The sequence below is a fragment of the Arthrobacter oryzae genome, from assembly GCF_030812315.1.
GTDB classification, from domain to species: Bacteria; Actinomycetota; Actinomycetes; order Actinomycetales; family Micrococcaceae; genus Arthrobacter; species Arthrobacter oryzae_B.
The window spans coordinates 114,052-170,219 of record NZ_JAUSSM010000006.1 but is presented as its reverse complement, the minus strand read 5'-3'; the positions used below and the strand labels follow the sequence as shown (position 1 = coordinate 170,219).

Sequence of the window (56,168 nt, the reverse complement as noted above, 5' to 3'; positions counted from 1 at the left end):
GGACCAGGACGGCGTTGAACACGCCGCCGGCCACCAACAGAAAGATCAGGTTCGGCAGGTTGTTGGCGTTGATAAAGGTGTCATTGACGGTGGAGCCCAGGCCAAGGGCCGCACCGAGCATCCACGTCTTGCCGAAGCCAAGGAAACGGGAGACCAGGGTCCCTGCCGCCATGATGGCGCTGGAACGGGCCTCTCCTTGCTGGACAGTCCTGGAATCGGCCGAGCCCGGCTCGGGGGTAGCTGGATTGGCTGCTGGCATGGCCTTCATCGTCTCAAGAGTGCGCAGTTACGCACGCGGGCGCCTAATCGAATCAGTCACATGACCTCAGAGGTGTTCCGGCAGGACTTCTCTGGCGAGGTCGGCAATGCGGCGCTCATTCGGAAAGGAAAGCTTGCGTGCGAGCTCGTGGATGGGCACCCAGGCGACATCCACTGCTTCCTGGTCGGGGTCGTTTTCGATGGTCAGCTCGCCGCCGGTGGCCCGGAGCAGGTAGTGGTGGACGGTCTTGTGAACCCGGTGCCCGCTGACGGTGAACCAGTAGTCGATGCTGCCGAGCGGGGCCAGGATATTGCCGCTGATGCCCGTTTCTTCGGCGATTTCACGGACTGCCGCTTCCTCGTTCTTTTCCTTGCCCTCCGGGTGGCCCTTCGGCAAGCACCATTCGAGGCGTCCGCCGCGGTTCAGGCGGGCGATGATCGCAACCCTCAGCTCGCCGTCGGACGTGTCAACAACAACGCCCCCGGCGGAGACTTCCTCGACCGTGGGCAGCGAGGCCGGCCCCGGGTGCTGGGCGGGCGCGACATGGGCACCGATTGCCGACGGCAACGGTGGGTTTGTCCTCCTGCCTGGAGCACTCGGTACGGGATGGGCCATGAAGTCCACTCTAACGACTCTTGCCCCTTGGTGATGACCGGAACATGACAAGAAAGTGGACTGCGTGTGACGCAGTTTCCGGAACCCGCGGCGTAACGGCGTGGTTCGGCGGCCCCTATTGGTGCTTGTTGGCGTGGTTTTCTGACAAGCTTAAGTAACTATGGCGCACGCACATCAAAAGTCCGACTCCCACACCGTCGATTTCCATGTGGACCCGGTGGTCCTGGAGCTCGGTCAGCGCTTCGTCGACGCCGGGCATGAACTGTCGCTGGTGGGCGGACCCGTGCGTGACCTTTTCCTGGGGAGGATCTCCCCCGATCTTGATTTCACCACGGACGCCACGCCCGACCAGACCCTGGCCCTGATCCGCAAGTGGGCGGACAACTTCTGGGAGATCGGTCGGGCCTTCGGCACCATCGGAATGCGGAAGTCCGGTTTCCAGATTGAGATCACCACCTACCGGGCAGACGCCTACGACCCTGAGTCGCGCAAGCCCGCCGTCGCGTTCGGCTCATCGCTGACCGAGGACCTCCTTCGCCGGGACTTCACCATCAATGCCATGGCGCTGCGCCTGCCCTCGATGGAACTCGTGGACCCGTTTGGCGGAGTCCGCGACCTTCACGCCTCCGTGCTGGCCACGCCGGGCGCGCCGGAGACGTCCTTTTCTGATGACCCGCTGCGCATGATGCGGGCGGCCCGGTTTGCCTCCCAACTCGGTGTGGCGGTCCGCGACGACGTAAAGCAGGCGATGACGCGGATGGCGGAGCGGATCACCATCATCTCGGCGGAGCGGACTCGCGAGGAACTGGTGAAGCTCATCTGCGGATCGCACCCCCGCGTAGGCATAGACCTCCTGGTGGACACCGGCCTTGCCGAATTCGTCCTGCCGGAAGTGTCCGCCCTGCGCCTGGAGGCCGACGAGCACCACCGGCACAAGGACGTCTACCAACACTCCCTCCAGGTTCTGGAGCAGGCCGCCGGGATGGAGACCGGGGCTGACGGCCCCGTGCCCGGCCCGGATTTTGTCCTGCGGTTTGCCGCCCTGATGCACGACGTCGGAAAGCCGGCTACGCGCCGTTTTGAGCCGGGCGGTGCGGTGAGCTTTCGCCACCACGACATGGTGGGCTCCAAACTGACCAAGAAGCGGATGAAGGCCCTCCGCTTCGACAATGACACCATAAAGGCCGTGGCACGGCTGGTCGAGCTGCACATGCGCTTCTACGGCTACGGGGAGGCCGGCTGGAGCGACTCCGCGGTCCGCCGCTACGTGACCGACGCCGGGCCCCTCCTGGACCGCCTGCATCTGCTGACGCGGTCCGACGTGACAACCCGAAACCAGCGCAAGGCGGACCGGCTGTCCTTTGCCTATGACGACCTTGAAGCGCGCATCGCGGCGCTGCGTGAACAGGAATCACTGGAAGCAGTCCGGCCCGACCTCGACGGGGGCCAGATCATGGCCCTTCTCGGCCTGAAGCCCGGGCCCGTGGTGGGCAAGGCCTACAAGTTCCTGCTTGAAGAGCGCATGGAGCACGGCCCGCTGGAACCCGCAGTAGCAGAGGCAAAGCTGCGCGAGTGGTGGGCGGACCAGCCTGAAGCCGCCGAACACGAGCCGGCCGCCGGCGTCGAACTTTCCACTACCGAGGAGTCATAAGTGATGTCACTCAACAGCACTGCCCGCCCCCAGCTCTGGATCCTGCGCCATGGTGAAACCGAGTGGTCAAAGAGCGGCCAGTACACCGGACTCACCGATCTTCCCCTCACGGTGGAAGGCGAGCAGCAGGCGGTGGAGGCACGGAAGGTCCTCGACAGCGTCGACTTCGACCTCGTGCTGACCTCGCCGCTGCGGAGGGCTCGCCGCACGGCGGAACTGGCAGGCTTCCCCGACGCCGAACAGGAACCCCTCGCGGTGGAATGGAACTACGGGGACTACGAAGGCATCAGTTCGGACCTGATCCGCAAGGACAACCCGGAGTACCTGATCTGGACGCACGGTGTTCCCAACGGCGAGGCCCTGGAGGAAGTGGCAGCGCGGGCGGACAAGATCGTGGCCCGCGTGCTGGAATCCGGACTCGACAACGTGCTCATTGTGGCCCACGGGCACTTCTCCAGGATCCTGACAGCGCGTTGGCTCGGGCTCGACCCTGAGGAAGGCCGGCACTTCATCCTCGGAACCGCGAAAGTCTGCACCCTCGGATGGGATAAGAAGACCCCCGCCGTGGTCCGCTGGGGACTATAAAGACGATTTATCAAATATTTCGGGGAATCTTTCAAATTCAGTAGGCAAAAGCCCTGAGCTTGGTGTAATTTTATTCCTGACTCCAGTGCGTCCTGCCAGGGTCACCGGCGCGCGTTGTCCAGTTAGTCAACTGAGCAGCGGCATAGCAGAAAAGGAGGTTGGGAAAAATGATTACTTTGACTAGCGGATGGAAGATGACCATCACCGCGTCCCCGGCCTCTGTTGCTGAATCGCGCCCAAATCACGGACTGACCGGCTCCTGACCCGCGCCGATTCCTGCCTTGCGGCCGGAGTTTCGGTGTTCGGCTTCCTGACTAAGGAAGCCTTGCGGCAGTCGGCCGTCCACGCGGGCCCGTGCGGTTACGCAACACCCCATAGTTCGGAACCCAGCTTCTTGTTGGGGACTGCGGCGTAACTGCATCCAGGGGCCACCCTTCGCTCAGCGAATCCACTCATTGTTTAGCGCTTTTTCGCGGACATATTAACCGGGCATTTTCGCGCCCTTATTCAAACCATTAATTCCCGCAATTAACTGGCCTTAATTGTCATGCCCATTTCCAGCCAATTCATTATTCAACCAATCAAAGGATTCACTGTGAGCACCAGTGTCAGCACCCCTGTCAGCACGACCGAGGCAAACCGCCGCATCCAACCCCGCCGCCACCGCCGCCGGCGAGACACACCCCGGGAGGAGGTAACCATGATGAAAAGACTCCGGAGCATACTGCGCCTTGGCTGGCAGCCTGCCCTGAAGGACAAAACGCTGTTTGACGGCCAGCTCCTCGACCAGAAGCGTGAAGACGTATACGTCGTAATGCACCAAATGGGCGTCATCCGCTAAGGCAGGACCCTCTTTCTGAAATTCCCGGGCTGCAGTCGGGGATGGAACAACCAGGAGGGCCTGATGGCAACCATCGATATCCATGCCCAAAAAGCCCACGCGGCGACGCGTGGGCTTTTTGTTTGCCGGAGGGGCTCCCCCGGGCGGGCCGCCCGCTCTCGCCTGTCCTGATCCCGCAAGAGCGAAGGTAAGCTCGAGGAATGCAGGAGACAATGCCGCCGGCGCACCGAAAACGGTCCCGCCTGGTTATTCCGAGCCGAAGCGATCTCCTGCTCAGGAACTTCACCGAGCTGATCGGCGGCCCCATGGGTCACCGGGCTGCACCGGGCATCGTCTCACCCGGAATTTTCACCGTTGAACGCGTCCTCATCATCCTCACCGTGCTGGCCGCCCTGGCAAGCGTCATGGTCAAGAACTACTGCCGGTTAAACGGCTGGGAGTCGCCGGGCCAGTTCTATTCCACGTGCTACTCGGATTTTCCGGAACTCTTCCGCAACCGGGGACTGGGTGACGGCACCTTCCCCTTTTTCAGCGAGGGCAGCTTCTTCGAGTATCCCGTCCTGATGGGCGTCATCGCGGGACTGACAGCCATGTTGGTTCCCGGGCAGGGCGCCACGGACGCGCGCATCCTCGGGTACTTCGACGTCAACGCAACACTGATCGCGGCCGTCTGGATCGTCACGGTCCTGGCCACCGCTCGCATGAGCCGCCGCCGGCCGTGGGACGCGGCCATGGTGGCCATCGCACCTGGAATCATCCTCGCCGGAGTGATCAACTGGGATATGTGGGCCGTTGGCCTGCTGGCGGTAGGCATGTACTTCTTCTCGCGCGACCGGCTGGTGCTGGCCGGTATCTTCATCGGCCTGGGTACGGCTACCAAGCTGTATCCGGTCCTGGTATTCGGGGCTATCCTCCTGTTGGCCCTTCGCACGGGGAAAATCCGTCCGCTGCTGGTCACCGCTGCCGCAGCAGCCGCGGCCTGGCTCACCGTCAACATCCCCATAGCCGCGATGAACCCCTCCGGCTGGAAGTACTTCTACCAATTCACGGAGGACCGCCCAGCCGGCTACAGCTCCCCCTGGTTCGCATACAACCTTGTGGCCGGACGCCTGCAATGGCCGGTCCTGGGGCCGGAGGCGATCAACACCCTCGCCCTCAACCTGTTCCTCATCAGCTGCGTGCTCATCGCAATCCTTGCCCTGACGGCATCCCGCCGCCCACGGCTGGCACAGCTGGCCTTCCTGATCGTGGCGGCCTTCATCCTCACGAACAAGGTGTACTCCCCGCAGTTCGTCATCTGGCTGATCCCCCTGCTGGCCCTGGCCCGTCCGCGCTGGCGCGACTTCCTCATCTGGCAGGGGATCGAAGGACTGCACTGGGCGGCCGTGTGGATGTACCTGGGCCAGGTGACCAGCGGCGGCCCGACGCAGCACAATATCGATATGCCCTACTACGTACTGGCAGTCGCCCTGCACATGATTGCCACGGCGTACCTTATGGTCCGCGTGGCCTGGGACATCTGGGACCCGGGCTACGACGTCATCCGCCGCCATAAACTCGACGATCCCCAGGGCGGGCCGTTCGACGGCGCCCGGGACTGGCTGCGGTTGAATCCCGGAGACCCTGGGGCCTCGGTCCTCCCCTGGCGGCGGGCAGCCAGCAATGCCTGACGTCGCCGTCGTCGGTTCCGGCCCAAACGGGCTCGCCGCTGCGGTGACCATGGCCCGCGCCGGCCTCAAGGTGCACGTGTATGAGGCAGCCGACACGCCGGGCGGCGGGCTGCGGACGTCCGAGCTGATGCAGCCGGGCCACCTGCACGACATTTGCTCTGCCGTGCAGCCCATGGCCCTTGCGTCGCCGTTCTTCCGGGCGTTCGAGCTGTCCCGGCGCGTTGACCTCATCACGCCGGAGCTCTCCTTCGGATCGCCCCTGGACGGAGGCCGGGCAGCCTTGGCGTATCACTCGCTGGACCGGACCGTCGCGGGGCTGGGACGCGACGGTCCTGCGTACCGGCGGCTGATGGCACCCCTCGTGCGACGGGCGAACGGCGTTGCCGACTTCACCCTTAATCAGCTCCTGCGGGTCCCCCACGATCCGGTCGCTGCTATCCTCTTCGGGCTGCGGACACTCGAGCAGGGCTCACCGGCATGGGGTGCCAGGTTCCGCGAGGAACTGGCGCCGGCGCTCCTGACCGGTGTCGCCGCGCACTCCGTGGGGCGGTTGCCGTCCCTGGCACCTTCAGGGGCCGGGCTGATGCTCGGAACGCTGGCCCACGCGCAGGGCTGGCCAATTCCCGTGGGCGGGTCCGTGTCGATCGCCCGGGCCATGGTCCGGGACATCGAAGCCCACGGCGGGACGGTCGAAACCGGGCGGCGGATCGGCTCCCTGGAGGAGCTGCCGGCGGCCAAGGCGACACTTCTTGATATTGCGCCGCCGGCACTGCTCCGGCTTGCCGGGGACAGCCTGCCTGCCGGCTACCGACGGCAGCTGGAGTCCTTCCGTTTCGGCAACGCTGCCTGCAAGGTGGACTTCATCCTGTCCGGACCTGTTCCGTGGGAAGCTGCCGGATTGGCCGACGCCGGAACGGTCCACGTAGGCGGCTCACGCGCCGAGATGGCAGAGGCCGAAAACCTTGTGGCTGCCGGGCGGCACCCGGAACGGCCCTACGTCCTGGTGTCCCAGCCGTCACGGTTTGACAGTTCCCGTGCTCCGATGGGGCGGCAGGTCCTCTGGACCTACTGCCACGTCCCGACGGGTTCAACGGTTGATATGGCCGAGGCCGTTTCGGCCCAGCTGGAACGGTTCGCCCCGGGTTTCCGGGACCTCGTGGTCGGGGTCCACGTGACGACGGCGGCCGGGCTGGCCGAGTACAACGAGAACTACGTCGGCGGAGACTTCGCTGCCGGGCTCATGGACCTCCGCGGGCTGATCCAGCGGCCGGTGATCAGCCCCGTGCCGTGGCGCACGCCCCTGGCCGGTGTGTACCTGTGCTCCTCATCAACGCCGCCCGGTCCCGGAGTGACCGGCATGCCGGGCTTCCATGCTGCTAAATATGCACTCAAGGACATATTCGGCTTGCCGCTGCCCCGGCTGGGCCTTTAGCCGTCCAGCTCAGGAAACGGGACGGTCCAGCGTGTGCCGGGCATCTATGCCTTCAGGGTTTGCCACCGTAAAGCGGGCGCGGTGGTGGGACGGAGTCTCCAACTCATCCAGCAGGGCCACGGCAAAGTCCTGCGTGGAGATGGACGGGCCGGCGGGCGAGTCCGCCGCCGTGGTGTAGGTGCCGGTCCGGGCACCGGGCTGCATGACGGGAGCTGGGGCCAACATTGTCCAGTTGAGGCTCTCCGGAGCGGACCGGATCTCGTCGTAGGCGGCGGCCATGGTCCGGGCTTCGGGCCGGTACGGCTCAGGGTAGCCGGGGGACTCGCACAACCGGATGCCATTGACTTCGAGCGCCCCGGATCCGCCCACCACCAGCAGTCGGGTATCGCCGGCATGGCCGAATGCGGCCGTTATGGCCGCAAGCCATTCGCCGTGGTCGCCGCCGGTGCGGCTGGGCACCGTAGCCAGCACGACGGCGTCGTGATCCCTGGCTATGTTGGCGAACGTGCGGACATCCGCCAGTTCGGCGCTGCATGCCGTCGCACCCCGGACCGGAGCGCCCGTCCGCGAGATGGCCGTTACGTCGTGGCCCCGCCGCAGCGACTCCTTGACGATCTGGCCGCCCACCATCCCGGTGGCACCGTACACTGCGATTTTCATGCCGCTCCTCGCATTTGGTACCGTAGGAATTCCGTTAGTATCTATAGGATACCGATGGCTTCTGCGAAATGAGGTGCTCATTGGATACTCTTTTGCCTGGTCTCATGCCCGGTGCCGACATCATGGATCCGCTATGCCCGTCCCGCGTTGTTTTCCAACGGATCGGGGACAAATGGGCGTCGCTTGTGGTCCAGGTGTTGGCTGACGGCCCCGTCCGTTTCTCCGAACTGCGCAAGCACGTCCACGTCATCACGCCCAAGGTCCTGACCCAGACCCTGAGAACGCTTGAACGCGACGGGCTGATCACCCGCACCGTGTTCGCCCAAGTCCCGCCGCGCGTCGACTATCAGCTGACCGGCCTCGGAGAGTCGCTGCTGGGCCCCCTCGCGGTCCTCCGGGAGTGGGCCGAGTCAAACGTTCCCAGCATCCTGGACGCCAGGGACGCCTACGATGAAGCCCGTGACGGGGCGCTGCCGGAGGGCTGACGGGCTGAGATCCGTCGATCCCGCATAGTGGCCACGGCATTGGTCAGCGCCACGAATTCGGTGTCGTGGGTGACCATCACGGTGGCCACGCGGAATTCGTCGGTGACCTCCCGCAGGAGCCGGACAATCTCTTCGCTCCGCGAGTGGTCCAGCGCCTCTGTCGGTTCGTCCACGAGGAGCACGGCGGGGCGTCCCATCAGGGCGCGGGCAATGTTCACGCGTTGACGCTGGCCGCCGGACAGCTGGTGCGGGCGTTTGCCGCGGACCGGTCTGAGCCCGACAATCTCCAGAAGTTCCTCCGCCCTCTGGCGGGCGGTCTCCGGGTACTCGTGGGTTACGTTGACGCGGTTTTCAATGAATATTCCTTTCGCGGAATGTATGAGCTGTTGAGGACTCATTCAGTTGCCGCCGAGGGCGGGCAGGGGGTCCACGCGACATCTACGGCAAGCTCGGCGTTGAGGAACCGCACGGCAGCGGTTTCCGTCGCCACGCAGCGCCGGATCATCCGCCCCGCCTGAGCGCAGGAACGCTGTGACAAGAAGTTTGTCGGCGCCAACGGGCATAATGGCGCGGTGGGGAACTTTCAGAAACTTTCGCTTGCTCTTGTCGGACTAATAATTGGCGGATCGCTGGTGGCCTGCGATGACGGCCGTGCCGGCGCGCAGGACGCAGCGAAGCAGCTCGCGTCTGCTGTGGCGGCGCTGGATGTAGGCTCCGTTGCCTTCGAAGGCAAGGACGCCGCGGCCGCCAACGAACAGCTGAAAGAGGTGTTCCGGGCGCTCGAGCCTGCCAAGCCGGCCGTTGAAAGCGGCGAGTTGAAACTGGAGAAGGACACCGCGACGGTCCCACTGAACTACAGCTGGAAGATCGGCTCCGATGACTGGAAGTACACCGTTTCCGCCGAACTGAAGAAGTCGGGCGACAAGTGGCTGACCGTGTGGACGCCTGGCCTGCTGGTCCCGGAACTGGCGGACGGCGAAGTCCTCAGCACTGCCGTTCACTCGCCGCAGAGGGCCGAGATCCTGGGCGCCGGTGACGCGAAGCTCGTAACATACCGGCCGGTGGTGAACGTCGGCATCGACAAGCCCAAGCTGGCCGCCGCCGACCCGGCCGCTTCCGCCACCAAACTCGCCCAACTGGTGGGAGTGGACCCCGCCGCCTACACGCAGCAGGTCCAGGCGGCCGGCCCCGAGGCTTTCGTCACCGCCATCACCCTGCGTGAGGACGGCCGGACCATCACGGACGCGCAGATCGCCGAGATTCCCGGCGCCCGCTCCATCCGCGACTTCCTGCCGCTGGCACCCACCCGCACCTTCGCCCGCGCCCTCCTCGGTACTGCGGCTGAGGCGAACGCCGAACAGATTGAGAAGTCCGGCGGGACGCTCAAGGCCGGGGACACCACCGGCACCGGCGGGCTTCAGCAGCAATACGACGCGCAACTCCGCGGCACTGATGGCGTCCAGGTCTTCGCCGAAAAGGCCGGGCTCACAGCTGAGGAGAAGCAGTCGTTGCCCGACGAAGGCCGCCGGCTGCTGTTCCAGGTTGAGATCAAGCCGGGAACGCCTGTGAAGACCACACTGGATCCGAATCTTCAGCAGCTCGCAGAGGGCGTCCTTGCCGACGTGGGTCCGGCGTCCGCCATCGTGGCGCTGCGTCCGTCCAGCGGCGCGGTCCTGGCCGCAGCGTCGGGTCCGGGCAGCAACGGCTATAACACCGCAATGCTGGGCCAGTACGCCCCGGGCTCCACGTTCAAGATGGTGGATTCGCTCGCCATGATCCGCAACGGCATGACCCCTGACTCAAAAGTTGAGTGCACGCCCACGCTCACGGTCGACGGCCGCACGTTCAAAAACGCCGAGGGCTACCCGGAAGGCTCGCTGGGGTCCGTCACCCTGCGTGACGCGTTTGCCCACTCCTGCAACACCGCGTTCATTGCGGCACGGGATTCCGTCAGCCAGGCACAGCTGGAGTCCGCAGCCACGTCCCTGGGAGTGGCCGTCGAGGCATCAGGCCTGGGGGCCGCTGCCTTCGTCGGCTCGGTCCCCGGCGAGGCCGAAGGCACCGAGCACGCCGCATCCATGATCGGACAGGGCAAGGTGCTCCTCTCCCCGCTGGCAGCCGCGGTGATGGCCGGATCCGTGGCCAAGGGCTCTCCCGTCTCGCCCATCCTCGTGCTGAACGCGGAAGCCGGCACCGACACCGCGGGCACGGACGGCGCCGGAACCCCGAACGCGGACGGAGCGTCACCGTCGTTGACCTCCACCGCACCTGCGCCCGCAAAAGCCGCGGACAAGCCGGTAACGGCGGCGGAAGCTGCCGCGCTGGCCGACATGATGCGTGCAGTGGTGACCTCGGGCCACGCAGGGTTCCTGTCCTCCGTTCCGGGAGAACCCGTGGGCGCCAAGACAGGCACCGCCGAATTCGGCGACGAAAATCCGCCGAAGACGCACGCCTGGATTGTGGCCGTGCACGGCGACCTCGCCGTGGCGGTGTTTGTTGAGGAAGGCGGCCTTGGCGCCACCACCTCCGGCCCGTTGCTCAAGGAATTCCTGGTCGCGGCGGGATAGCGCAGCACCAGCGCAGCTTCAGCGCAGGATTCCGACAGTTTTAGGCGCGTGACCCCGATTCGGGGCGAAGCGGACCCTATTCTGGGATGGCTCGCCCCGCAATGGTCCACTGCGCTTGATTGCTGAACACGGAAAGAAGCACTGACTCCCGATGCATCTCCTTCACCGGACGGCCGCCGTCCTATCGGCCCTGCTCCTTTCGGCAGCCTCCCTCGGAGCTCTTTCCGCGCCGGCTTTAGCCGCACCGTCGGACCCGGCCGCGCCGCCGGTGTCGGAGCCTGCAGAGGGGACGCCGCATTCCGACCACACCTTTGAACCCGAGGCTCTCAGGGCGATCCGGGAAGCGGAGACCCCGCAGGGTGCCGCGAGCAGCCTGACCCGGGCCGGTGATATCAAGGTGACGCTGGTGACCATCAAGCTCGCCGACAAAACAGCGGAGCAGACAGCCGCCATCGATTTGAATGCTGCGAAGGCCGGGATCAACGCATCCAGTTCGTTCTGGAAGACAATGTCGAACAACCGGCTGTCCATGTCCGTCGCTTCCACCAGGACAGGTGTGGCATCGGCGGCAAGGTCCACCCAGACGTACTACGAGATCATGGACACCGTGACCCGCGAGTTGGGCTGGGTCAACGGGCCGTACAAGGCGCTCGTGGTTTTCGTTCCCGTGAGCGAACTGTCCTGGGGTGCTTTGGGAGCGGGCTGGAGCGCCGGGAACCAGGGCGGCCGGATCCTCATGCCCCTCCCCAACAATTTCACCAACAACGTCGTGGCCCACGAGTTCGGCCACGTCCTGGGCCTCATGCACTCCGACAGCCTGCAGTGTCTCAGCGGTAAGCCGGACGTCGGAGCGGACACCAACGGGAACTACACCGACAGTTCATGCACCGTGCGGGAGTACGGCGACACGATGGACCTCATGGGTGCTTCGCGTTGGTTCGAACTGCCGACCATCAGCTCCAGCCACTGGGAAGCCGGCGGGTTCGGCCGGGGTGACGAAATCCGGAACACGGGAATCGCGGCCGGACGAAAGAGCTACACGCTCAAGGCCTGGGCGGGGACGGAAGCCAACCGGGCGCTGAAATTCACGGACCCCAGAAGCGGGGAAATCTACTTCGTTGAACTGCGGCTCCCCGTCGGTTATGACGCCAGGCTGGCCGTTGACGGCAACAGGGGCGTCAAGATCGTCCAGCGCGGCGGCGCCACTGCGGTGTCGTCCTTGCTGCTGATGCCGTCCACAATCCCCTTCACCGGGTACTACGCGACAAATCACGCCTGGCAGGGAGGGAGCACCTTCGTGACCCATGCCGGCACCAAGGTCCGGATTGACTACATTTCCGGTGATGCGGCGGGCGTTACCATTACCGCCCCGGACCCGTTCACCGACATCAGCGGATCGGGCTTCCGGTCCGATATCACCTGGATGTACGACACCGGCCTGAGCACCGGCTGGGGCGACGGCACCTACCGGCCGTACCAGGCAATCAGCCGCGAGGCCATGGCAGCCTTTATGTACCGGCTCGCGGGAAACCCTGCCTTCACACCGCCGGCTACGTCTCCGTTCGTTGACGTCCCCGCCGGAAGCCTGTACTACAAGCAAATTGCGTGGCTTGAAGCGGAAGGGCTGGCAAACGGCTGGGAGGACGGCACGTTCCGCCCCGGAGCCTCCATGAGCCGCGAGGCCATGGCAGCCTTCATCTTCCGCTACAGCGGCGAGTACTGCAGGCTGCCTGCCACCTTGGGCTACTCGGGGCCCCTCGCCTCGCCGTTCTCGGACGTGCCCGTCAAGGCTGCCTTCTTCGATGAAATCGCGTGGACCAGCCAGTCCGGGATCTCGAAGGGCTGGATCGACGGCACATTCCGGCCACTGGACGCAATCTCACGCGAGGCCATGGCCGCCTTCATCCACCGGTTGGACACATTCCAGGACGCCAACGGAGGCTGCCGCCCCGCCTGAAGCTGACACCGGGGTTTTTGTCCAGATAATGCGGCCTTAGGGCGATTTAGGGGGCGATATCTGGACAGAAACTCCAGGGTGGGAGCCGTGGGAAGATTGATCGTGTGGCCCATATTGACGTTTCAGGCATCGATTACTTCCTCTCCGACGGCACCCAGCTGCTGAACGGGGTGACCTTCAAGGTCCCCGATGGCACTAAGACCGCGCTGATCGGACCCAACGGAACGGGAAAAACTACGCTGTTCCGCATCATTTCCGGTGACCTCGTCCCGGATGAGGGCGTAATCGGCCGCTCCGGCAACATGGGGATCATGCGACAGTTCGTCGGACAGGTCCGGGATGACTCCACCGTTCGCGACCTCCTGGTTTCGGCTGCTCCGCCTGCACTGGCCGCCGCTGCCCGCGCTGTTGACGAGGCCGAGCTGGCCATGATGGAGCACGACGACGAGCCCACCCAGATGCAGTACGCCCAGGCGATCGTGGACTGGGGAGACGCAGGAGGCTACGACGTCGAGACTGTCTGGGACGAAGTCTGCATGGCCGCGCTGGAACTGCCGTTCGACCGCGCGCAGCACCGCCCGGCGTCGAGCCTGTCCGGCGGCGAGCAGAAGCGGCTGGTGCTCGAGGCGCTCTTCGCCGGCCCGGACGAACTCCTGCTCCTGGACGAACCGGACAACTACCTGGACGTCCCGGGCAAGCGCTGGCTCGAGGGCAAGCTCAACGAGTCCAAGAAGACCGTGTTCTTCATCAGCCACGACCGCGAGCTGCTCAACAACGCGGCCGGCCGCATCGTCACCCTCGAACCGGGCATCAACGGCGCGGGCGCGTGGGTCCACGGCGGCGGCTTCGGCTCCTATGTCGAGGCGCGTGCAGACCGCAATGCCCGCTTCGAGGAGCTGCGCAAGCGCTGGGACGAGGAGCACGTGAAGCTCAAGGAACTCGTCAACATGTACAAGAACAAAGCCGCGTTCCGCTCCGACATGGCAAACCGGTACCACGCCGCGCAGACCCGGCTGGCGAAGTTCCTCGAAGCCGGGCCGCCCGAGGCCCTGCCTATCGAGCAGAACGTGCGGATGCGGCTCAAGGGCGGCCGGACCGCCAAGCGGGCCATCGTGGCCGAAAAGCTGGAACTGACCGGACTGATGAAGCCGTTCTCCACCGAGGTCTGGTTTGGTGACCGTGTCGGCGTGCTGGGCTCCAACGGTTCCGGCAAGAGCCACTTCCTGCGCCTGCTCGCCACCGGCGGCACCGACCCGGAGCGTGAGCACCTGCCCGTGTCCGACGTCGACATCGCCGAAGTGCCCCACGAAGGCACCGTTAAACTCGGGGCCCGCATCCGTCCAGGCTTCTTTGCGCAGACGCATATCCGCCCGGACCTCCTGGGCAAGACGTTGCTTGAGATCCTGCACCGCGGAGACGAGCACCGCTCCGGGCTGGGCCGTGAAGCGGCAGCCGGCGCACTGGACGGCTACGGCCTGGCCGGGCAGTCCGAGCAGAAGTACGATTCCCTGTCCGGCGGGCAGCAGGCCAGGTTCCAGATTCTGTTGCTGCAGCTTTCCGGTGCCACACTGCTGCTCCTCGACGAGCCGACCGACAACCTGGACCTGCACTCGGCCGAGGCGCTGGAGCGTGCCATCGACCACTTCGAGGGAACGGTCCTGGCCGTGACGCACGACCGCTGGTTCGCCCGGACGTTCGACCGCTTCCTCGTGTTCGGTTCTGACGGCAAGGTGTACGAATCGGCCGAGCCTGTCTGGGACGAGAAGCGTGTGGAGCGCGTCCGCTAAGCAGGACGCTCTCTCACCTCCTGCACGTTTTGCGCCCACGCTCGCTCACCTGGTGAGCGAGCGTGGGCGTTTATCGTGCAGGAAGTGATAGAAGGTTGGGGATTTAGTTGCAGGAAGTGAGAGAGCGTCGGACTATTCGAAGGTCCACATCGTCTAACGCTCATCAGTTCTGATTAAATGATCATTCTCCGTTAGTATTTGAACATGAGGACTGAAGAGCGGCACCGGTTGATCGGTGAACTGCTGCGGAGCCGCGAAGAGGTGGCAGTAGACGAGCTGATGGCGGAGTGCGGAGCCTCCGGCGCCACCATCCGGCGCGACCTGGATACCCTGGCCGCCAACGGCGTCCTCCGCCGCATCCACGGCGGAGCCAGGAGCCTGGTGCTCCGGGGCGAGAATCCCGGGTACGGGCAGCGGGAGCTGGAAGGGCAGGACGCCAAGGCCCGGATCGCCGCCGGCGTGGCAGGCCTGCTGCGGGACCGGGAGCACGTCTGGCTGGACAGCGGCACCACCGCGACCGAGATTGCCCGCCAACTGCGGCAACGCGAGCTGACGCTCATGCCCATGTCGCTGCGCGCCCTCAATGTGTTGACGGCGGAGAGCCACGCCGGGCACCGGCCTGCCCTCCTGGTGCCGGGCGGAAGCCTGATCCCGGGCGAACTGTGCTTTCGCGGGCCGCTGGCCGAGGGGAACATCCGTTCCCTCCGTTTTGACACTGCCGTGGTGACACCCTGCGCGGTGAACCTCAAAGACGGACTGCTGGCGCACGACCTCGATGATGCCGCCGTTAAACGCGCCGGCCTGGAATCCGCCGGCCGGGTGATCGCCGCCTGCGCCGGCTCCAAATGGAACGCAGCCGCCGTGGCACTCGTGGCAGCACTGGACGCGGTGGACGTCATTGTGACGGACAGGACATTCAGCACGCAGGAACTCACACAACTTGGAAAACACTCAGTGAAAGTAGTGAATGTATGAGCATCGCCGTCTCCAGCCAGAAACTGAATGCCGCGGCCGCCGCGACGTTCCTGATTTTCGGGATCAATGGCCTGGTGTTTGCCAGCTGGGCTGCCCGCATCCCCGCTGTTACCGAGATTCTGCACGTAACCTCCGGACAGATGGGAACGCTGCTCCTCTGCACGGCTGTCGGATCACTGATCGCCCTGCCCACGGCCGGGTGGGTAGTGGGAAGGATTGGAACAGCCAACGCAGTGCGCGCCAGCGGGCTTCTGGCTGCAGTGGCCGGCGTGGGCATCGCCCTCTCTTTGACGGCCGAATCAGTGCCCGGGACGGCGGTGGCACTGTTCTTCTTCGGTATAGGCATTGGCCTGTGGGACGTTTCCCAGAACATCGAAGGGGCCGACGTCGAACACCGGCTTAATCGCACCATCATGCCGCAGTTCCACGCGGCATTCAGCGGCGGCGCCTTCGTGGGCGCCCTGATCGGCGCCGGCCTTTCCGGTCTTGGCGTTGGACTGCCGGCCCACCTGCTGGTCATTGCCGCCCTGGTGGCCGTGCTGACCATGGTTGCGCCCCGCTACTTCCTGCCGCACCTCGCCGCAGAGGTACATTCCGATCCGGACACCGCAGCGCCCAAGGGGCAGTCCGCCTGGCGGGACAGCCGCACCCTGCTGATCGGCGTGGTGGTCCTCGGTGCCACCCTGACCGAGGGGGCCGGAAACGACTGGATCGCCAAGGCCTCAGTGGACGGCCTCGGCACCAGCGAATCCACCGGCGCATTGATGTTTGCCGTCTTTGTCCTGGCCATGACGGCGATGCGGTTCTGCGGCGGGTTCGTCATCGACAAGTACGGACGTGTTGCTGTGCTGCGCGCCAGCATGGCAGCCGCTGCCGCGGGCCTTGGTCTCTTTGTCCTGGCGGGCAACATCTGGCTGGCCACGGCCGGGGCCGCACTCTGGGGAATCGGAGCCGCACTGGCTTTTCCGATGGGCATGTCCGCCGCCGCCGACGATCCGAAGAAGGCCGCGGCCCGCGTGTCGGTGGTGTCCACGCTGGGATACATCTCGTTCCTGGCAGGCCCGCCGCTGCTCGGATACCTGGGTGACCTCACCGGCATCCATCTGGCCCTGCTCGCCATCATGGCACCGATCCTGGTGGCACTCCTCCTGGCCGGGGCCGCGAAGCCCCTGCCGGGCGCGCCGCTCCGCAACGAGTAGGCGGCGTCCCGGCGGTAGGGTGGAAAAATGCGACGCATGCTGAGGAGGGGCCCGGGCCTGGTCGCCGGGCTGGACCGGATGTTACTCAAGGCCGTCTCCGGCCTTCCCGGCGGCAACCATGACGTGCTTTTCCGGCGGCTCTCGGCGTCCGCCAACCACGGAAAGCTCTGGTTCGCGGTGGCCGGAGGCCTGGCCCTCATCCCCGGCAAACCGCGGCGTGCGGCACTCCATGGCGTGATTGCCCAGGGTGTTGCATCGGCGGTCACCAACGTGGTGTTCAAGACACTTCTTCCGCGAACCCGGCCGCTGCCCGAGCACCTTCCCGTGTTCAGGTTCGTCAATCCGCAGCCCACCAGTTCGTCCATGCCGTCCGGCCATTCGGCGTCCGCGGCGGCCTTTGCCGTTGGCGTCGGCCTGGTTCAGCCTGCCATCGGCGCCGCCCTGGCGCCCCTTGCGGCCGGCGTCGCCTATTCCCGCGTGCACACCGGCGCCCACTGGCCCTCGGATGTGTTGTTCGGGTCCGCCATCGGCGCCGGCGCAGCCATGATCACCCGGAAGTGGTGGCCCGTCCGACCACCTTTCCCCGAGACCAGCCGCACCGGCGAACAAGCCCCGAAACTGCCCGGCGGCGAGGGCCTCAGCATCGCTGTCAACACTCTGGGCGGCTCCTATGCGCCGGAAACCATGATGGCACTGCAGGATGTATTCCCACTAGCGCATATATATGAGGTCGGCAACGACGGGAACATTGCCGCCGAAATCGAGGCAGCCGCTGCCCAGCCGGGGGTATCGGCGCTCGGAGTGTGGGGCGGAGACGGGACGGTGGGGACGGCGGCGGCTGTCGCCGTCGAACTTTCCCTGCCGCTATTGGTCCTCCCTGGCGGAACGCTGAACCACTTTGCCCGCGACGCCGGAACATCCTCGCTCGAAGAGGCTGTGCAGGCGGTCTCCAGCGGGGCGGCAGCCCGGGCCGATCTGGGGCATGTCCGGCTGGAGCGGGGCCTCGCGGGAAGTCCCGAAAAGCTGGAACGGATCATGCTCAACACAGCCAGCATCGGCCTGTACCCCGACTTGGTCCGCCGCCGGCAACAGCTTCAGCCTGCCCTCGGCAAACCGCTGGCCGGGGTTGCTGCCATGTTCCGGACCTTCGCTGCCGGCACCCCGACCACCATGATGGTGAACGGAGTCCGCCACAAGCTCTGGATCCTCTACGTGGGCCGGGGCCGCTACTACCCACGCGATCATGCGCCGCTGATCCGGCCGGTGATGGATGACGGCGTTCTGGACCTGCGGATGATCACTGCCGATGAGTCGTTTGCGCGGCTGCGGCTGCTGTGGTCGGTGCTGACAGGCACCGTGGCCACGTCCCGGATCACGCACCTGAGCGAATCCACGTCGGTGACAGTGGAAGCTGTCGGGGCGCCGATGGCTCTGGCCGTGGACGGCGAAGCTGTGTCCGGTGTGCGCCGCGTCGAATTCTCCGTGCTTCCCGGGGCGCTGACCTACTACTCCCCCCAGCCGGAGTAGCCATCCGGAAACGGGGCGCGGGTCATCCCTTGGGACTACCCTGAATCCACCCTGAATCATCCCTGAGACCGGCGAAATCGGACGCTTGCGTCTGTAGCGTGGGTGGTACGAACGGATCTGCGGCGAGCAGAAGCCGTCACCGCATCCACAGCTACGCAAAGGAACGCTTCCATGATTGAAGCAAAAGGCCTGTCCAAGGTCTACGGCGACAAAACCGCCGTCGGCGGAGTAAATTTCACGGTCCAGGCAGGCCAGGTCACCGGCTTCCTTGGCCCCAACGGAGCCGGCAAGTCCACCACCATGAGAATGATCATGGGACTGGACACCCCGACGTCGGGCTCGGTCACCGTAAACGGTGTCCCCTTCGCCCAGCACACCGCCCCGTTGCGCGAAATCGGTGCCCTGCTGGACGCCAAGGCAGTCCACACGGGCCGTTCGGCCTACAACCACCTCCTGTCCATGGCCGCCACCCACAGCATTCCCAAGAAGCGCGTCACCGAGGTCATCGAAATGACCGGCCTGGGGGACGTCGCCAAAAAGAAGGTCAAGGGCTTTTCGCTTGGCATGGGCCAGCGGCTGGGCATTGCAGCTGCACTGCTGGGGGATCCGCAGACCATCATCCTGGATGAGCCGGTCAACGGGCTGGACCCGGAGGGCGTGGTGTGGGTCCGCAACCTGGTGAAGTACCTGGCCTCCGAAGGGCGGACCGTTTTCCTGTCCAGCCACCTCATGAGCGAAATGGCCGTGACGGCGGACCACCTGATTGTGATCGGCCGCGGAAAAATCATTGCCGACGCCCCCATTCAGGACATCATCACGGGCAAGGGCGCTAGCCGCACCCGCGTCCGCACTGACCAGCCCGAACAGCTCATGCGCCTCCTCGCCGGTACGGGAGTTTCGGTGGAGGCCCAGGAACACGAACTGCTGGAGGTCAAGGGGCTGGACCCGCGCCAGATCGCCCGGGCCGCCCTGGAAAACCACGTCATGATCTACGAACTCACCCCGCTCCAGGCCAGCCTCGAAGAGGCCTACATGGAGCTGACCAAGGATGAGGTCGAATACCACTCGCTGATCACCACGGGAGCCCCCGTTCCCGCCCAGACCGGAGGCATGTAAGCCATGAGCTCAACCACTTTGGAACCCAACCCTTCAGGCCGCCGGGCGCATGCCGGCAGCCAGCCGCAGGCCGGAGGTCCCGCCGGGCAGGCCGCCCGCCCGGCCGGCGGTCCGGCATCACCGGGGCCCGGTCCCAGTTTCCTCCGGGTGCTGAACTCGGAATTCATCAAGTTCCGCACCCTGCTGTCAACGCTGATCCTGCTTGGATCCACCATGCTCGTAATGGTCGGCTTCGGGGCCCTGGCGGCGTGGTCCACCGGCCAGTTCCGCGAGCAGATGGCCTCCGACCCGGAAGCTGCGGCCCAGATGGCGGCCCAGGGCGGTGACATCGCGGTGAGTGCTCCGACCTCCGGTATCGCTTTTGCCCAACTGATCCTCGGGTCGCTGGGCGTGTTGCTGATGAGCTCAGAATTCACCACGGGAATGGCGCGTTCCACGTTCGCGGCCGTGCCGAAGCGGATCCCAGCCTTCGTGGCGAAGTTCGTTGTGGTTGTTGTCGTGTCCTTCGTCCTGACAGGCGTGTCGACCCTCATTGCCGGGCTGGTGTCCGTCCCGATCCTGGACAACTATGACCTGGGCCTGGACCTGGCCAGCTCCCAGTCTGTTAAGCTCCTGGTGGTCAACAGCCTTTATGTGGCCGCCGTGGCCTCCATCGGGATGTCCCTGGGCAGCATCATCAGGAATTCCGCGGGCGGCATCATGAGCCTGGTGGGTCTCTTCTTCGTGGCCCCGATCGCTTTCCAGCTGATTCCCGGCGAATTCTTCGAGGAAGCCCGCAAGTACCTGCCCGGCAACACCGTGACGCCCCTGACGGCCCTGAACCACGTCGATGGCAACCTCGAGGTATGGCAGGCGGCCCTGGTGCTCGGCGCTTGGGTGGTCGTTCCTGCGGTGCTCGCCACGATCCTGCTGAAGAAGCGCGACGTATGAGCAGGTCCGGCAGCGGAAAGGCCGTTTAGGCTCAGCGCATGCATGAAGATTTGCCGGCAAAGGACGTATCAGCCCTGACTCAGGTTGATGCGTCCTTTGCCGAACTCGCCGACCGGCGCCGCGGCCGGCTCCGACGGTACCTTCACCGGCACCCGCGGGCCATGGATGCCGTGGTGGTGCTGTGCTACCTGCTCCTCGTCACGCCCACCACGGTGGACACCGTAACCGACGGCGGCTGGGCCGCGACCGCGCTCCTTGCCGCCGTCGCCGTGGCGCTCTCATTCCGCAGGTCCCATCCGGTGGCCGTTGTGGCGGCAGTGGCTGTGCTGGAAGTGGCCATCACCTTCCTGCACCCTTGGGGCTCCAACGTTTCCGCGGGTCTCTGGTTTGCCCTCTATGAGCTGTCAGTACAGCGGTCCCGCAGGTTTTCCATCACGGCGCTGGCATTGGCCAACGCCCCGCTGTCCCTGCTGTACTTCCTCACCCTCGTGGGGCCGCTGGAACGCGCCCTGCCCAACGGGGGTCCCGCGGCACCCGAGAACTCGCAGCTCGTCTTTGGAATCGTTGCCGGCATCACCATCACGCTGTCCAACATCATCGCCACGGGGATCGGGATCTCCGTGCGGCAGCGCCGGGAACATGAACAGGAAATCGCCGCCTGGGCGGCCCGGACAGCGGAGCTGGGTTCAGTCACTGAACGCAACCGGATCGCCAGGGAGATGCACGACGTCGTCGCACACTCCCTGACGGTGATGGTCACCTTGTCAGACGGCGCGGCCGTGGTGAACAGGAAAAGTCCGGACCGCGCAGCGGTGGTGCTGGCCGAACTCTCGCGGACCGGCCGGACCGCCCTGGCCGACATGCGCCGGGTGCTGGGAGTCCTGCGCGATGAATCGCCGGCCGGCCCAGCGCCGCGTCAGCCCCTGAGCGCGAGCAACAGCCTGGCTAAACTGCTTGAAGGGTTCCGAACTGCGGGACTGCCGCTGCACTACTCGCATACCGGGCCGGCCCTTCCCGACGATGCGGCCTTCCAGCTGACTGTCTATCGGATTGTCCAGGAGTCGCTCACGAACGTGCTTCGCTACGGCCGGGCGCTGAGCCGGGTGGATGTGAGCATGGTACGCGCTGACGGTACGGTCACCATAGAAGTGCTCGACGACGGCAGGGGCACTGTGGGGCCGGCCGGAACGGGCGGAACGGGAACAGTGGCAGGCGGAGCCAAGCCGCTGGGTTCCGGCCAGGGCCTGACCGGAATGCGCGAGCGGGCGGGGATCTACGGCGGTACGGTGGAAGCCGGACGCCTGGCCGGCGGCGGATGGCGCGTCAGGGCAGTATTGAATTGGAATGGGGACCAAGGAAAAACATGAATGGCGATGCACCGATCAAAGTCCTGCTGGTGGATGACCAGCCGCTGTTGAGGATGGGCTTCCGGCTGATTCTCGAGGGCGAGGATGACCTTCGAATCGTGGGGGAGGCCTCCGACGGGGCGGAAGCAATCCGGCAGGTCAGGGAAGTGAACCCGGACGTGGTGCTGATGGACGTCCGGATGCCCGTGTTGGACGGCATCGAGGCAACTAGGGCTGTGACCTCTTCAGGTTCCTGCGCCAAGGTGATCATCCTGACCACATTCGACCTCGACGAGTACGCCTTTGCCGGTCTTCAGGCGGGGGCCTCGGCGTTTCTGCTCAAGGATGTGGCCCCGGCTGACCTGGTGAGCGCCGTTCGCGTCGTGGCGAGCGGCGATGCCGTGGTAGCCCCGCGCGTCACCCGCCGCCTCCTGGAAGCCTACGTCCGCGGAGAGCACGCCTCGGCTTTGCCCGGGCCACGAATGTCGACGTCCGCGCCGGCAGGCCCGGGCCGGCATACAAACGGCGAAGAGCAGCACAGGGACCCTCTGCTGGAGGCCCTGACACCGCGCGAAACGGAAATGCTGGGGGCGATGGCGGAGGGCTTGTCCAACGCCGAGATCGCCCACCGGTTCTTCCTGTCCGAGGCAACCGTCAAGACACACGTGCGCCGCATTCTCGCCAAACTGCATCTCCGCGACAGGGTGCAGGCAGTGGTTTACGCCTACGAGACGGGGCTCGTAGTCCCGAGCAATCCGGACTACTAGCTACTCAGAAGTAGATTTCGGGCACATTTCAATGTTGTCCTATGGGATACTTTTGTTGCCTATGACTACTGATCATTGTGGGAAGCTCCGTTTCGTGGCGCCCTGAAATGTTCGACTGCACAAGAAGCGGCCTCCGGCATCCGGTCTAGGGTGGGAAAGAAATGTGGCCTGACGCACGGGATCCGTGCCTGTCCGGGGCCCGCACCCTCAACTAAGGACGGCGCTTCCATGCACGCTGACCAACAGCTCTCCAAGTCCCTGAAACCAAGGCACCTGTCCATGATCGCCATTGCCGGCGTGATCGGAGCCGGACTCTTTGTGGGATCCGGTGTTGCCATCCAGCAGGCAGGGCCCGGCATTCTGCTCGCCTACACGGCCGCAGGAATCGTCGTGATCCTGGTGATGCGGATGCTGGGCGAAATGGCGGCAGCCAACCCCGAGACCGGATCGTTCTCCACCTACGCGGACAAAGCGCTGGGACGGTGGGCCGGATTCAGCATCGGTTGGCTCTACGCGTGGTTCTGGATCATTGTCCTGGGAATCGAAGCAACGGCGGGCGCAGCCATCATGCACCGCTGGGTTCCGGGAATCGACCAGTGGGTGTGGGCTCTGATCCTCATGGTGCTGCTGACGCTTACGAACTTGGGCTCCGTGAAATCCTACGGCGAGTTCGAGTTCTGGTTTGCCTCCATCAAAGTGGCCGCCATCGTGTTGTTCCTGCTCTTCGGGGTGGCGGCTATCCTGGGCCTGGTCCCCGGAGTTCCGGCCCCCGGGATGGACAACCTGGTCAACAACGGCGGATTCCTGCCCAACGGTCCCGGAGCGGTGCTCGCCGGCATCCTGGTGGTCGTGTTCTCCTTCTTCGGCGCGGAAATCGCCACCATCGCAGCCGGCGAATCCGAGAACCCCGTGGACGCCGTCAAGAAGGCCGTGAAGTCCACCGTCTGGCGCATCCTGGTGTTCTACATCGGTTCCATTGCCATCGTCGTCACCCTGCTGCCGTGGAACTCGGCCTCCGTGGCCAAGAGCCCGTACGTTGCAGTGATCGAGCTGTTCGGCATCCCGGGCGCCGGCACCATCATGGACATTGTGGTGCTCACCTCGGTACTGTCCTGCCTGAACTCGGGTCTCTACACGGCCAGCCGTATGCTGTTCTCGCTCTCCCGCCGGGGGGACGCACCCCGGGCCTGGACGAAGATCTCCAAGCGAGGGGTGCCGGCCGCTGCCGTGCTGGCCTCAACCGTGGTGGGTTTCATCACTGTGGGCCTGAACTACATTGCACCTGACACGGTATTCCTGTTCCTGGTCAACACGTCAGGGGCGATCGCGCTGTTCGTCTGGCTGGTCATCGCCTCCTCGCAGCTGATCCTCCGACGCCGGATGGGCGCCGACGCCAAGGACCTTGCCCTCAAGATGTGGCTCTTCCCCTACCTGACCTGGGTGGCCATCGTCAGCATTGTTGCGCTGCTGATCGGCATGGTGGTCCTGGAGTCCACCCGGGAGTCGCTGCTGCTCTCGCTGGCACTGGCCGTCGTTGTTGTGGGTATCGGCGTCTGGCGTTACCGCAAGGATGGCGGCAGCCCCGCCGGGACGGACGCAGCCGGGACAGAAGAAACCGGCCCGACCAGCACCGACCGGACGGACGCCACAGCCGAAGAAGCCGGCGTAGGTGCCGGGCCGGCGTCGTAATTCACAGGAGTTAGCCCTCCACCAGCGGGCCTAACCCGCCCGGGACCGGAGTCCGGCCGCTTTCAGTCCAGGCGGCCGGACTCCGTGTTTTCGGGCTCCATATCCGTGCCCGGGTCCACGCCGTCGTCAGGCTGCACGGAGTCGAAGAACCGGTGCTCCCCGGCTGCGGCGGCAGAACTGTGAACCCGGGTCCGAATGAAGCTGACATCCTCCGGACTGAGCTGGATGGCGCCGTGCTGGTCGCGAACTATCGGCTCATCGGCTACACGGGCAATGATCGTGGCGATCGTCCTGGGCAGCACCACGCAGCCGGGATTGTCCATGAACCAGCGGCGGGTGGCGGGATCAAGCCGGTGCCACTGTGATTTCAGCTCCATTGGGGGACCTGTTCCATAGGTTCTGCTGCCTCTTTCCCGGTCTCCCGGCTGGTTGATTTGAGCATGGTGGTTGATGGAGCCGACGCTAATCGCGGCTGATGGGGAGCCTCTTCTCCGGGGCATCCGTTAAGGGTGCCGCGGGAAGCGGCGTCCTGACTTCGAGCACACCGTCCCTGAAGGACACCCTAATGTCCGTGTCCGTGACCCCTTCCGGCAAGGGCAGGGTGCGGTCGAAGGGGCGGTAACGCAAACCGGACTGAAAACCGTTCCCGTCGGAGCGGCCGTCGGATTTCTGGCGCCCGGCACGGATATGCAGCACGCCTCCGGCAACGGACACTTCGATGTCCCGGTCGGGGTCAGCGCCCGGCATTTCGGCCCGGACCACGAGGGCCTCCCGGTCGACGAACTCCTCGACACGCACATCCTCGACGTGAACCTCCTGGTAATGAACGGGGAACGGCACGCCAGCGGAATCAAAGGCCTGCCCGATTGCGTCGATGACGTGCGAGGGAGTCCTGCCCGCCCCGTCCTGGGCCGTCTGCCACCCGGCAGACTCGAACGGGGACCACTTCAAAGCACCGGACATGGCCCTCTCCTGATTGTTCTCCTGGCAGGGTGGCAGCTGCTGGCGGCCAGACCCAAACACCAGTAGATACCTATCCGGCGGGCGGGGGTAGGGACCAAAGTCCCCGGATGGACCGGTCTGCGGCCAGCAACGCCCCTGTGCCAGCGGAAACCGCACAGCGGGCTCACAGGAAAGGCCTATACGCGGCATAGCCCGTCGGAGTTTCATGGGTCAATGACTACTTCACCGCAGCCTCCCCACGAACCCCATCCCAACCACGACCGCGGCCTGGAGTTCGACCTCTCCATGCTCATAAGTCGCCGGTCGCTGGGCATATTTTTTGGCGCCGGCACCGCGACGGCGGCACTTGCTGCCTGTACCCCGGGCGGGTCCACCTCCGGAGCGGCCAGTACGACGGCGGCCGCCACCAGTTCCGCAACCACGACGGCCACCCCCTCCGCATCAGCGTCCGCCACGCCGTCGGCGTCACCCACGCTGACGCGTGCCATTGCTGAATGCGGGGTGGAAATTCCGCAGGAAACAGCGGGTCCGTACCCGGGAGACGGCTCCAATGGACCCAACGTCCTGGAGGCGTCCGGTGTGGTCCGGCAGGACATCACCTCGAGCTTCGGGACGTCCACCACCAAAGCCGAAGGCGTTCCGCTGACGGTCACCCTGACACTTCTGGACAACGCCAACGGCTGCAAACCGCTTGCGGGCGCCGCCGTCTACGCCTGGCACTGCGACCGCGACGGCAGGTACTCGATGTACGATGCCGGGCTGGAAAACGAGAACTTCCTCCGCGGGGTCCAGGAGGCGGACGCGAACGGCCAGGTCACCTTCACAACGATCTACCCCGGCGCCTACAACGGCCGCTGGCCCCACATCCACTTCGAGGTATTTGAGTCCATGAGCAACGCCACGTCGGCCGGCCAGGTGCTCGCGGTCTCGCAGGTCGCCATGACCGAGGCAGCCTGCAACGAGGTTTACGCCGCTGCCGGCTACGAATCCAGTGCCCGGAATTTTCCCAACACCACGCTCACCTCTGACAACGTCTTTGGCGACGACGGCGGCATCTACCAGCTGGCCACCATGTCCGGTTCGGTGGCAGGCGGATACACGGCGGGGCTCAACGTCACGGTATAGGACAGGGTCTTCGGCAGGTGCCGACGCGGCACCGCTAGACTCGGAGCCATGCCTTCCCACGCCACTGCCGCAGACCACATCCGGGACCTTGGCGCGTATGTCAGCGCGTCGCCGTCGAGCTTCCACGCGGTGCAGGAAGCCGCGAGGCGACTGGACGGGGCGGGCTTCACCGGGCTGGACGAGCTTGAGGCGTGGCCGGGCAGCACAAGCGACGGCGCGGAAGCCCGCGCGGCAGGCCGGTTTTACGTGGTCCGGGACGGTGCGCTGATCGCCTGGGTGACGCCGGAGAGTGCCGGACCCATCACCGGGTTCAACGTCCTGGGGGCGCACACCGATTCGCCGTCCTTCAAGCTCAAGCCCAAGCCCACCACGGGGAAGTTCGGCTGGCTCCAGGCCGGCGTCGAGGTTTACGGCGGGCCGCTGCTCAACTCCTGGCTGGACCGTGAGCTGCAGCTGGCGGGGCGTCTGGTGATGCTCGACGGTACCCAGTGCCTGACGGCCACCGGGCCGCTGCTTCGCTTTCCGCAGCTCGCCATCCATCTGGACCGGGCGGTTAACGACGGGCTCGCGCTGGACAAGCAGCAGCACATGAATCCCGTCTTCGGGCTCGGCGATCCGGCAGGGGAGGACCTCCTCGCGCTGCTGGCCGAACGGGCCACCCCGGCGGCTTCCGGCTCCGCGCCTTTGGATCCGGCACAGATCGGCGGGTACGACGTCGTCATCGCCGACACGCAGCCGGCCGCCGTTTTCGGGGCCAAGAGTGAGTTCTTCGCCTCCGGCCGGCTGGACAACCTGTCCGCCACCCACGCCGGGCTGGAGGCGCTGATCGCCCACGCCGGGGCCGGGGCGCCCGCGGGAGGCGGGCCGATTGCCGTGCTCGCAGCCTTCGACCATGAGGAGATCGGCTCCAACTCCCGGTCCGGCGCCTGCGGCCCGCTGCTCGAGGACGTCCTGGTGCGGATCTCCGATGGCCTTGGTGCGTCGGCGAGCCAACGGCGGCAGGCGCTGGCGGCGTCGTTCTGCGTGTCCGCCGACGCCGGCCACGCCGTCCACCCGAACTACGCCGAGCGCCACGACCCCGTCAACCGCCCGGTCCTCAACGGCGGACCGTTGCTGAAGATCAACGCCAACCAGCGCTATGCAACCGACGCCCGCGGGGCCGCCTTCTGGGCGCGGCTGTGCGGGGAGGCAGGCATTCCCTACCAGGAGTTCGTCTCCAACAACGTCATGCCGTGCGGCTCCACCATCGGTCCGCTGACTGCCACCCGGCTGGGGATCAGGACTGTGGACGTGGGCGTGCCCCTCTTGTCCATGCACTCGGCACGCGAACTCTGCGGCGTAGAGGACCCGTTCCGGCTGGCCCGGGTGACCGAACTGTTCTTCCGGACGGCGGCTTAGTCATGCGAGGCCGATCACCAGGTTGATGGTGGCGGCAAGGATGACGGTGCCGAAAAGGTAGGAAAGCAGGCTGTGCTTGAGGGCCTCAGCCCTGATGAGGTGGTTCTGCAAATTGGTGTCAGACACCTGGTACGTCATGCCAAGACTTGTGGCGACATAGGCAAAATCCGTGTACTGCGGCGGCCTTTCCTGGTTGAAATCGATGCCGCCCACCTGGCGCCCGCCGCGCTTCCCGGTGCTGTAGTAGAGCTCGGCGTAGCGCAGGGTGAAGAGTGTCTGCACCAGGATCCAGGACAGCGCGACACACGCCAGCGCCAGTATCCCGCCACTCAGGCGCGAGCCGCCGTCCGCCTTGTGGGAATCAACCACCACGGCGGCAACAGCGGCCAGGCTGGCAACGTTTGCGACCAGGATAAGCAGGTCTGTGGTCCTGCGGGACGGGTCCTCGGACGTCGCATGGGCGCGGGTCCCGGCGGGGCCGAGCCTTCCCACCACAAGCCACACCCAGGCAACATAGACGAGCGCGGCGCTGCCCCAACCCACGGCCGGAGCCTCCACCCATTGCCCGGACATCCCGGTTGCTGCCGCCGCTGCCAGGCCTGCGCCGACCATGGCGAAGAACCGCAGCCGGCTTCGTTTGACCTTGGCGCGCGGAGGGCTGGTTTCCATGTGTCGTTACTCTAGCCAAACAAACTGGCCGGGCCTGGTTTCCCGCCCGCTTTTCCACATAGCCTCCGCGAGCGTTTCCGCCCTGCCCGACCCCAGGACTAGCCTGAAGGAGTCCCGAATCGCCGAAACCGGCCCAAATGCACTAAGATATTGAAGTCTGTGCTGCGTCCTGCCTCCGTTTTGGAGACCGGCGGGCACGGCATCGCAAATGAACCTCCTGTTACGGAAATGCCGTAACCGCTTAGCCCAAAGGAGGTGGGTTCACATATGCGTCCTTACGAATTGATGGTAATCATCGACCCCGAGGTCGAAGAGCGTACCGTTGAGCCAACGCTTCAGAAGTTCCTGAACGTCATCACCAACGATGGTGGAACCATCGAAAAGGTTGACATCTGGGGCCGTCGTCGCCTGGCTTACGAAATCAAGAAGAAGTCTGAAGGTATCTACGCTGTGGTGAACTTCACCGCCAAGCCGGACACCGCCAAGGAACTTGACCGCCAGCTGAGTCTCAACGAGACCATCATGCGCACCAAGATCACCCGCCCCGAAGAGCAGAAGGTCGTTGCTGAGTAATTTCAGCTCCCGGCACTCAATCTTTACCCCGCAGGAACGAACAAGGAGGCAGTAGATGGCAGGCGAAACCACTATTACGGTCATCGGTAATCTCACCAATGACCCCGAACTGAGGTTCACACCGTCAGGTTCGGCAGTAGCGAATTTCACCATCGCTTCTACGCCCCGCACCTTCGATCGCCAGTCCAATGAGTGGAAGGACGGGGAAACCCTGTTCCTCCGCGCATCGGTCTGGCGTGAAGCAGCCGAGAACGTCGCAGAATCCCTCACCAAGGGCATGCGGGTTATCGTTTCCGGCCGTTTGAAGAGCCGTTCCTACGAAACCAAAGAAGGCGAAAAGCGCACCGTTATCGAGCTCGAAGTCGATGAAATCGGCCCGAGCCTGCGCTACGCCAACGCCAAGGTCAACCGCACCCAGCGCTCCGGCGGTCAGGGTGGTCAGGGCGGCTTCGGCGGCGGCAACAGCGGCGGTGGATTCGGTGGCGGCCAGGGTGCAAACCAGGGCGGCAATACCGGAGGAACCTGGGGCGGCAACCAGCCCGCAGCGCAGGAAGACCCCTGGGCAACGCCCGGAGTCAGTAATGCGGGCGGCGGCTGGGGCAACGGCCCGGATTCCGAACCTCCCTTCTAAACAATAATTCAGGTCCGGCGCCGGAACCCGCCGGGATGCCTCACGGCTCCCGGGTGTGCCGCCGCCGAACCACCACCATCCCGTGGATCAATATCCACGGGCTCCATAGAATAGGAGCTCCACGATGGCTAAGGCTGAACTCCGTAAGCCCAAACCAAAGTCCAACCCCTTGAAGGCCGCTGACATCACCGTCATCGACTACAAGGACGTAGCATTGCTGCGCAAGTTCATCTCCGACCGCGGAAAGATCCGCGCCCGTCGCGTCACTGGCGTCACGGTGCAGGAACAGCGCAAGATCGCCCAGGCAATCAAGAACGCCCGCGAAGTTGCTCTGCTGCCTTACTCCGGCGCTGGCCGCGGCTAAGGAAGGGATTAACTAAAATGGCAAAGCTCATTCTGACCCACGAAGTAACCGGTCTCGGTGCTGCTGGCGACGTTGTCGAGGTCAAGGACGGTTACGCACGTAACTACCTGCTGCCCCGCAACTTCGCCCTGACCTGGTCGAAGGGTGGCGAAAAGCAGGTTGAGTCCATCAAGGCTGCCCGCGCTGCCCGCGAGCACGCTTCCCTGGAAGACGCTCAGAAGCAGGCTGCGGCACTCTCCGCCAAGCCGGTCAAGCTCGTCGTCAAGGCTGGCGAGACCGGACGCCTGTTCGGCACTGTCAAGCAGGGCGACGTGGCCGACGCTGTTGAGGCCGCTGGCCTCGGCCGCATCGACAAGCGCAAGGTTGAACTGCCGGCACACATCAAATCGGTTGGTTCATACCAGGCTAACGTCCGTCTGCACGACGACGTTGCCGCTGTGATCGAACTCGACGTAGTCGCAGGCAAGTAGTCCCTTCGGCCCTTCGCCAGAGCACTACGCAGTCCTGAACTGCTGAAGGCCCCCGCATTCGGATTCCGCTTCGGAACCGAACGTGGGGGCCTTTGTCGTCGTTAACGCCCGGTCTGCGCCTGACCTTAGTCCTGGTGCATGACGGTGGTGGAGTGCCGGTGGCCCGCCCGGATGAGTTCGGCCAGCACGGCTTCGTCCACGTCCTCAAGCTTGGTAACGTACAGGCAGCCCGCGCCCACCTTGTGCTTGCCCAGCCGCGGCAGCAGGTCCGCCGCCTCTGGCGCGTAGGTGAGCCCATACAGCGAAAGGCTCCCCTTCCGTGGGGAGAACCCCACAGCCACCGTGTCCCCCTCGCGGCCGCTCTCGTACCGGTAGTGATAGCTTCCGAAGCCCACGATGCCGGGACCCCACATCACGGGCCTCTCGCCAGTGTTTTCTTTCATGAGGGCCAGGAGCCTCAGGCCATCGCGTCGGCGCGCCGGGTTCTCTACGCCGTCCAGGAAGTCCTGCACGGACGCGTCGGTTGCCTGGGTCTTGTTTTCAGCCATGACGGCAGTCTGGCAGACGCCGCCCGGCTTGTCAGCAAGCCCTCCGGCATTGCTCCCGCCGCCGCGGACCAGGGCAGGCGCTGCGGAATAAACCACTGAACCGGGCAGTTTAGTAGGTAGATGCATACGCATGTACTCTGGAATTACCGTTGACCTTCAGGAGAAAACTGTGGAATCCCGCCGCATAACCGTCCTTTCCGCCGGCCTCGGCGTCCCGTCGTCGAGCAGGCTTCTTGCCGACCAGCTGGCGGTCGCCGCGGAACAGCGGCTGGCCGCCGCGGGCTATGCCGTGACAGTGGACGTTGTGGAACTCCGTGACCTCGCGGTGGACATCGCCAACAATTTCGTCACGGGCTATGCGGCCCCGCGTCTGGCCGAGGTCATTGCCGGCGTGGAGGACTCGGACGGCATCATCGCCGTCACCCCGGTCTTCAGCGCCTCCTACAGCGGCCTCTTCAAGTCCTTCGTCGACGTCCTTGACCCGAAATCGCTGGAGGGCAAGGCTGTCCTCGTCGGGGCAACCGGCGGCACCGACCGGCACCAGATGGTCCTGGACTACGCCATGCGTCCCCTGTTCAGCTACCTGCGGACCCGGGTTGCCGCCACAGGCGTCTTCGCCGGCCCCCAGGACTGGGGCAACGCGGACGACGGCGGCTCGCCCCTTTCGGTGCGGATCGACCTGGCCGCGGACGAGTTTGCAGGGCTGGTGATGGAGGCCCGCCCGCGGCGGACGCCCGAGGCGGCCGAGTCCCTGCCCTTCGAACAGCTCCTGGCCGGGATCTCGAACGGGCGGTAGGAACAGCGAGTCAGCCCTCAGCTACGGACTGCGGGGGATGCGCCGAACTTTTCCGGGGCCCTGCTCGTTGTGCCGGTCATGAAATGCCCTGTGGATTCAGTAGACCTAATCATGAGTGAGCGTAGCGGCGTGGAGATCGATTACTGTCCGCAGTGCCGTGGTGTGTGGCTTGACCGCGGCGAGCTGGACAAGATCATCGACAGGGCGGCGGAGCTGATGGGTCCGGCGGCCACGGCCGCTCCTGTTGCGCCGGCTGCCGCTCCCGTTTCCGGACTTATTCCGCCGCCCCTGTACAACAACCTGGACCCGAGCCGGGATGACAGGCGTGGCGATGATCGCCGCCACGACGAGCGGCGGGACCGGCCCCGGTACGATCAGCCCCGGTACGACGACCGCCGCTATGACGACCGCAGGCGGCCCAAGAAGAAGGAAGGCTGGCTCGGGGAGCTCTTCGATTTCTAGCAACGGGCCCTGACCCGCGGGGCGGCATCAGCCGAGGGGCTGCGCCGAGGGACAGGATGGACCGCCCGGGCCGAAGGCTCAGTCGTCGAAATGCTCAGTCGTCGAGCAGGGCAATGAACTCCCGGGCCTGCTTCATGGAGATGTCCGAGTGCCGCGTCAGCGCCGTTGCAGCGGCCTCGGTGTCGCCGCTCCTGGCCAGCGTGCGGATCCGGCCGTAGATTTCGTCGTTCAGCATGTTGCTGCTGACCTCGCGGGTGACATCTCCCTTGCTGGCAATGGCACGGTAGCGATAAGGGAAGCGCTCGGGAGTGTCATCGTCGTCATTGTCCGGCGCCTCAGGGGCCGCTGGGCCGAAGGGCTGCGGATGGGCGGCCAGGGCGCCGACGGCGTCGCGCGAGGCCCGCAGGCCCTCGCCTGAAGCTTCGTAGTAGAGCTTGATGGCCGCCATGGCCTGCCCTTGGGCGATGAGGGCGTACAGGCGCCGGTGCTGGTCCTCAGTGAGTTTGGATGCTGCAGCCCTGGCAAGTTCAACGGGATCCCGGGGCGGGGTACTCCCGCTCGTTTTGGTGCCGGAGGTGCGGCGCCCCACGGCGCGGACCACCAGCAGGACGCCCGCTCCCACGAGGAGCAGGATCAGAACGGGGATCACTAGCGATTCCATTACTACAGCCGATCTACATAATTCTTGGCGGTCAAAAGATCAGAATGCGTTGCCTGCCGCAGCATCTTGATGGCCTGGAGTTTCTGGCCGTTGCGGGCCATGGACTGCAGTTGCAGGGCAAACTGCGGGTTCAGCTGGCCGCCGGGCAGGACCGGACCCTGGTAGCCATGCATCCCCACACCCGGACCGGAACCGGCCTGGGCGCGTAGGGCCGCCCGCGCATGGTCGGCCTGCTGCGACTGCTGTTGCTCGTTCTGGCTTGGCCGGGTGGATGCATCAACCCGCGCCCGCGCGGCCGTGGCTGCCTTCACCTGGGCGGCGTAATGGGCCTGCGACCGGAGGGCCAGTTCCAGCTGGTATCGCTCCGCATCCGAAATGCCGGTGTTCCGTGGTTTCAAGGCCGTTGCAACCGCCCAGATCACTGCCACCAGAATGACGGCAGGCAGCATAACTATCACGACATCGCCCATGAATAGAGCTTATGCCAGTTCTCTGTTATCCACAGCATATTCTGAAGCGCGCATACAGTCTCGTGGCGCGAGCCGTCAATTCGGGGGCCTCATCGTGGCGTAAATCACAAGGGGCGTATATTCTCCGTCACTTCGGCAACTCCTACTGGCCGGTATCCCCAGCGGGAACCTGCAAGCTGTGGATGAATGTTCCGTAAAAGAATATTTCATCCACAAGCTATTCTTCACGTTTCCGCAGGTCAGAGGCACATTGATGGCCAAAGTTTTTTGGTATCCACAGGTGGGCACACAGGCTGTGCACAAGCAGGGGCCCTTAATCCACAACTTATCCACAGGTGTGCATGTATGTGGGCTTGGTGGCCGACGGAAGGGGCACTAACGTAGCGGGATACCTGTTTTTGGGGCGTTAGAACGTGTCCGTAATAGTGCGGGCAGGCTTGCTGCATGACATTTGCAGGCGGACCCGGACGCCCAATTGTGGATAACTTCCGCAAACTGGGGATAACCGGATTAGCGGCCGGAAGAACGGACGCCGGCGTTTGCCGACGCCTGAAGACTGTCAGTGCCTCCTGGTACTACTGGTCCTGCCGCACAGCGGAGAGTTCCGCTGCGCAGTGCAGCCCAAAGGCAGATAGCTACAGCACCGCCGGCAATGAGAAAACCGCCGCGGTACACAACGGAGGACGGCAACTTTGTCAGTTACGCACCTGGACTCAATCGAGGGCACCCGGAGTTCCGAAGGCAGCCGAAAGCCGCCGCAGGACATCCCTGCTGAGCAATCAGTGCTTGGCGGCATGATGCTGTCCAAGGACGCCATCGCCGACGTCGTCGAGATCTTGCGTGGCCAGGACTTCTACCGCCCCGCCCACGAGACAATCTACGAGGCCGTCATTGACCTCTACGGCCGCGGCGAGCCTGCCGATGCCGTCACTGTGTCCGATGAGCTGACCAAGCGCGGAGAGATCAACAGGATCGGCGGACCCGCCTACCTGCACGAGCTGATCCAGACCGTACCCACCGCCGCCAATGCCGGCTACTATGCGGAAATCGTTGCCGAGCGGGCCGTCCTCCGGCGGCTGGTCAACGCCGGCACCAAGATCGTCCAGTTGGGCTACGGCTCGGACGGTGAAGTGGAAGACCTCGTCAACCAGGCCCAGGCCGAGGTGTACGCCGTAGCCGAGCGGCGCACCGCAGAGGACTACGTGGTCCTCAAGGACGTCATGGAATCCACGGTTGACGAGATTGAAGCCTCCGGGCACCGCGGTGAAGGAATGGTGGGCGTCCCCACGGGCTTCTACGAGCTGGATGAGCTCACCCACGGACTGCACCCCGGGCAGATGATTGTTATCGCCGCCCGCCCGGCCGTCGGTAAGTCCACGTTCGCCCTGGACTTTGCGCGGTCCGCTGCCATCAAGAACAACCTCGCCACGGTGATGTTCTCCCTGGAAATGGGCCGGAACGAAATCGCCATGCGCCTGCTCTCCGCCGAGGCCACCATAGGCCTCCAGGACCTCCGCAAGGGCACCATCAAGGACGAACAATGGTCCAAGATCGCCACCACCATGGGCCGGATGAACGACGCCCCGCTGTTCATTGACGACAGCCCGAACATGTCGCTCATGGAAATCCGGGCAAAATGCCGGCGGCTCAAGCAGCAGCACGACCTCAAACTGGTCATCCTGGACTACCTGCAGCTCATGAGCTCCGGCAAGAAGGTCGAATCCCGCCAGCAGGAAGTCTCGGAGTTCTCCCGTGCGCTCAAGCTGCTGGCCAAGGAGCTCCAGGTGCCCGTGATTGCCCTTTCGCAGCTGAACCGTGGTTCCGAACAGCGCCAGGACAAACGGCCCATGGTTTCCGACCTCCGTGAATCCGGCTCGATCGAGCAGGACGCCGACATGGTCATCCTGCTCCACCGTGAGGACGTCTACGACAAGGAATCGCCGCGCGCCGGCGAGGCCGACATCCTTATTGCCAAGCACCGTAACGGACCCACCAAGGACATCGTGGTGGCGTTCCAAGGGCACTATTCGCGGTTTGCCAACATGGCGGCCGACGCCGGAGGCGGCGGCTTCTAGCCGTGCGGCGTGTGCGACCTGATTTTATGCTCCTGGTTTACCTGCAGACCCTTCGAAGACGGCTATAGGGTCCGTTACTCCGTAGTCGAATAGAATTCGGATCCGGTCACGTTCTGCCGGAGCAACGTTGAACACGAACACTGCCGAGGTGGAGCTGCGTGGAGCAACCGGTCCCGAGAATCCAACAACGCCCGGACCGCTTAGCTGATCAGCGGGCTTGCTCTCACTCCCGTACTCGACGTTCACCAGCATGTTGCTGGTCGGTATTTCAACATTTGTTGGGTTGTCGATCATGACTTGGAACCGTAGGGACGGCCCGGCCACTTCGCCCGGCAATCTGGCTTCGCCTTGTACTGTTTCGATGGCCGAAATTCTGAGCTTGGCTCCCTGGGCGATGGTCACGGTGGCGTTCAGGGGCACTGGCGGTGACACGGGCTGAGGTCCACGTGCAACCTCCGGCTTCGATGCCTCGTTTACGGTTCTTTCTGGTCCGGTAGCGCCTGCGGCGGGCGCGGCCTGCGGAGCGCTTCCCGTTTCCGTCACCGAGGGCGCTAGGGGAGCTTCCGTAGCGGCTAGGTGGGGCAGTGCCGCCACACCTGCCGAGGCCGCCGCTCCAATTGCGAGGAGAGCAGCTATGACAGCAGAGGCCGCTACCGCTCGTTTTACTTGTCGGCCTGCCCGGGGTTGCCGCGTGGGCTTTTGGTTCATGATCAGTCCCCTAAAGTTGTCTCGGTTACTACTGTTTCCAGGTTCTTCATGTCGTTAAACCATTTGAAAGAAGCCAAGAGCAAATGACCGGCATTTGCAAGGAAAAACAACGAATACAGGCTTATAAAAATACTTTCACTCCCCAAGAAAACAAAGAGAAAGCAAAGTGCACCGTAGTCGGTTGGTAATAGGGCAATCGACTTGATCACCGAACGTTTTTTCTTACCCGCAGAACGGGGCGGGCCAGAGTGAATTGTTTTGAGATGATCGTTGAGGATCATTGAAAAGAAGGCAACTGATGCAATAGCAGAATATAGGATTGGGACTAACAGCCACACGTCGTTCGAGAGATGAAAATTCCTGTAAGCGGCTATGAGTACTGCTAAATGGAGGCTGGGTAGTTTTGCGCAGTCAAGAACGTGGTCCAGCCATTCGCCGGCGGGGGAGCTGATGCCCCTCAGCCGGGCGACCTGACCGTCCGCGGAATCGAAAACATAGCCAAGGGCCAGCATGCTCCAGACGGTAATTCCGACCCACCAGGAACTCGGTGCTGCGGCGAGGAGTGTGATTCCCGAGAATGTCAGGACTGCGCTCACACAGGAGATGGCATTGGGTGACCATCCGATTCGATGGGCGGCCGCTGCGACATACTTTCCGGCTTTGCGATTGACGTATATGGAATACGGAGGCGCCCCCGCGGCTGCCGTTTTCTGCGCCGATGACAGTTGGAAAACGGTCTGTCGAAAACTAATGTCCTGCCCTTTGATGTGTGCAGCTACGCGCTGGCTTACTGAGGCCATGACGTCACCGAGCGGCTCGGACTAATTGCGGCTGCGAAGTCGTTTCAGCGGGCCGTCGCCTATGACCCGATCGGCGTACCGTGTGGTTGGCCAGCTTGTAACTCAGCCTCTCGTAACCATCAGCGACAGTGTCCCAGTCGTATGTTCCTGCGATTTCCAGGGAAGCCTTCGCTCGGGCCTGGATCTCGTCCGGGCGTAATTCGGCTTCTGCAAGAAGTGCTGCGACGTCCGCCGGCGAAGTGAAGTATTCCCCGCTAGTCCCCAAAATTTCCTTATTGAATGTCACGTCGAAGGCGTTTACAGCTGTTCCGGCGCCGAGCGCACGAAGCAGTGACGGGTTAGTGCCACCAACAGAGTGGCCGTGCCAGTAGATTCTCGAGTTCGCGTACAACTGGTCGAGTAACTCCTGATCCCAAACGCTGCCCAAAAAATTCACGCGTGAGTCGTCGCCCAGCGTGTGAATTGCACGAGTGTGCTGCTCCGCGTACGGGGCGGACCCGACCACGACCAACGGGAGCCGGGAAGCACTACTGACGTAGCCCCCGACAATAACGTCGACGTGATTTTCCGGCTCAAACCTTGCGACGACAAGGTCATATTTCCCAGGATCGAGTTTCAACTCGGCGAGTCTCTGCGACGTGTCGCGCGGAATCAGGGGTGCGCCGTAAGAGATGAGCTCACAGTCAGCGTCGAACTCGGAACGGTAGTAGCTCTGAATACCCGCTGCGTCCGCGATGAGTGAATCGGACCAACGGACCGCCATGGACTCGGCGAAGCGATAGTATTTCCGGCCCCAGCGGCCCCATTTGGCTCTCTTCCACTCCAAGCCATCAACGTGCGTGGCGACCGGGATGCGCGCGGCACGCAGCAGTGGCAGCCATGGTGAGTTGGCGGCATTGAAGACAATGGCAGCATCGACGCGGTGGCCCAAGATGTGGCCAACTGAAAGGCCCGTATGGCAAATGGTTTCAAGTGTCCTTTTCTGAGGGGCAGGCAGGTGCACTAACTGCATGCCCAGATACTCCTGTTCGGCACTGCCTGGGTAGCGCTGGGTTCGGCAGTAGACCACAACCTCATGACCGCGGTCCACGAGTCTTCGACCTACTTCCTCCACGCATGTCTCAAATCCCCCGTAGCGTGCAGGTACTCCGCGTGTGCCCACTAGAGCTATCTTCAGCGGGGCCTGAAATTTGTTCTTCCGGTACACTCGTGCCTCCTCAGCTCGGGTTCTAGACGTCGATGGATTGCTTGTGCGAATCCTCGCCGGTCAACGGCGAATTGAGGGTTTCCAGTGCGAGGCGAAGTACCGAGCTTGAGGTGTGGACTGTGTACGGAAAGTAGACGACTTCCACTCCCACGGCCGCAAATGCCTGCTCGAGGCGGACGCCCTTAGGGGTTCCCCGCCAGTCATCCCCTTTGAAGAAGACGTTGAACTTAAGCTCTTTCCAGGCTTCAAGCTTGTCCGGAATGGTCTCCGCAACCGCTCTGTCCACATAACCGACCTCACTGACGATCTCCAGCCTTTCAACGAGTGGAACGATAGGTTTGCGCCCCTTTCGCAGTTGGCAGAGCTCGTCCGAAACGACCCCGGCAATCAAGTAATCGCATTGGCTTTTGGCCAACCTAAGAATGTTGAGATGTCCGATGTGAAACAAATCAAAGGCTCCTGCGGCGTATCCGATTCTTTGCACGTCTGTCCTCCTGCTTTACGGATCTAGTAGGCCCCGGTTGGCTTGAACATTTGCTTCGCAGTCCGCCAAAGGATGATGATGTCGCCGGCGAGTGACCAGTTTTCGACGTAGTACAGGTCCAGCCGGACGCTGTCCTGCCAGTTGAGTTCAGAACGGCCGTTGATCTGCCACATTCCAGTAAGTCCAGGCTTGATATAAAGCCGGCGATGAACGTGGCTTTCGTACCCGTCCACTTCTCTTTGCAGCGGTGGTCTTGGACCGACAAGGCTCATGTCTCCCATGAATACGTTCCAGAACTGGGGAAACTCATCCAATGAGTAGTGACGTAACCACCGGCCGACTTTGGTAACTCGCGGATCGTTTCGCATCTTAAAAAGGAGGCCAGAACCCTCGTTTTGATCCAGCAGACTTGCGAGATCGTCCTCAGCCGTCACTACCATGGAACGGAACTTGAGCATCATGAAGGTTTGACCGCCCTTTCCGATGCGTTCTTGGCGGAAAATAACCGGGCCGCGGCTATCCAGACGGATAAGTACCGCCAGGACGACAAAGAGCGGTGATAGTGCCACGAGTGCCGCAGCCGAGAGAACTATGTCCAGGAGACGCTTTAGGGAATGCTTACCGCCGGCGTAGCGCGGTAGCTCCACGTGCATAAGAGGCAGTCCTTCGAGGGGGCGGGAATGAATCCTGGGCCCTGCAACGTTTGTCAGTCCAGTTGCGAGGATCAGCTCCGTTGCACTTTCCTCCAGCTGCCAGCCGAGCTCCTGGATGTACTTGCTGCCGCCCTCCACCTGCCCCGCCACGATAACGGCGTCAGCTTCCGTTTCCGCGACAGCATCTACAACTGAGTAGATATCCGCAACAACCGGTAGGGCCTGCCCGTTGACGACCAGGCTGGCGTGTTGGTCCTTTCCCTGGAGGGCGACACCCACTACTTTGTAGACCGGACCGGACTTCTTCTCCAGTTGATCAATGACATATTGGACGTCTTCCACGGAGCCTAGGACGACCACCTTCGACAGATAATGGCCGTGAAAACGCTGCCTGGTAAGCCACCGCCGGAGTGACCAGCGCGAGGCCATGAGTCCGACCCCACCCAGTGGAAGCGCTAGGGCAAAGTAGCTACGGGCGATGTCAATCTCGAAAACAGCGCACGTCATGGCCAGGAGGCCCAAAAGCATGACCGTAGCCGTGAAAACGCGTTTGAATTCGTCAGGACCGATTCCCACGACGCGTTTGTCCCGGCTCCGATAAACACTCAAGAGTCCGATCCAGCCTCCAGCGATCACGGCTGATATGGGAAAGAATTCAACTGGATGTCCCGCAATGGCTATTTCTGCGGTGCCGACACCACTCACTACATGCGCCAGCAATGTCACGAAGCAGACCACGGCAAGGTCAAAAACCCAAACCAACCGGTTGTAGCGCCGAGCCCAGAAAATCCCGGATACCGGGCGGCCCAAATAGTTTGTGTCGGGTTGTCGCATACTTCCAAACCCAGTTGGGGAAAGTACCGAGGTTGGTATCCTGAATCCAAACTCTGCAGCGCGTGCATCTTCCAGTGGGCTCATTGCTGCCTCGCCATGCCGCGGAATTTCCCGCCCGGAAACCTAGCATTTGCTCCGCACATATGCGAAGCCGTCCAGGGATGCAGTGCCGTCCAAACAATGCTTGATGGCATTTCCGTACCTGTTTCTCCCAAAAGTCCGTTGTCCGTTAGGACCTTCTTCGGAGTTCCCCCCGAAGAAACTTCAGGCTATGGAAGATTCGTCCCTGCAACACGAGTGGCACCCACCTGTCATTTCCCGGCGGGGACAGGAGGGTAGTACCCGGGCCTACCTGTGTTCCGCACGAGGCACTCAGTTTGGGACGTGTAATACAGGACGTTCAGCCTCGAATACCACGTTCAAAGAGCGGGGAATTACAGGGCTCAAAGAACCGAAATGCAGAGTTTTGGGCAGTTCGTCGCAGAGGGGTAGTCCGTCCTGATGCCCGGGATCAGCATGCAGTCAGGAAAATGCTCAATCGCCACGTGGCCTTCTGCAGCCGTCGAGAGGCTTGTGGAGTCAGTCAGCCGATGCCGGCGGCTTTCTAACCTGCTGGACTACGTCTTCGGCTGCGCCGCTGCCGTCTCCTCCGCCGCGCCACCGGCCAGAAGGTGGGTGGGCAGTCGGTTTCCAGGTGCCCGGCCCCGGATCTCCAGTAGTTCCCGGGCATGGGCATGCAGGCGCTTGTCCTCCTCGGAGACCGGCATCCACGGCGGGATAGGCACCGAGTTCCCGGCAGCGTCGCGGGCCACCATGACGGTCAGGCAGTAGGTGGTGAGGTTCATCTCCCGACCCTTGGGATCGCCGGAACGGACGTGTACGGCAATGTGCATCCCTTTGGTTCCTGTGTACACCAGGCGCGCTTCCACCTCCACCACGTGGCCGATCAGCAGCGGGCGGTAGAAGCGCACACCGCCGGAAAACACGGCCACAGTGTCCTTGCCGCAGTACCGCGAAGCGCACACGTAGGCCGCCTCGTCGATCCATTTCATGACGATTCCGCCGTGCACCTTGCCGCCCCAGTTCACATCCGTGGGGGCGGCCATGAACCGGAGGACAACGCGTTCGGCGGTTCCGGCGTCCGTATATTCCTGCGCGTTCATAGCCTGGACGATGTCCTCGCGGACCTTGATCCGCGCCAGGGCGTGGCCGCGCTCTTCGACTTCCTCCGCGGTGGACGGCTCGAACGGCCTGACGGGTACCGGCTTCCCGTCCGGGCCCACGGCCACGAAGATCACCATGCACTGGCTGCGCATCGTGGCTCGCCCGCCTTTGGGATCGCCGGACGACACCACGGTGCGGATATGCATCGAGGATCGCCCGGTATAGACGATTGTGGCGGTGACTTCCACCATGTCGCCGCTGTTGACCGGATCGGCAAAGTGGATGTTGCCCACGTAGGCGGTCACGCAATAGGACTTGGCCCAGCCGACGGCGGCGGCGTAGGCAGCCTTGTCAACCCATTCGAGGACTGTTCCGGCGTCAACGGAACCGCTGTGGCCGACGTCGGTGGGGGCCGCAAGGAAGCGGAGGGTCACTGAATTGGCGGCAGTCTCGCTCATGCTGCGAGTTTACTGATGACCCGGCGTACCGGCGGATCGGAATGACACAAACGCCGCCCCACCCGCCATATGCGGGTGGGGGCGGCGTCCGGTGCCGGGGCGGCGGAGCTAGCGTGCCCCGGTGTATACGATGTCCGGCTGCGACGGCATCTCCATACCCTCACCGATGAAGAAGCCCGGGTGCGGAGGCTGGTTGTACGAGATGTTTTCCCGTGCCACCGCAAGGCGGTACACCGGATCGTGCATCAGGGTCCGGAGGCGGACGTCGGTGGACGCTGTGGTGGTGTAGATCCGCAGCTCCGTGCTGTCCGACGACGGCCACGCGATTTCCTCGCGCCAGTCACCGAGGAGGTCCGCCTGGACGGCCGGTGTTCCCTTGGTGCCGTTGTTGGACTTGGCGCCCGTGGCCGTCAATAGCCTGTCGCTGCCTTCGGTGTTCCAGTTCCACTTGCTGATGGTGGGCACCCCGCTGTAGGTGGCGTCGTCGAAATCATGGTCAACAATCTCGCGCAGCAGGTCACCGTCCCACCACGCCAGGAAGTTGGCGGCCGGAATCTTCTCGGCGATCAGTTCTCCCTTGGCCGACATCAGCTGGCCCACGGGCGAGTTCCAGGCAGCAGTGCCGCCGATGGCCCAGCCCTCGGCACCCGCGTGGCGGGGATCAATGTCACCTGCCGCGCCGCGGCCGGTGTCCTTGGCCGCCGGAATGCTCCAGAGCACCTCACCGGTCCGCGAATCCCGGAACGTCGCGCCGCGGTTCCCGCTGGATCCCATGTCCTCGTGGACCGCGAAGGTTTCCAGTCCCGGCCGCGAAGGATCGAGGTCGCTGGTGTGGATTGCGTCGCCGTGGCCCAGCCCGGTGGTGTAGAGCGGCTGGCCGTTGTCATCGATGGTCATGGAGCCGAAGACGAACTCGTCCTTGCCGTCGGCATCCACGTCCGCCACGGAAAGGTTGTGGTTGCCCTGTCCGCGGTATTGGGCTCCGGACACGTCCGAGTCGAAGATCCAGCGTTTGATGATCTTGCCTGCCACGAGGTCGTACGTCGCGAGCACGGCCCGGGTGTAGTAGCCGCGGCTGAACATCATGGACGGGTGCTCCCCGTCCAGGTAAGCCACGGCGCCGAGGAAACGGTCCACGCGGTTGCCGTAGCCGTCGCCCCAGGCCGCCACGTCGCCGCGCGGCGGATCATATTTGACGGTGTCCATGATGGTGCCAGTGGCGCCGTGGAAGACCGTGAGGAACTCGTCGCCGATGAGGACGTAGCCGCTGCTGGTCCGGTAGTCGGCGTTCGGGTTTCCGATCACCGTACCGGCCGCATCGCGGGTTCCGTCCGCCGTCTTCATGGCGATTTCCGCCTTGCCGTCGCCATCGAAGTCGTAGGCGAGCAGCTGGGTGTAATGGGCTCCAGCTCGGATGTTCGGGCCCATGTTGATCCGCCAGAGCTTGGTGCCGTCCATCCTGTAGGCGTCAACGTACACGGTGCCCGTGTAGCCGGCCTGCGAGTTGTCCTTGGAGTTGGACGGGGACCACATCTGGATGATTTCGTAGGTGCCGTCACCGTCGACGTCCGCCACGCTCGCGTCTCCGGCGGAGTAGCTGTAGGGCTGCCCGTCCTTGGTGTAGTCGTCTGCGGGCTTGTCCAGTTTGATGGCCAGGTAGTTGCGGGACATGGGCGTGAACTCGGCCGTCAGCTGGTCTGCGCCGGCACCTACAGCCTTGATCACGTATTTAGAGGAGGCTGTTCCTGTGCTGTCCAGGTAGGACGTGCTGTTCCTGATCGGGTCCGCGGTGAGCTGGACGCCGTCGCGGATGACATGGAAGCCGATCTGTTCGGGATCCAGGCCCAGCATGCGCCAGCCCAGGCGAACGCCTTCGTCGGTGAGCAGTGCCACGGGGGCGCGGTCCAGATTCTCCACCTGCCGGTTCACCACAGTGACCCTGTCCGTGCCGATCACAGGGGAGGCTGCGGATTCCCCGCCCTTGTTGATGGCGGTCACGCGGTAGTAATACTTAATGGTCGTCAGCACCGTTGTGTCCGTGAAAGTGACCTCGGTGGCGCGGCCGGCGTACGCGAAGGTGCCGTTTGCCGACGTCGAACGGTACACATGGTAGGCGGCCGCGCCGCTGACCTTCTGCCATTTCAGGCTGACGCTGGTCTTCTCAATCGCCTTGACGTCCACTTTGGCAGGGGCCGCGGGAACGGCAGTTCCCGGGTCCGTTAGGGAGACGTCCACGGTATTGGACGGCACCGACTCGAGGCCGGTGTTGTCCACCGCAGTGACGTGGTACTTGTAGGGGAGTCCTGCGAAGGCCGTGGTGTCCACAAACGTGGGTTCGGTGACGTTTTCGGCCACAAGCTGCGGCTGTGCCTCGAAGTTCGCCTGCCGGAACACCTTGTAGCTGGCAGCGTCGGCAATGGCGTCCCAGGCGAGTACCACCACCGCCGGATCGGCTGCTCCATCCACAGCGGTGGTTCGGAGGTTGGTGGGACCAACCAGCAGCGGGGTGACTTCCAGGCCGTTGAGGCGCTGGCCGGAGCCGCTGATGGTGACGTTGAGCTGGCCGTCGGTCACCAGGACCTGGTTGATGATCTTTTCCGCGAACGAGGCCTTGCCGGACGAAACCTGGCCGTAGCCCTTGCCTTCCACGGCCACGTCCGTGCGGGTGGAGCCGATCCAGTCGCTGTGATAGGTCTTCAGTGCATAGGTTCCGTTCGGCACATCCAGCTGGAATTCGAAGCTGGAGCCGCTGAGTACGAAGTCCCGGAGCAGGTTGGTGGTGACGGCGCCGCGGTCCCGGTCGCTGAGGACCGCGAGGTCCTTTAAGCCGAAGCCGCGCTCCTTGTTGTAGGCCAAGGTGCGGTTGACCTCGGTGTAGCCGGCCTCAACGGGGGCGCCGACGGGACCGAAATCGAATTTGTATTTGGCTTCCTTGGTGGTCAGGGCCAGTGCGTCGCTGGGCTCGGAAAGGCCCTTGCCGTTCATTGCGGCGATCCGGACACTGTAGGCGGTGCCCTCAGCCAGGCCCGTGACGTTTGCAGTGGGGACGGTTGCCGTTGTGGCCAGCTTGTAGGCGCTTTCCGGTTCAGACGCCAGCTTCCGGTACACCTTGTAGATATCCGCGCCCTCGGTGGGCTGCCACTTGAGCAGCGCACCGGCGTTGGAGATGCTGCCGGCCACCAGGCTCTGCGGCTTTGCGGGAACGGCCGACGGCGGGACGATCTCCTTGGCGCGGGCTGCCAGCGGGATATTGAGCTGCTTCACGCCACCCGCCAGCAGGCGTGCCATCTGGATGGCACCGTATTCCTGGAAATGCGTGTCGTCCACCGTTCCGGTGGGCCGGTTGGGGTAGACCCCGGGATCCACGTGGAGGAAGACGGATTTTGTGTCCTCCGGGCCGATTTCGTCGAAGTATGCGCGGCTCAGCGCCGACAGATCCACCAGCGCCACGTTCTCTTCGGCGGCCAGTTCCTTCATCTTGTCCACATACTCCGGGAAGCTGATGTTGAACTTTCCTGTTGCCTCGTCGAAATCGCGCCGTCCCACCGGCGTGACCAGTACCGGCGTGGCCCCGCGCTGGCGGGTCCCGTTGACGTAGGTGCGCAGATACTCCTTGTAGTCGGCGGGGGAGGCGTACCGGTCGTCGACACCCACAGTGGCGTCGTTGTGGCCGAACTGCACCATCAGGTAGTCGCCCGGGTTGATGACGCGCAGGATTTCATCGAGCCGGCCCTGGCTGATGAAGTTCTTCGAGCTGCGTCCGCCGATCGCGTGGTTGAAAAAGGAGACTGTGTCCTCGAAATACCGGTCAATCATCTGACCCCAGCCGGCCTGCGGGACGTAGCCGGCGTCGTACGTCTGCACTGTGGAATCGCCGGCGAGGTAGACCGCAGGATCCGTGGTGGCGGTCCGCGGCGCGCGGGCTGCGATGACCAGGGAGTTGATCTTGGCTGCCGTGCCGCTGAAATCGAGGTTGAGCTGCCCATCCACGAGGGAGATGGGAAATTCCATCTCCAAGTACTGGCCCGCGGGTTTGTCCGTGAGCTGCACCTTTGCCATCTTCTCAGCGGTAATCGCGATGTTGGTGGCTGCCGTGGAGTCGCCGGCGATGACCTTGATGGTGTAGTCGCCGTTGGGGAGGTCCACCAGGAAACTGCCGCCTTGGACCTGTACAAAGTCGGACCGCAATGGATCGGCGGTGCCGCGGTCTTCGCCGGTGGTCAGGGTGGTGTCTGCGAAGCCGAACTTCGAAACGGCGCTGTATGCCTGTCCGGCGTTCACCTGGGTGTAGCCGTCTGCGGCGGCGCCCGGGCCGAAGTCGAAGCGGAAGCCCGAGCCGGCCGGCGGGAGCGGGGTTTCGGCGTGGACGGCGGGGACGCCGGTGAAGGCAACGGCCGCGGCGGCCACGGCTGCCGTGAGGGCTTTTGCGCCTGACCGCAGACCAGCTAACCCGACTCCGGAACGGTTCCAGGTGGCGCCTTCTTGAGGGGGATACTTCACGAACATCTCCTTTGATGACCTGTGGAAATGCCAACCACAGCGTTGGTTTTGTATCGATTCAATAGATGAGGGTTGGGTGAGGACGAAGTAAAGCGAGCGGTTGTGCCCAAGGGGGTGGCCGGGCGGTATTCCAGGCCGGTCATGGGTGGGGGTGCGGTGTTACGGAAGTTGTGAACTGGTAAGGGCCGTGTAGCCCTGATGCGTCGGAACAGGTTTATCAGTGGATCGTTTCAAAGGTCAAGGATATTTGTTTCATTTCTGTGAGTTTTTGTTATTTCGTGTCTCAACGCAGTCAACCGATGTTTGGTTTGCGAAGCTAAGTCCAGGGCTCTCGATGCCCACGCTGGTCATGACGCATGCCGAGGGCATCGCGGTGCTCGACGCCGCCTCACTGGAAGTGGTGGGCGAGGCGGAGCTCGCGGGCTTCAACAGGCTGAACCCCGCGGGCGATGGCCGCCATGTCCTGGTGTCGACAGGAAATGCGTTCAGGTGTTTGATGCCGCGTCTGAACCGAAGTGGAGATCTTTGACCCGGCAGGCTGGCGGAAGAAGGCGGCGCCCTCCGCGAGATGACGAAGCAAGGCGGGGAATCGCCGTTCTCGGGGCTGGAACGGGCCAGAACCGGAGCGAGCTGGTGCGGAACGGGGACTGCTTGGGTGTTCACGGCGAGGCGGCGGCAGGGGAGGGGGCGGTTGTGGTGGCTGTGAGAATGGCATCTGATATACCGCGACGGCGAGATTTCCAAAAGTGACCAGTCCCGAGGATCATCGATCCGCTGACCGGCAACATCACGTCGACTGTTCCCGTGGTGGAGGCGTGGGAGGAATCGGAGACGTGGCAGGACCCGCGCCCCGCGCTGTTCGTGCAGGGCTCCACTGCTTACGTGACCGAGCCGGCCCGCGGGTGATCCATACCGTGGACCTTCGGTCCGGCACCAGCCGAGCTGCCGCACGTGCCCAACGAATTGACGGGCGTGTCAGGCTAATATTCCCGAACGGGAATGTTTTCGGTTCCGCATAAAACGACGCCGGGCCGGCCACATGCGGTGACCGGCCCGGCGTCGAGCGCTGATTGATTGCTTCAGCGGCTGCTTAGGCGAGGACGCTGAGCTTCGAGTTGCTGCGGCCGAACAATGCCCGGTCCACGGCTACCTTGCCCGCGCCGGTCAGGGCAATGGCTCCGGCTCCGGCTGCCAGCAGCAGCACCAGCTCGTAACCGCCCGTGGCGGCGAAGACGCCGGCAGAAGCGTGGACCAGGAACAGCGCGCCGAGCATGTTGACCGCGAGGAGTGCGGCGAAGATGCGCGTGAGCACCCCGAGAATCAGGGCGACGCCGCCAACTAGCTCGAGGGTGGCGACGGCAGGTGCAGCCAGTTCGGCGGCCGGCACACCCATTTTGGCGAAGGACGCCTGCGTGCCCGCGATGGTCCACTCATTGAACTTCTGCCAGCCGTGGGCTGCGAAGAGGAATCCAGCTATGACGCGCAGGATAGTGAGTGCTGTGGTGGTCAGTTTGGACTGGTTCATGGGAGTTTCGCCATTTCGGAGATCGGTGGGACATTGCCGCACGCGCCGTGAGGAACGCGCCATTGAAACTTCAATAATCAACACTGACAAGAATTGGTTGAAGAGTCAAGTATATGAGGCGGCATGTGACAGGTCTCTCCCGCTAGGCTGAATCCGTGCCAGAATCACGCGCCACCGCCGAAGTTGTACCCGCCGGCCGGAACACCCGGGAAATCCTCCGCCTCGCCGTCCCGGCATTCGGCGCCCTCATCGCCGAACCGCTCTTCCTGCTGGCGGACTCGGCCATCGTTGGCCATCTCGGGGTGGCGCAACTGGCAGGAGTGGGGCTGGCTTCCGCGGTCCTCCACACGGCCGTTGGACTCATGGTGTTCCTGGCATACTCCACCACCCCGGCGGTTGCCCGTGCCATCGGCGAGGGCAAGCTTCCCAAGGCGCTGGCGGCAGGCCGGGATGGCGTCTGGCTGGCACTGGTCCTCGGCCTGGTACTCGCGGCGGCAGGGTTTGCGGGTGCCGAGCTTCTGGTCGACCTGATGGGCGCCACGGGCGATGTCCGCCAGTTCGCGGTCGACTACCTTCGCTGGTCCATGCCCGGGCTCGTGGCCATGCTGCTGATCTTTGCCGGTACCGGGGTGCTGCGCGGCCTGCAGGACACGCGGACCCCGCTGGTCGTGGCGTCAGTGGGCTTCGCGCTGAACATTCTCCTCAATCTCGCCCTGGTCTACGGACTGAATTGGTCCGTGACCGGTTCCGCAGTGGGCACCAGTATCGCCCAGTGGGCAATGGCCCTGGTGTACCTGGTCATCGTCCAGCGCAATGCCCGCAACCACGGCGTTTCGCTGCGGCCGGACTGGCGGGGAGTGCGGGCCATGACCAAGGTGGGGTCGTGGCTCATGCTTCGGACACTGAGCTTGCGCATAGCGATCCTCGCAACGGTGCTGGTGGTTACGGCCCAAGGCTCAGTGAACTTGGCTGCCCACCAGCTGGCCATGACCATCTTCACCTTCCTGGCGTTTGCCCTGGATGCCCTTGCCATCGCCGCCCAGGCCCTGATCGGCAAAGAGTTGGGTGCGGCCAATCCTGCCAAAGCGCGTGAGCTGACCAGGACCATGATCCGCTGGGGTGCAGGTTTCGGTGTGGTCACCGGTGTGCTGCTGGCCGTTGCGGCCCCGTGGGCGGGTGGCCTGTTCACGTCCGACGCCGGCGTCCAGTCCGCGCTAATGCTCGCCCTGTGGGTTCTCGCCGTGGGCCAGCCCCTGGCCGGCTATGTCTTCGTCCTGGACGGCGTCCTCATTGGGGCCGGTGATGCGAAGTACCTGGCGATCGCCGGCGTCGTCAACCTTGCCGTGTACGCGCCCCTGCTGGTGGCTGTGCGGCTCGCCGCTGTCGACGACGCCGCAGGGCTTGCGTGGCTGTGGGTGGCCTTTTCGCTGGGCTACATGTCCGCTCGCGCAGTGACCCTGGGCCTGCGGGCGAGGACCGACAAGTGGATGGTGGTCGGTTCGTCCTAAGCCGGTTTCCGGGTGGGCCTCCGGGCCAATTCTCCTGCCCGGTTCGCGTGGAATCCGCTGCGCACTAAACTGGACGCGTGACCCTCCCCGCATCCCCTGCCGATCCTGCTGCCCTCACCGCTCCCGCCGCGGACCTGTGGAAGCCGGTGCTCACCAGGGCCGTAGCAGCCCTTGCCTTCGGCGCAGTAACCATCTTCTGGGCGTCGCCGTCGGCATCCGAAATGGGCTGGGTGGGCGGACTTTACCTGTTGGCCACCGGCGTGACGCTGCTCCGCGGAATCGGACAGTTCGGCATCGCCGCCAAACAGCCGGCCGGCAAGGTCATGGCCGCAGCCGGGGCCGCCATGACCGGAGCAGGTGTGGCCGTAGCGTTTCTGGGCAGCGAACTTGTGCTCGGCGTCATCGGTGCGCTGGGTCTTGGCCTGCTGGGGGCAGCGGAACTCTACCTCGGTATCCTCTACCGCGGCCGCGGTGTCCTGGCCCGCGACTGGCTGGCTTCAGGCGTGATCGGCCTGGGAACTGCTGTGGCGCTTCCGTTCTTTATCAGTCTCGGAGCGCATGCCCTGCTGGGAGTAGCCGGGGGCGGAGCGATCATTTCCGGCGTTCTTTGGATCCTGGCGGCCCTGACCCTGCGGCACGATGCACGGTCGGTTTCCAGCGAGGCCGTAAACTAGTAAGGAACGGTTCTACTCCGTGTAGAACAATCGCTTGACTACTGCGGCCGTGCCCCGGCCGTGCCCACGGGAGGAAACACCTTGGCACACCAGAAACCAGGAGAACCGCGAAATCTGCGGACCTCGGTCAAGGGACCCCTCATGTTCTCCGCATTCTGGGCTGTCCTGGCGTTCTTTGCCGTGCTGATCTTCGCCTCCGGGGGCAGCTCCCGGGCCCCCCGTTTCGACCTCGCCTTCACCGGTGCCGGCATCGCCTTCATTGTGACCCTGGTCATCGCCGCGATGCTCTCGATGAGCCACAAGGACAACGCCGACCACCTGGGCAAGGGGTCCGGCGTCAACCTCAGCTCCAAGAAGTCTTCTGGTCACGGCTACTCCGCCCGCTCGGAGCCCCAGGCCCCGGGGGCGCCGGATTCCGCGCCCGGCAGCGACTCCCGCTAGACCCTTACCGGCGCCGGCTCGCGGCGGGTGTTCCCGCCAGCGGCGGTTCTATGAGGCTGCCTTCCGGGCGCGGTAGGCCGCAACGTGCGCCCTGTTGGCGCAGTTCCCGGTATCGCAATACCGCTTGGACCGGTTCCGGCTGAGATCCAGCACCACTGCGTCGCAATCTTCCGCGGCGCACACGAGCATCCGGTCCATCTCCTTGCTGCGGATCACATCCACGAGCGCCATGGCGGCCTCGGTGCTCATTCTGTCCGCCAAGGGGGCCTCCCGCGTTGTGGCGTGCAGGTGCCAGTCCCATTCATCGTGCTTGATCAGTTGCGGTAGCGCATTGGCTTCCCGGAGCAGCCGGTTAACTGTTTCGACGGCCGAGCCCTCATCCATGGTCCACAGCTCGGTGAGCTGGCCCCGCAGCTTATGGACGCTGGCCAGCTCAGCCGTGTCCCGCGCCCTCGCTCCCGAGAAGCCTTCCTCCCGGAGGAAGCGGTCCAAATCCCCGATCGTGGCCAGGTGCTCTTCGCCGTTGGCGGCGCTGTTGATCAGCCTCACCACAGTGCGAAGCGCCACTTCAGTGTCAGGGGCAAAAACCATCTTGACTCCTTACAGGATCCGGGCGTAATGTCATGACCATAACCCCACTTTACTCCTGACAGGAGGCAGCCGTGCCTGCCGTAAGCAAACGCGCCGAACTACCCGTCAAGGGCGCCGTTTCCCGGCCCGGCGCCACTCCCGGGCCTGCTGCCGGCTTCCTGGCGTCAGGGCTCGGCGTTGCGTTGTTCTCTTCGGCGGTTTTCGGACTCTCCGGATCGTTTGCGAAAGCCCTGCTCGAAACCGGCTGGACCCCCGGCGCTGCAGTGACGGCACGCCTCACCGGTGCGGCGATAATCCTGGCCGTCCCGGCCGTCCCAGCGCTGCGCGGCCGCTGGAACCAGCTGAAGGACAACTGGCTGACCATCCTGCTGTTCGGGCTCATTGGCGTAGCAGCATGCCAGCTCTTCTACTTCAACGCCGTGGCGCGTCTGTCCGTCGGCGTAGCCCTGCTCCTCGAATACCTGGCCCCGGTGATCATCGTGCTCTGGCTATGGGCAGCTAGCCGCCGTCGTCCACGCCCCCTCACCATTGCGGGAACCCTGTTTTCCCTGGGCGGACTGGTCCTGGTGCTGGACCTGACGGGTGCAGTGAAGATCGATTTCGTCGGTGTCCTGTGGGGAATCGCTGCAGCCGTCTGCCTGGCTATCTACTTCTTCATCACGGCCAAGGAAAATGACACGCTGCCGCCGATTGTCCTGGCATCCGGCGGCCTCATGGTGGGTGCTGCGGTGATGTGGCTGGCAGCCGCCACGGGCCTACTGCCCATGGCATCCAGCACCGCGGACACCAAGCTGGGGCCGTGGACCACACCGTGGTGGGTGCCGCTGGGTGGCCTGATTGTCCTGGCCACCGTCCTGGCCTACGTTTCAGGCATTGTGGCCGCACGGGCGCTGGGTTCCAAGGTGGCGTCCTTCGTGTCGCTCACCGAAGTGCTCTTCGCCGTCATCTGGGCCTGGCTCCTGCTCGGTGAACTGCCCGGGCCCATCCAGCTCCTCGGCGGGGTGCTGATTGTCGGCGGCGTGGTGCTGGTCCGGGTGGATGAACTCCGCGGTGCGCGGGCCGCGACTGCCGCTGCCGGCATCCCCGGACCGGCCGACGCGGCGGCTCCGGGGCCGCTGGATCACGCAAACGACGTCGAACCGGTCCCGTAGGCAGCTCCGCATGATGCGGCGACGGCCCGCGGTGATTAAACCCGCGGTGATTAAAAGCCGGATGCCCCGGACGCTGTGTGCGTCCGGGGCATCCGCATGTAAACGGTACTTCCGCTGAATCCATCCCTGGCGGGAGCTGGCTTCCTAGCGGGAAGCCTCTTCCTGCTGGGAAGCGTTCTTGGTAGCCTGCTTGCCGGCTTCCTGCAGCGCCTGTGCCACCTTGGCCAGGGCCGTCACGTGCGAACCGGACCACTCGCTGCGGAACTTGTCCGCGTCCGGACCCTTCCAGTCAGTGCCGTCAAGAGCCTTCGACAGCTGCGACTTCTGCTTCTCAATCTCGGACGAACCAGCCTGAAGCTTGGTTCCGAGCGCCTTGAGCTGAGCAATGTCTGCACCCCAAATAGCCATTAGTTATCTCCTTTAGTCAACGGACCCGATCCGATCGGCTCCCCAGCGGCCCCCGGCTCATCCGGAAGATCCATTACCTAGAACCTATCCCGCGGCCCAACCCACCGTCGATGGGCACCGCTCCCCATGCAGCACTCCCCATGCGAGCAGGAACTTATACAGCACAGGCTAAGGGGTCGATCCCAAGCGTTCCAGAGCCTAGCATGGCTTTATGTGCCGGAATATCCGAACCCTCCACAACTTTGAACCGCACGCTACCTCCGACGAGGTGCACGCCGCCGCCCTGCAGTATGTGCGCAAGATCAGCGGCAGCACCAAGCCCTCCAAGGCCAATGAAGAGGCCTTTGAGGAGGCCGTGCACGAGATCGCCCACATCACTCAGCACCTGCTCGATTCGCTGGTGACGCACGCCCCGGCAAAGCACCGGGATGAGGAGGCCGCCAAAGCCCGCGCCCGTGCGGCCGTCCGCTTCGGCGCCGCCTAGGCTGCCCGGCCGGTCGGTGAGGGCCGGCCGAAGCGGCGGAGCCGCAGCGAGTTAGCCACCACCAGCACGGAACTCGCGGCCATCGCGGCGCCGGCGATCATCGGGTTCAGCAGCCCCAGCGCCGCCACGGGAATGCCGACGGCGTTGTAGAAGAATGCCCAGAACAGGTTGGTCTTGATAGTGGCCAGCGTCTGCCGGGACAGCTGGATGGCCTGCGCCACCTGCCCCAGGTCGTTGCCCATGACGGTGAGGTCCGCCGCTTCGATGGCCACGTCTGTGCCCGATCCCATAGCGATGCCCAGGTCGGCCTGCGCCAGGGCCGCGGCGTCATTCACGCCGTCACCGGCCATGGCAACCGTGGCGCCGCCGGCCTGCAGTTTCCGCACGGCCGCGACCTTGCCCTCCGGCAGCACCCCGGCAAACACATCGTCCGGAGCGATGCCGACGGCGGCTGCCACTTGAGCGGCCACCGCCGCGTTGTCCCCGGTCAGCAGGATCGGCCGAAGGCCCAGTTGCTTCAGCCGCGAGATCGCTGCCGCCGAGCCCGGCTTGATCGTGTCGCGCAACGAGACAATCCCTGCCGGCTGCCCGTCCACGGCAACCCAGATGGCGGTAGCCCCGGACTCTTCCGCGGTCCGTAGGGCCTCCCGCTGCTCCGTAGTCACCGGTATGCCGTTTTCCAGCAGCCAGCCCGTCCGTCCGGCCGTGACATGCCGGCCCGCCACACGGCCGGAAACTCCGCCGCCCGGAGCGGAACGGAAATGCTCGACGGCGGGAAGCCGCCCGCCGTCGTCGTTCCGGCTCTCCGCGGACACTGCCGCAGCCGCGATCGCATGAGCGATGGGGTGCTCGGAAGAGGCCTCAACCGCCCCGGCTAGACGCAACACGTCGGCGCTGCTGTAGGTTCCGAAGGCGTTGGTGGCGTCAACGGCCAGACGTCCGGTGGTCACTGTGCCGGTTTTATCCAGCAGGATGGTGTCCACGGTGCGCGTGTCTTCAAGAACCTGCGGACCCTTAATCAGAATCCCGAGCTGGGCGCCGCGGCCTGTACCCGTGAGGAGTCCGACCGGAGTGGCCAGGCCCAGTGCGCAGGGACAGGCTATGACCAGCACCGCCACCGCGGCTGTGAAGGCCGCGCGCAGTTCAGCATCGGTGATGGCGGGCGCGGCGATCAGCAGCCATACGGTGAAGGTGACGATGGCGATGACCAGCACAATCGGAACGAACACCGCACTGATGCGGTCCGCGAGGCGTGCGATCGGGGCCTTTCCGGTCTGCGCCTGGGAAACCAGCCGTGCCATCTGGGCGAGTGTGGTCTCCGAGCCGACCCGGGTGGCCCGCACCAGGAGCCGGCCGGACGTGTTGATGGTGGCGCCCGTGACACTACTGTCCGGCCCCACTTCCACCGGCACCGACTCACCCGTGACCAGGGAGGCATCCACGGCGGAGGCGCCGTCGATCACCACACCGTCGGTGGCGATCTTTTCACCGGGGCGGACCACCATGACGTCGCCCACCACCAGTTGGTCGGCCGGAATCCTCAGCTCCGCGCCGTCTGCCAGCACCGTGGCATCCTTCGCACCCAGGTTCAGGAGCGCCTTGAGGGCGTCGCCGGCTTTTTGCTTGGCGTTTGCTTCCAGGTAGCGGCCCAGGAGGAGGAACGTCGTGACCACTGAGGCCACTTCGAAGTACAGGCCGCCCGATCCCATTTCCATGCCGGGGTGTTCGGTCAGGCGGGGATCCGCCAGCAACTGCCAGGCTGAGAAGAGGTAGGCGGCAATGACGCCGATAGAGACCAGGGTGTCCATCGTTGAGGCGAAGTGCCGGGCGTTGATGGCGGCTGCGCGGTGGAACGGCCAGGCCGCCCAGCTCGCGACTGGCAAGGCCAGGGCGCCCACAACCCAGCCCCAGTTGGCGAACTGGAACGCCGGGAACATTGAAATCACGAACACCGGGACCGTCAGAACGGCCGCAAGCATAAGCCGGGGCTTGAGTTGCGTGGCGGCGCCGCCGGCGACATGCTCTGCATGCTCGGTCGTTCCTCCCTTAGACGCATGCTGCCGCATGCCCCCGGCGTCGCCTCCGAAGGCTGTGCCGTCAGCGGGCAGCCTTCCGGTGTCAGCCGGCGCGGAATCGCTGCGCGACAGCGTGCGCACAAGCGACGTACGAGCGGGCACGCCGGGCGCATCGGTTTCGTGGCCGGAACCTTGGCTTGGGTAGCGCGGCGGCCGGACTTTTGCCTTGTAGCCTGCCGCTTCCACGGTGGCCGTTATTTGTTCGTCAGTGATGCCGGCCGGGACCGTGACCTGGGCCGACTCGAGGGGCAGGTTTACCAAGGCCTCCACGCCGTCGAGCTTTCCGAGCTTGCGCTCCACCCGGCTGACGCAGGAAGCGCACGTCATGCCTTCGATGTCCAGTTCTATCACCCGGGGTCCCGGCTGGTGCAGCAGTTGCTCGTTACTCACGCGGTGTCCTCTGTCGTCCTGTGTCCTAGTGGGGTAGGCGGGCCGTTCAGGCGTCGTTGGCCACCACAAGGTAGCCGGCCTCGGCAACGGCTTCCCCGATTTCGGAGCGGGAGAGCGCCTTTTCGGAAGTGATGGTGACGGTGGAAATTCCGCCTGAGTTGAGGTCGACGTCGACCGCTTCCACACCCTCCAGCGATTCGAGTTCTTCGCTTACTGAGGACACGCAGTGGCCGCAGGTCATGCCGGACACATTGACGGTGGTGGATACGGGGCTCATGGTTTGCTCCTTTTTCTCGGCGGTGCCGGTGGTGCCGGACTGGGCCGGTTGGATCAGTCCGAAGGTGTGGCGGGCGGGGACGGGGCTAGCGGAGCAGCCGCCCGATGGCATCGGTGGCCTCCTTGACCTTGAAGTCGATGGTTTCCGCGCGCAGTGCCGGATCGGGCTCCGAGGCGGCTCCGACGACGCAGTGGCCAATGTGCTCTTCGACGAGGCCGAGGCTCACTGCGTGCAGGGCCTTGTTCACCGCGGCAACCTGGGTGAGGATATCGATGCAGTACTTGTCCTCATCCACCATCCGGGCGATTCCACGGACCTGGCCCTCGATGCGTTTGAGCCTCCGCAGATACGCCTCTTTGTTAGCGGTGTAGCCGTGCTGGGGGACGTTTTCGGCGTCTGCAGTCCGGATGGCAGCTTCTTCAGGTGAGTCCATTCCCCCAACTTATACCCCTAAGGGGTATAAGACAAGTACCCCCAGGGGGTATATCCGACGAGCCCCGGCCCAACAGGCTTCGGCCAGCGGGTTCCGGCTCAGGGCCTCCGGGTTAAGGCCTCGGCCCAGGGGGCTCCGCA

At 64.3% G+C, this 56,168-nt stretch carries 56 protein-coding genes (2 of these 56 only partly in view); 32 read left to right on the top strand and 24 right to left on the bottom strand.

Annotation, left to right across the window (positions count from 1 at the left end; all coding sequences use genetic code 11):
* A protein-coding gene (gene murJ, locus J2S97_RS13710) for a murein biosynthesis integral membrane protein MurJ (RefSeq protein WP_307050311.1) crosses the window boundary here: on the bottom strand, positions 1–259 show its start. Its footprint begins 1,811 nt before the window's first position; only the first 259 of its 2,070 coding nucleotides appear in the window; its start codon is at positions 257–259; the stop codon falls past the left edge of the window.
* Positions 260–325: 66 nt separating this feature from the next.
* Entirely contained in the window at positions 326–874 is a 549-nt protein-coding gene (locus J2S97_RS13705; protein WP_307050309.1) for an NUDIX hydrolase, read from the bottom strand.
* A gap of 160 nt (positions 875–1,034) precedes the next feature.
* Between J2S97_RS13705 and J2S97_RS13700 the strand changes: the two genes are divergently transcribed.
* The 5 genes from J2S97_RS13700 (at position 1,035) to J2S97_RS13680 (ending at position 7,053) form a co-directional block, all read left to right on the top strand.
* Positions 1,035–2,525 (top strand): CCA tRNA nucleotidyltransferase, encoded by a 1,491-nt coding sequence (locus J2S97_RS13700; RefSeq protein WP_307050307.1) that lies wholly within the window; start codon positions 1,035–1,037, stop codon positions 2,523–2,525.
* 3 nt (positions 2,526–2,528) lie between these two features.
* On the top strand, positions 2,529–3,110 hold the full coding sequence (locus tag J2S97_RS13695) for a histidine phosphatase family protein (RefSeq protein WP_307050603.1): 582 nt from the start codon (positions 2,529–2,531) through the stop codon (positions 3,108–3,110).
* 700 nt (positions 3,111–3,810) lie between these two features.
* Positions 3,811–3,951 carry a hypothetical protein gene (locus J2S97_RS13690; protein ID WP_307050305.1) on the top strand — a complete coding sequence of 47 codons (141 nt, stop codon included), beginning with the start codon at positions 3,811–3,813 and terminating at the stop codon, positions 3,949–3,951.
* A gap of 200 nt (positions 3,952–4,151) precedes the next feature.
* The gene (locus tag J2S97_RS13685) at positions 4,152–5,621 is read left to right on the top strand and encodes a glycosyltransferase family 87 protein (RefSeq protein WP_307050304.1); all 1,470 of its coding nucleotides are present in this window, start codon (positions 4,152–4,154) and stop codon (positions 5,619–5,621) included.
* Positions 5,614–7,053 (top strand): phytoene desaturase family protein, encoded by a 1,440-nt coding sequence (locus tag J2S97_RS13680; protein ID WP_307050302.1) that lies wholly within the window; start codon positions 5,614–5,616, stop codon positions 7,051–7,053. The genes J2S97_RS13685 and J2S97_RS13680 overlap by 8 nt, the downstream gene beginning before the upstream one ends.
* 9 nt (positions 7,054–7,062) lie before the next feature.
* On the opposite strand, the gene J2S97_RS13675 is transcribed toward J2S97_RS13680, so the two are convergent.
* Entirely contained in the window at positions 7,063–7,713 is a 651-nt protein-coding gene (locus tag J2S97_RS13675) for an NAD(P)-dependent oxidoreductase (RefSeq protein WP_307050300.1), read from the bottom strand.
* 104 nt (positions 7,714–7,817) lie between these two features.
* On the opposite strand from J2S97_RS13675, the gene J2S97_RS13670 reads away from it, so the two are divergent.
* Entirely contained in the window at positions 7,818–8,198 is a 381-nt protein-coding gene (locus tag J2S97_RS13670; RefSeq protein WP_307050298.1) for a winged helix-turn-helix transcriptional regulator, read from the top strand.
* Here J2S97_RS13670 and J2S97_RS13665 read toward each other — a convergent pair.
* Complete coding sequence (locus tag J2S97_RS13665; RefSeq protein ID WP_373460557.1) at positions 8,159–8,596, bottom strand: ATP-binding cassette domain-containing protein; 438 nt, start codon at positions 8,594–8,596, stop codon at positions 8,159–8,161. The genes J2S97_RS13670 and J2S97_RS13665 overlap by 40 nt on opposite strands.
* Positions 8,597–8,770: 174 nt before the next feature.
* Here J2S97_RS13665 and J2S97_RS13660 point away from each other — a divergent pair, with 174 nt between their 5' ends.
* The 11 genes from J2S97_RS13660 to J2S97_RS13610 all read left to right on the top strand — a co-directional run bounded on the left by J2S97_RS13660 (position 8,771) and on the right by J2S97_RS13610 (position 24,058).
* Positions 8,771–10,765 (top strand): penicillin-binding transpeptidase domain-containing protein, encoded by a 1,995-nt coding sequence (locus J2S97_RS13660; RefSeq protein ID WP_307050297.1) that lies wholly within the window; start codon positions 8,771–8,773, stop codon positions 10,763–10,765.
* A gap of 151 nt (positions 10,766–10,916) precedes the next feature.
* A complete protein-coding gene (locus J2S97_RS13655) occupies positions 10,917–12,722 on the top strand; it encodes an S-layer homology domain-containing protein (RefSeq protein ID WP_307050295.1) in 1,806 nt (601 codons plus the stop codon).
* 104 nt (positions 12,723–12,826) lie between these two features.
* Positions 12,827–14,509 carry an ABC-F family ATP-binding cassette domain-containing protein gene (locus J2S97_RS13650; RefSeq protein ID WP_307050293.1) on the top strand — a complete coding sequence of 561 codons (1,683 nt, stop codon included), beginning with the start codon at positions 12,827–12,829 and terminating at the stop codon, positions 14,507–14,509.
* Positions 14,510–14,713: 204 nt separating this feature from the next.
* On the top strand, positions 14,714–15,484 hold the full coding sequence (locus J2S97_RS13645; protein WP_307050291.1) for a DeoR/GlpR family DNA-binding transcription regulator: 771 nt from the start codon (positions 14,714–14,716) through the stop codon (positions 15,482–15,484).
* Positions 15,481–16,683 (top strand): MFS transporter, encoded by a 1,203-nt coding sequence (locus J2S97_RS13640; RefSeq protein ID WP_307050289.1) that lies wholly within the window; start codon positions 15,481–15,483, stop codon positions 16,681–16,683. Before J2S97_RS13645 ends, J2S97_RS13640 begins: the two co-directional genes overlap by 4 nt.
* A gap of 27 nt (positions 16,684–16,710) precedes the next feature.
* Entirely contained in the window at positions 16,711–18,210 is a 1,500-nt protein-coding gene (locus tag J2S97_RS13635) for a bifunctional phosphatase PAP2/diacylglycerol kinase family protein (RefSeq protein ID WP_307050287.1), read from the top strand.
* Positions 18,211–18,381: 171 nt separating this feature from the next.
* A complete protein-coding gene (locus tag J2S97_RS13630; protein ID WP_307050285.1) occupies positions 18,382–19,326 on the top strand; it encodes an ABC transporter ATP-binding protein in 945 nt (314 codons plus the stop codon).
* A gap of 3 nt (positions 19,327–19,329) precedes the next feature.
* A complete protein-coding gene (locus J2S97_RS13625) occupies positions 19,330–20,256 on the top strand; it encodes an ABC transporter permease (protein WP_307050283.1) in 927 nt (308 codons plus the stop codon).
* 38 nt (positions 20,257–20,294) lie between these two features.
* Positions 20,295–21,623 (top strand): sensor histidine kinase, encoded by a 1,329-nt coding sequence (locus tag J2S97_RS13620; protein WP_307050282.1) that lies wholly within the window; start codon positions 20,295–20,297, stop codon positions 21,621–21,623.
* A complete protein-coding gene (locus tag J2S97_RS13615; RefSeq protein ID WP_307050280.1) occupies positions 21,620–22,369 on the top strand; it encodes a response regulator in 750 nt (249 codons plus the stop codon). Before J2S97_RS13620 ends, J2S97_RS13615 begins: the two co-directional genes overlap by 4 nt.
* Before the next feature lie 228 nt (positions 22,370–22,597).
* A complete protein-coding gene (locus tag J2S97_RS13610) occupies positions 22,598–24,058 on the top strand; it encodes an amino acid permease (protein ID WP_307050278.1) in 1,461 nt (486 codons plus the stop codon).
* 62 nt (positions 24,059–24,120) lie between these two features.
* Here J2S97_RS13610 and J2S97_RS13605 read toward each other — a convergent pair whose 3' ends face one another.
* Together J2S97_RS13605 and J2S97_RS13600 are read right to left on the bottom strand one after the other, a co-directional pair.
* Positions 24,121–24,435: a hypothetical protein gene (locus J2S97_RS13605; protein WP_307050276.1), complete on the bottom strand. Its 315-nt coding sequence runs from the start codon at positions 24,433–24,435 to the stop codon at positions 24,121–24,123.
* 85 nt (positions 24,436–24,520) lie between these two features.
* A complete protein-coding gene (locus J2S97_RS13600; protein ID WP_307050274.1) occupies positions 24,521–25,021 on the bottom strand; it encodes an Hsp20/alpha crystallin family protein in 501 nt (166 codons plus the stop codon).
* 213 nt (positions 25,022–25,234) lie between these two features.
* Here J2S97_RS13600 and J2S97_RS13595 point away from each other — a divergent pair, with 213 nt between their 5' ends.
* Together J2S97_RS13595 and J2S97_RS13590 are read left to right on the top strand one after the other, a co-directional pair.
* Positions 25,235–26,146: an intradiol ring-cleavage dioxygenase gene (locus J2S97_RS13595; RefSeq protein WP_307050272.1), complete on the top strand. Its 912-nt coding sequence runs from the start codon at positions 25,235–25,237 to the stop codon at positions 26,144–26,146.
* Positions 26,147–26,194: 48 nt separating this feature from the next.
* Positions 26,195–27,544, top strand: coding sequence for a M18 family aminopeptidase (locus J2S97_RS13590; protein WP_307050269.1), 1,350 nt, complete (start codon positions 26,195–26,197; stop codon positions 27,542–27,544).
* Here J2S97_RS13590 and J2S97_RS13585 read toward each other — a convergent pair whose 3' ends face one another.
* The gene (locus tag J2S97_RS13585) at positions 27,545–28,213 is read right to left on the bottom strand and encodes a DUF1345 domain-containing protein (protein WP_307050267.1); all 669 of its coding nucleotides are present in this window, start codon (positions 28,211–28,213) and stop codon (positions 27,545–27,547) included.
* Between the two features lie 267 nt (positions 28,214–28,480).
* Between J2S97_RS13585 and rpsF the strand changes: the two genes are divergently transcribed.
* The 4 genes from rpsF to rplI all read left to right on the top strand — a co-directional run bounded on the left by rpsF (position 28,481) and on the right by rplI (position 30,251).
* Positions 28,481–28,786 (top strand): 30S ribosomal protein S6, encoded by a 306-nt coding sequence (gene rpsF / locus J2S97_RS13580; RefSeq protein ID WP_055802737.1) that lies wholly within the window; start codon positions 28,481–28,483, stop codon positions 28,784–28,786.
* Positions 28,787–28,841: 55 nt separating this feature from the next.
* Positions 28,842–29,417, top strand: a complete 576-nt coding sequence (locus tag J2S97_RS13575) for a single-stranded DNA-binding protein (RefSeq protein WP_018775330.1) — start codon at positions 28,842–28,844, stop codon at positions 29,415–29,417.
* A 124-nt stretch (positions 29,418–29,541) separates the two neighbouring features.
* Positions 29,542–29,781: a 30S ribosomal protein S18 gene (gene rpsR / locus J2S97_RS13570; RefSeq protein ID WP_003800144.1), complete on the top strand. Its 240-nt coding sequence runs from the start codon at positions 29,542–29,544 to the stop codon at positions 29,779–29,781.
* Between the two features lie 17 nt (positions 29,782–29,798).
* On the top strand, positions 29,799–30,251 hold the full coding sequence (gene rplI, locus J2S97_RS13565) for a 50S ribosomal protein L9 (RefSeq protein WP_050057159.1): 453 nt from the start codon (positions 29,799–29,801) through the stop codon (positions 30,249–30,251).
* A gap of 125 nt (positions 30,252–30,376) precedes the next feature.
* Here the strand turns inward: rplI and J2S97_RS13560 are convergent, their stop codons facing one another.
* A complete protein-coding gene (locus tag J2S97_RS13560) occupies positions 30,377–30,799 on the bottom strand; it encodes a DUF1801 domain-containing protein (RefSeq protein WP_307050602.1) in 423 nt (140 codons plus the stop codon).
* A gap of 169 nt (positions 30,800–30,968) precedes the next feature.
* Here J2S97_RS13560 and J2S97_RS13555 point away from each other — a divergent pair, with 169 nt between their 5' ends.
* On the top strand, positions 30,969–31,595 hold the full coding sequence (locus J2S97_RS13555; RefSeq protein WP_307050601.1) for an FMN reductase: 627 nt from the start codon (positions 30,969–30,971) through the stop codon (positions 31,593–31,595).
* 78 nt (positions 31,596–31,673) lie between these two features.
* Positions 31,674–32,057, top strand: coding sequence for a TFIIB-type zinc ribbon-containing protein (locus tag J2S97_RS13550; RefSeq protein WP_307050263.1), 384 nt, complete (start codon positions 31,674–31,676; stop codon positions 32,055–32,057).
* Between the two features lie 94 nt (positions 32,058–32,151).
* Here the strand turns inward: J2S97_RS13550 and J2S97_RS13545 are convergent, their stop codons facing one another.
* Together J2S97_RS13545 and J2S97_RS13540 are read right to left on the bottom strand one after the other, a co-directional pair.
* Complete coding sequence (locus tag J2S97_RS13545; protein ID WP_307050261.1) at positions 32,152–32,718, bottom strand: hypothetical protein; 567 nt, start codon at positions 32,716–32,718, stop codon at positions 32,152–32,154.
* A 2-nt stretch (positions 32,719–32,720) separates the two neighbouring features.
* On the bottom strand, positions 32,721–33,188 hold the full coding sequence (locus tag J2S97_RS13540; protein ID WP_307050259.1) for a hypothetical protein: 468 nt from the start codon (positions 33,186–33,188) through the stop codon (positions 32,721–32,723).
* A gap of 692 nt (positions 33,189–33,880) precedes the next feature.
* Between J2S97_RS13540 and dnaB the strand changes: the two genes are divergently transcribed.
* Entirely contained in the window at positions 33,881–35,263 is a 1,383-nt protein-coding gene (dnaB, locus tag J2S97_RS13535) for a replicative DNA helicase (RefSeq protein WP_043479700.1), read from the top strand.
* A 24-nt stretch (positions 35,264–35,287) separates the two neighbouring features.
* Here the strand turns inward: dnaB and J2S97_RS13530 are convergent, their stop codons facing one another.
* From J2S97_RS13530 to J2S97_RS13500, 7 genes are all read right to left on the bottom strand, one after another.
* Positions 35,288–35,665 (bottom strand): hypothetical protein, encoded by a 378-nt coding sequence (locus J2S97_RS13530; protein WP_307050255.1) that lies wholly within the window; start codon positions 35,663–35,665, stop codon positions 35,288–35,290.
* A 308-nt stretch (positions 35,666–35,973) separates the two neighbouring features.
* Positions 35,974–36,771, bottom strand: coding sequence for a CDP-alcohol phosphatidyltransferase family protein (locus J2S97_RS13525; RefSeq protein ID WP_307050253.1), 798 nt, complete (start codon positions 36,769–36,771; stop codon positions 35,974–35,976).
* A 4-nt stretch (positions 36,772–36,775) separates the two neighbouring features.
* Entirely contained in the window at positions 36,776–37,948 is a 1,173-nt protein-coding gene (locus J2S97_RS13520) for a DUF1972 domain-containing protein (RefSeq protein WP_373460563.1), read from the bottom strand.
* 52 nt (positions 37,949–38,000) lie between these two features.
* Positions 38,001–38,462, bottom strand: a complete 462-nt coding sequence (locus J2S97_RS13515; protein ID WP_307050251.1) for an adenylyltransferase/cytidyltransferase family protein — start codon at positions 38,460–38,462, stop codon at positions 38,001–38,003.
* Positions 38,463–38,485: 23 nt separating this feature from the next.
* Positions 38,486–40,033, bottom strand: coding sequence for a sugar transferase (locus J2S97_RS13510; RefSeq protein WP_307050249.1), 1,548 nt, complete (start codon positions 40,031–40,033; stop codon positions 38,486–38,488).
* 533 nt (positions 40,034–40,566) lie between these two features.
* Positions 40,567–41,571 carry an acyl-CoA thioesterase gene (locus J2S97_RS13505; protein ID WP_307050247.1) on the bottom strand — a complete coding sequence of 335 codons (1,005 nt, stop codon included), beginning with the start codon at positions 41,569–41,571 and terminating at the stop codon, positions 40,567–40,569.
* Positions 41,572–41,679: 108 nt separating this feature from the next.
* A complete protein-coding gene (locus J2S97_RS13500; protein WP_307050245.1) occupies positions 41,680–46,071 on the bottom strand; it encodes a rhamnogalacturonan lyase family protein in 4,392 nt (1,463 codons plus the stop codon).
* Between the two features lie 334 nt (positions 46,072–46,405).
* Between J2S97_RS13500 and J2S97_RS13495 the strand changes: the two genes are divergently transcribed.
* The gene (locus J2S97_RS13495; RefSeq protein WP_307050244.1) at positions 46,406–46,600 is read left to right on the top strand and encodes a hypothetical protein; all 195 of its coding nucleotides are present in this window, start codon (positions 46,406–46,408) and stop codon (positions 46,598–46,600) included.
* A 561-nt stretch (positions 46,601–47,161) separates the two neighbouring features.
* On the opposite strand, the gene J2S97_RS13490 is transcribed toward J2S97_RS13495, so the two are convergent.
* Positions 47,162–47,596 (bottom strand): DoxX family protein, encoded by a 435-nt coding sequence (locus J2S97_RS13490; protein ID WP_307050242.1) that lies wholly within the window; start codon positions 47,594–47,596, stop codon positions 47,162–47,164.
* Positions 47,597–47,751: 155 nt separating this feature from the next.
* Here J2S97_RS13490 and J2S97_RS13485 point away from each other — a divergent pair, with 155 nt between their 5' ends.
* The 3 genes from J2S97_RS13485 (at position 47,752) to J2S97_RS13475 (ending at position 50,219) form a co-directional block, all read left to right on the top strand.
* Positions 47,752–49,104, top strand: a complete 1,353-nt coding sequence (locus J2S97_RS13485) for an MATE family efflux transporter (protein WP_307050240.1) — start codon at positions 47,752–47,754, stop codon at positions 49,102–49,104.
* Between the two features lie 77 nt (positions 49,105–49,181).
* Complete coding sequence (locus J2S97_RS13480) at positions 49,182–49,778, top strand: hypothetical protein (RefSeq protein WP_307050239.1); 597 nt, start codon at positions 49,182–49,184, stop codon at positions 49,776–49,778.
* 81 nt (positions 49,779–49,859) lie between these two features.
* Positions 49,860–50,219 (top strand): hypothetical protein, encoded by a 360-nt coding sequence (locus J2S97_RS13475; protein WP_307050237.1) that lies wholly within the window; start codon positions 49,860–49,862, stop codon positions 50,217–50,219.
* 48 nt (positions 50,220–50,267) lie between these two features.
* On the opposite strand, the gene J2S97_RS13470 is transcribed toward J2S97_RS13475, so the two are convergent.
* Positions 50,268–50,810 carry a CGNR zinc finger domain-containing protein gene (locus J2S97_RS13470; protein ID WP_307050235.1) on the bottom strand — a complete coding sequence of 181 codons (543 nt, stop codon included), beginning with the start codon at positions 50,808–50,810 and terminating at the stop codon, positions 50,268–50,270.
* Between the two features lie 158 nt (positions 50,811–50,968).
* Here J2S97_RS13470 and J2S97_RS13465 point away from each other — a divergent pair, with 158 nt between their 5' ends.
* Entirely contained in the window at positions 50,969–51,961 is a 993-nt protein-coding gene (locus J2S97_RS13465; protein ID WP_307050599.1) for an EamA family transporter, read from the top strand.
* 144 nt (positions 51,962–52,105) lie between these two features.
* Here the strand turns inward: J2S97_RS13465 and J2S97_RS13460 are convergent, their stop codons facing one another.
* Entirely contained in the window at positions 52,106–52,369 is a 264-nt protein-coding gene (locus J2S97_RS13460; protein WP_104172623.1) for a hypothetical protein, read from the bottom strand.
* Between the two features lie 211 nt (positions 52,370–52,580).
* On the opposite strand from J2S97_RS13460, the gene J2S97_RS13455 reads away from it, so the two are divergent.
* Positions 52,581–52,853, top strand: coding sequence for a DUF2277 domain-containing protein (locus J2S97_RS13455; protein ID WP_307050233.1), 273 nt, complete (start codon positions 52,581–52,583; stop codon positions 52,851–52,853).
* Here the strand turns inward: J2S97_RS13455 and J2S97_RS13450 are convergent.
* The 4 genes from J2S97_RS13450 to J2S97_RS13435 form a co-directional block, all read right to left on the bottom strand.
* Positions 52,850–55,318, bottom strand: a complete 2,469-nt coding sequence (locus tag J2S97_RS13450; protein ID WP_307050231.1) for a heavy metal translocating P-type ATPase — start codon at positions 55,316–55,318, stop codon at positions 52,850–52,852. The genes J2S97_RS13455 and J2S97_RS13450 overlap by 4 nt on opposite strands.
* Before the next feature lie 46 nt (positions 55,319–55,364).
* On the bottom strand, positions 55,365–55,595 hold the full coding sequence (locus J2S97_RS13445) for a heavy-metal-associated domain-containing protein (protein ID WP_307050229.1): 231 nt from the start codon (positions 55,593–55,595) through the stop codon (positions 55,365–55,367).
* Positions 55,596–55,680: 85 nt separating this feature from the next.
* Positions 55,681–56,028 (bottom strand): metal-sensitive transcriptional regulator, encoded by a 348-nt coding sequence (locus J2S97_RS13440; RefSeq protein WP_307050227.1) that lies wholly within the window; start codon positions 56,026–56,028, stop codon positions 55,681–55,683.
* Between the two features lie 112 nt (positions 56,029–56,140).
* Positions 56,141–56,168, bottom strand: partial view of an MFS transporter gene (locus tag J2S97_RS13435; RefSeq protein WP_307050224.1) — the 3' portion only. Its footprint extends 1,181 nt past the window's final position; only the last 28 of its 1,209 coding nucleotides appear in the window; its start codon lies off the right edge, out of view; it ends in the stop codon at positions 56,141–56,143.

What these genes read in the sequence shown, in the direction of transcription:
- J2S97_RS13705 (WP_307050309.1), bottom strand. Translation starts at nt 874, where the DNA reads ATGGCCCATCCCGTACCGAGTGCTCCAGGCAGGAGGACAAACCCACCG.
- J2S97_RS13700 (WP_307050307.1), top strand. Translation starts at nt 1,035, where the DNA reads ATGGCGCACGCACATCAAAAGTCCGACTCCCACACCGTCGATTTCCAT.
- J2S97_RS13695 (WP_307050603.1), top strand. Translation starts at nt 2,529, where the DNA reads ATGTCACTCAACAGCACTGCCCGCCCCCAGCTCTGGATCCTGCGCCAT.
- J2S97_RS13690 (WP_307050305.1), top strand. Translation starts at nt 3,811, where the DNA reads ATGATGAAAAGACTCCGGAGCATACTGCGCCTTGGCTGGCAGCCTGCC.
- J2S97_RS13685 (WP_307050304.1), top strand. Translation starts at nt 4,152, where the DNA reads ATGCAGGAGACAATGCCGCCGGCGCACCGAAAACGGTCCCGCCTGGTT.
- J2S97_RS13680 (WP_307050302.1), top strand. Translation starts at nt 5,614, where the DNA reads ATGCCTGACGTCGCCGTCGTCGGTTCCGGCCCAAACGGGCTCGCCGCT.
- J2S97_RS13675 (WP_307050300.1), bottom strand. Translation starts at nt 7,713, where the DNA reads ATGAAAATCGCAGTGTACGGTGCCACCGGGATGGTGGGCGGCCAGATC.
- J2S97_RS13670 (WP_307050298.1), top strand. Translation starts at nt 7,818, where the DNA reads ATGCCCGGTGCCGACATCATGGATCCGCTATGCCCGTCCCGCGTTGTT.
- J2S97_RS13665 (WP_373460557.1), bottom strand. Translation starts at nt 8,596, where the DNA reads ATGAGTCCTCAACAGCTCATACATTCCGCGAAAGGAATATTCATTGAA.
- J2S97_RS13655 (WP_307050295.1), top strand. Translation starts at nt 10,917, where the DNA reads ATGCATCTCCTTCACCGGACGGCCGCCGTCCTATCGGCCCTGCTCCTT.
- J2S97_RS13645 (WP_307050291.1), top strand. Translation starts at nt 14,714, where the DNA reads ATGAGGACTGAAGAGCGGCACCGGTTGATCGGTGAACTGCTGCGGAGC.
- J2S97_RS13640 (WP_307050289.1), top strand. Translation starts at nt 15,481, where the DNA reads ATGAGCATCGCCGTCTCCAGCCAGAAACTGAATGCCGCGGCCGCCGCG.
- J2S97_RS13635 (WP_307050287.1), top strand. Translation starts at nt 16,711, where the DNA reads ATGCGACGCATGCTGAGGAGGGGCCCGGGCCTGGTCGCCGGGCTGGAC.
- J2S97_RS13630 (WP_307050285.1), top strand. Translation starts at nt 18,382, where the DNA reads ATGATTGAAGCAAAAGGCCTGTCCAAGGTCTACGGCGACAAAACCGCC.
- J2S97_RS13625 (WP_307050283.1), top strand. Translation starts at nt 19,330, where the DNA reads ATGAGCTCAACCACTTTGGAACCCAACCCTTCAGGCCGCCGGGCGCAT.
- J2S97_RS13620 (WP_307050282.1), top strand. Translation starts at nt 20,295, where the DNA reads ATGCATGAAGATTTGCCGGCAAAGGACGTATCAGCCCTGACTCAGGTT.
- J2S97_RS13615 (WP_307050280.1), top strand. Translation starts at nt 21,620, where the DNA reads ATGAATGGCGATGCACCGATCAAAGTCCTGCTGGTGGATGACCAGCCG.
- J2S97_RS13610 (WP_307050278.1), top strand. Translation starts at nt 22,598, where the DNA reads ATGCACGCTGACCAACAGCTCTCCAAGTCCCTGAAACCAAGGCACCTG.
- J2S97_RS13605 (WP_307050276.1), bottom strand. Translation starts at nt 24,435, where the DNA reads ATGGAGCTGAAATCACAGTGGCACCGGCTTGATCCCGCCACCCGCCGC.
- J2S97_RS13600 (WP_307050274.1), bottom strand. Translation starts at nt 25,021, where the DNA reads ATGTCCGGTGCTTTGAAGTGGTCCCCGTTCGAGTCTGCCGGGTGGCAG.
- J2S97_RS13595 (WP_307050272.1), top strand. Translation starts at nt 25,235, where the DNA reads ATGACTACTTCACCGCAGCCTCCCCACGAACCCCATCCCAACCACGAC.
- J2S97_RS13590 (WP_307050269.1), top strand. Translation starts at nt 26,195, where the DNA reads ATGCCTTCCCACGCCACTGCCGCAGACCACATCCGGGACCTTGGCGCG.
- J2S97_RS13585 (WP_307050267.1), bottom strand. Translation starts at nt 28,213, where the DNA reads ATGGAAACCAGCCCTCCGCGCGCCAAGGTCAAACGAAGCCGGCTGCGG.
- rpsF (WP_055802737.1), top strand. Translation starts at nt 28,481, where the DNA reads ATGCGTCCTTACGAATTGATGGTAATCATCGACCCCGAGGTCGAAGAG.
- J2S97_RS13575 (WP_018775330.1), top strand. Translation starts at nt 28,842, where the DNA reads ATGGCAGGCGAAACCACTATTACGGTCATCGGTAATCTCACCAATGAC.
- rpsR (WP_003800144.1), top strand. Translation starts at nt 29,542, where the DNA reads ATGGCTAAGGCTGAACTCCGTAAGCCCAAACCAAAGTCCAACCCCTTG.
- rplI (WP_050057159.1), top strand. Translation starts at nt 29,799, where the DNA reads ATGGCAAAGCTCATTCTGACCCACGAAGTAACCGGTCTCGGTGCTGCT.
- J2S97_RS13560 (WP_307050602.1), bottom strand. Translation starts at nt 30,799, where the DNA reads ATGGCTGAAAACAAGACCCAGGCAACCGACGCGTCCGTGCAGGACTTC.
- J2S97_RS13550 (WP_307050263.1), top strand. Translation starts at nt 31,674, where the DNA reads ATGAAATGCCCTGTGGATTCAGTAGACCTAATCATGAGTGAGCGTAGC.
- J2S97_RS13545 (WP_307050261.1), bottom strand. Translation starts at nt 32,718, where the DNA reads ATGGAATCGCTAGTGATCCCCGTTCTGATCCTGCTCCTCGTGGGAGCG.
- J2S97_RS13540 (WP_307050259.1), bottom strand. Translation starts at nt 33,188, where the DNA reads ATGGGCGATGTCGTGATAGTTATGCTGCCTGCCGTCATTCTGGTGGCA.
- J2S97_RS13525 (WP_307050253.1), bottom strand. Translation starts at nt 36,771, where the DNA reads ATGGCCTCAGTAAGCCAGCGCGTAGCTGCACACATCAAAGGGCAGGAC.
- J2S97_RS13510 (WP_307050249.1), bottom strand. Translation starts at nt 40,033, where the DNA reads ATGAGCCCACTGGAAGATGCACGCGCTGCAGAGTTTGGATTCAGGATA.
- J2S97_RS13505 (WP_307050247.1), bottom strand. Translation starts at nt 41,571, where the DNA reads ATGAGCGAGACTGCCGCCAATTCAGTGACCCTCCGCTTCCTTGCGGCC.
- J2S97_RS13495 (WP_307050244.1), top strand. Translation starts at nt 46,406, where the DNA reads ATGCCCACGCTGGTCATGACGCATGCCGAGGGCATCGCGGTGCTCGAC.
- J2S97_RS13490 (WP_307050242.1), bottom strand. Translation starts at nt 47,596, where the DNA reads ATGAACCAGTCCAAACTGACCACCACAGCACTCACTATCCTGCGCGTC.
- J2S97_RS13470 (WP_307050235.1), bottom strand. Translation starts at nt 50,810, where the DNA reads ATGGTTTTTGCCCCTGACACTGAAGTGGCGCTTCGCACTGTGGTGAGG.
- J2S97_RS13460 (WP_104172623.1), bottom strand. Translation starts at nt 52,369, where the DNA reads ATGGCTATTTGGGGTGCAGACATTGCTCAGCTCAAGGCGCTCGGAACC.
- J2S97_RS13455 (WP_307050233.1), top strand. Translation starts at nt 52,581, where the DNA reads ATGTGCCGGAATATCCGAACCCTCCACAACTTTGAACCGCACGCTACC.
- J2S97_RS13445 (WP_307050229.1), bottom strand. Translation starts at nt 55,595, where the DNA reads ATGAGCCCCGTATCCACCACCGTCAATGTGTCCGGCATGACCTGCGGC.
- J2S97_RS13440 (WP_307050227.1), bottom strand. Translation starts at nt 56,028, where the DNA reads ATGGACTCACCTGAAGAAGCTGCCATCCGGACTGCAGACGCCGAAAAC.